The sequence below is a fragment of the Nonomuraea sp. NPDC048901 genome (assembly GCF_040649695.1).
In the GTDB taxonomy this organism is placed as follows: domain Bacteria; phylum Actinomycetota; class Actinomycetes; order Streptosporangiales; family Streptosporangiaceae; genus Nonomuraea.
In genome coordinates, this window is the sequence record NZ_JBEZFW010000002.1 from 112,706 (window position 1) to 167,629 (window position 54,924).

Annotated in this window: 60 protein-coding genes and 2 pseudogenes (1 of these 62 running past the window's edge); 47 read left to right on the forward strand and 15 right to left on the reverse strand. The window is 68.7% G+C overall.

The genetic code is table 11. The features are described from left to right. Positions 1-241: 241 nt before the first annotated feature. Positions 242-388: a hypothetical protein gene (locus AB0C30_RS05605; RefSeq protein ID WP_357939965.1), complete on the reverse strand. Its 147-nt coding sequence runs from the start codon at positions 386-388 to the stop codon at positions 242-244. A gap of 33 nt (positions 389-421) precedes the next feature. On the opposite strand from AB0C30_RS05605, the gene AB0C30_RS05610 reads away from it, so the two are divergent. The 3 genes from AB0C30_RS05610 to AB0C30_RS05620 are packed head-to-tail and all read left to right on the forward strand — an operon-like array spanning position 422 to position 2,640. Beyond that, positions 422-880, forward strand: coding sequence for a MarR family transcriptional regulator (locus tag AB0C30_RS05610; RefSeq protein ID WP_357939967.1), 459 nt, complete (start codon positions 422-424; stop codon positions 878-880). Between the two features lie 43 nt (positions 881-923). After that, the gene (locus tag AB0C30_RS05615) at positions 924-2,312 is read left to right on the forward strand and encodes an MFS transporter (protein ID WP_357939969.1); all 1,389 of its coding nucleotides are present in this window, start codon (positions 924-926) and stop codon (positions 2,310-2,312) included. A 34-nt stretch (positions 2,313-2,346) separates the two neighbouring features. After that, positions 2,347-2,640, forward strand: coding sequence for a DUF1330 domain-containing protein (locus AB0C30_RS05620; protein WP_357939971.1), 294 nt, complete (start codon positions 2,347-2,349; stop codon positions 2,638-2,640). A 6-nt stretch (positions 2,641-2,646) separates the two neighbouring features. On the opposite strand, the gene AB0C30_RS05625 is transcribed toward AB0C30_RS05620, so the two are convergent. After that, entirely contained in the window at positions 2,647-2,862 is a 216-nt protein-coding gene (locus AB0C30_RS05625) for a hypothetical protein (RefSeq protein WP_357939973.1), read from the reverse strand. Between the two features lie 184 nt (positions 2,863-3,046). Between AB0C30_RS05625 and AB0C30_RS05630 the strand changes: the two genes are divergently transcribed. The 4 genes from AB0C30_RS05630 to AB0C30_RS05645 all read left to right on the forward strand — a co-directional run bounded on the left by AB0C30_RS05630 (position 3,047) and on the right by AB0C30_RS05645 (position 6,879). Beyond that, complete coding sequence (locus tag AB0C30_RS05630) at positions 3,047-3,685, forward strand: response regulator (RefSeq protein WP_357939975.1); 639 nt, start codon at positions 3,047-3,049, stop codon at positions 3,683-3,685. Between the two features lie 35 nt (positions 3,686-3,720). Next, entirely contained in the window at positions 3,721-5,217 is a 1,497-nt protein-coding gene (locus AB0C30_RS05635; RefSeq protein ID WP_357939977.1) for a PAS domain-containing protein, read from the forward strand. A gap of 232 nt (positions 5,218-5,449) precedes the next feature. After that, positions 5,450-6,673: a cytochrome P450 gene (locus AB0C30_RS05640; RefSeq protein WP_357939979.1), complete on the forward strand. Its 1,224-nt coding sequence runs from the start codon at positions 5,450-5,452 to the stop codon at positions 6,671-6,673. Between the two features lie 8 nt (positions 6,674-6,681). Next, positions 6,682-6,879 (forward strand): (4Fe-4S)-binding protein, encoded by a 198-nt coding sequence (locus AB0C30_RS05645; protein WP_357939981.1) that lies wholly within the window; start codon positions 6,682-6,684, stop codon positions 6,877-6,879. Positions 6,880-7,106: 227 nt separating this feature from the next. Here the strand turns inward: AB0C30_RS05645 and AB0C30_RS05650 are convergent, their stop codons facing one another. Then, complete coding sequence (locus AB0C30_RS05650; RefSeq protein WP_357939983.1) at positions 7,107-8,060, reverse strand: sigma-70 family RNA polymerase sigma factor; 954 nt, start codon at positions 8,058-8,060, stop codon at positions 7,107-7,109. Positions 8,061-8,078: 18 nt separating this feature from the next. Continuing rightward, entirely contained in the window at positions 8,079-9,278 is a 1,200-nt protein-coding gene (locus AB0C30_RS05655) for an FAD-dependent oxidoreductase (protein ID WP_357939985.1), read from the reverse strand. A 221-nt stretch (positions 9,279-9,499) separates the two neighbouring features. On the opposite strand from AB0C30_RS05655, the gene AB0C30_RS05660 reads away from it, so the two are divergent. From AB0C30_RS05660 to AB0C30_RS05680, 5 genes are all read left to right on the forward strand, one after another. Next, positions 9,500-10,660, forward strand: coding sequence for an acyl-CoA dehydrogenase family protein (locus tag AB0C30_RS05660; RefSeq protein WP_357939987.1), 1,161 nt, complete (start codon positions 9,500-9,502; stop codon positions 10,658-10,660). A gap of 9 nt (positions 10,661-10,669) precedes the next feature. Then, entirely contained in the window at positions 10,670-11,056 is a 387-nt protein-coding gene (locus AB0C30_RS05665) for a hypothetical protein (protein WP_357939989.1), read from the forward strand. A 52-nt stretch (positions 11,057-11,108) separates the two neighbouring features. Beyond that, positions 11,109-11,894, forward strand: coding sequence for an SDR family NAD(P)-dependent oxidoreductase (locus AB0C30_RS05670; RefSeq protein WP_357939991.1), 786 nt, complete (start codon positions 11,109-11,111; stop codon positions 11,892-11,894). A 103-nt stretch (positions 11,895-11,997) separates the two neighbouring features. Beyond that, on the forward strand, positions 11,998-12,522 hold the full coding sequence (locus AB0C30_RS05675; protein ID WP_357939993.1) for a flavin reductase: 525 nt from the start codon (positions 11,998-12,000) through the stop codon (positions 12,520-12,522). Positions 12,523-12,587: 65 nt separating this feature from the next. Further along, positions 12,588-13,034, forward strand: a complete 447-nt coding sequence (locus AB0C30_RS05680) for a group II truncated hemoglobin (RefSeq protein ID WP_357939995.1) — start codon at positions 12,588-12,590, stop codon at positions 13,032-13,034. A gap of 77 nt (positions 13,035-13,111) precedes the next feature. On the opposite strand, the gene AB0C30_RS05685 is transcribed toward AB0C30_RS05680, so the two are convergent. After that, on the reverse strand, positions 13,112-13,819 hold the full coding sequence (locus AB0C30_RS05685) for a hypothetical protein (RefSeq protein WP_357939997.1): 708 nt from the start codon (positions 13,817-13,819) through the stop codon (positions 13,112-13,114). Between the two features lie 517 nt (positions 13,820-14,336). Between AB0C30_RS05685 and AB0C30_RS05690 the strand changes: the two genes are divergently transcribed. From AB0C30_RS05690 to AB0C30_RS05700, 3 genes are read left to right on the forward strand one after another with little or no spacing between them, the layout of a single operon-like run. Further along, complete coding sequence (locus tag AB0C30_RS05690; RefSeq protein WP_357939999.1) at positions 14,337-14,960, forward strand: TetR family transcriptional regulator; 624 nt, start codon at positions 14,337-14,339, stop codon at positions 14,958-14,960. Next, positions 14,957-16,441 (forward strand): FAD-dependent monooxygenase, encoded by a 1,485-nt coding sequence (locus AB0C30_RS05695; protein ID WP_357940001.1) that lies wholly within the window; start codon positions 14,957-14,959, stop codon positions 16,439-16,441. Before AB0C30_RS05690 ends, AB0C30_RS05695 begins: the two co-directional genes overlap by 4 nt. A gap of 27 nt (positions 16,442-16,468) precedes the next feature. Beyond that, entirely contained in the window at positions 16,469-17,233 is a 765-nt protein-coding gene (locus AB0C30_RS05700) for a class II aldolase/adducin family protein (protein WP_357940003.1), read from the forward strand. A 287-nt stretch (positions 17,234-17,520) separates the two neighbouring features. On the opposite strand, the gene AB0C30_RS05705 is transcribed toward AB0C30_RS05700, so the two are convergent. Continuing rightward, positions 17,521-18,468: a DJ-1/PfpI family protein gene (locus AB0C30_RS05705; protein WP_357940005.1), complete on the reverse strand. Its 948-nt coding sequence runs from the start codon at positions 18,466-18,468 to the stop codon at positions 17,521-17,523. Between the two features lie 71 nt (positions 18,469-18,539). Here AB0C30_RS05705 and AB0C30_RS05710 point away from each other — a divergent pair, with 71 nt between their 5' ends. Together AB0C30_RS05710 and AB0C30_RS05715 are read left to right on the forward strand one after the other, a co-directional pair. Beyond that, positions 18,540-19,802 (forward strand): MFS transporter, encoded by a 1,263-nt coding sequence (locus tag AB0C30_RS05710; protein WP_357940007.1) that lies wholly within the window; start codon positions 18,540-18,542, stop codon positions 19,800-19,802. Then, entirely contained in the window at positions 19,799-20,458 is a 660-nt protein-coding gene (locus AB0C30_RS05715) for a peptidyl-tRNA hydrolase (RefSeq protein WP_357940009.1), read from the forward strand. The genes AB0C30_RS05710 and AB0C30_RS05715 overlap by 4 nt, the downstream gene beginning before the upstream one ends. A gap of 6 nt (positions 20,459-20,464) precedes the next feature. On the opposite strand, the gene AB0C30_RS05720 is transcribed toward AB0C30_RS05715, so the two are convergent. Further along, on the reverse strand, positions 20,465-21,433 hold the full coding sequence (locus AB0C30_RS05720) for a DUF3616 domain-containing protein (RefSeq protein WP_357940011.1): 969 nt from the start codon (positions 21,431-21,433) through the stop codon (positions 20,465-20,467). Between the two features lie 171 nt (positions 21,434-21,604). Between AB0C30_RS05720 and AB0C30_RS05725 the strand changes: the two genes are divergently transcribed. From AB0C30_RS05725 to AB0C30_RS05750, 6 genes are all read left to right on the forward strand, one after another. Next, positions 21,605-22,396 (forward strand): hypothetical protein, encoded by a 792-nt coding sequence (locus AB0C30_RS05725; protein ID WP_357940012.1) that lies wholly within the window; start codon positions 21,605-21,607, stop codon positions 22,394-22,396. Between the two features lie 34 nt (positions 22,397-22,430). After that, positions 22,431-24,392, forward strand: a complete 1,962-nt coding sequence (ftsH, locus tag AB0C30_RS05730; RefSeq protein WP_357940014.1) for an ATP-dependent zinc metalloprotease FtsH — start codon at positions 22,431-22,433, stop codon at positions 24,390-24,392. Positions 24,393-24,421: 29 nt separating this feature from the next. Then, complete coding sequence (locus AB0C30_RS05735) at positions 24,422-24,964, forward strand: DUF937 domain-containing protein (protein ID WP_357940016.1); 543 nt, start codon at positions 24,422-24,424, stop codon at positions 24,962-24,964. A 16-nt stretch (positions 24,965-24,980) separates the two neighbouring features. Continuing rightward, entirely contained in the window at positions 24,981-25,562 is a 582-nt protein-coding gene (locus tag AB0C30_RS05740; protein WP_357940018.1) for a nucleoside triphosphate pyrophosphatase, read from the forward strand. Positions 25,563-25,572: 10 nt separating this feature from the next. After that, positions 25,573-26,313, forward strand: coding sequence for an EI24 domain-containing protein (locus AB0C30_RS05745; RefSeq protein WP_357940020.1), 741 nt, complete (start codon positions 25,573-25,575; stop codon positions 26,311-26,313). Positions 26,314-26,382: 69 nt separating this feature from the next. Next, complete coding sequence (locus AB0C30_RS05750) at positions 26,383-27,453, forward strand: DUF4192 domain-containing protein (protein ID WP_357940021.1); 1,071 nt, start codon at positions 26,383-26,385, stop codon at positions 27,451-27,453. A 661-nt stretch (positions 27,454-28,114) separates the two neighbouring features. On the opposite strand, the pseudogene AB0C30_RS05755 reads toward AB0C30_RS05750, so the two are convergent. Further along, positions 28,115-28,258 (reverse strand): annotated as a pseudogene (locus AB0C30_RS05755) (transposase family protein); the annotation flags it as partial. A gap of 23 nt (positions 28,259-28,281) precedes the next feature. Between AB0C30_RS05755 and AB0C30_RS05760 the strand changes: the two are divergent. From AB0C30_RS05760 to AB0C30_RS05805, 10 genes are all read left to right on the forward strand, one after another. Continuing rightward, positions 28,282-28,617 carry a hypothetical protein gene (locus AB0C30_RS05760; RefSeq protein ID WP_357940023.1) on the forward strand — a complete coding sequence of 112 codons (336 nt, stop codon included), beginning with the start codon at positions 28,282-28,284 and terminating at the stop codon, positions 28,615-28,617. A gap of 59 nt (positions 28,618-28,676) precedes the next feature. Continuing rightward, positions 28,677-29,309 carry a hypothetical protein gene (locus AB0C30_RS05765; protein ID WP_357940025.1) on the forward strand — a complete coding sequence of 211 codons (633 nt, stop codon included), beginning with the start codon at positions 28,677-28,679 and terminating at the stop codon, positions 29,307-29,309. A 39-nt stretch (positions 29,310-29,348) separates the two neighbouring features. Next, complete coding sequence (locus AB0C30_RS05770) at positions 29,349-29,804, forward strand: hypothetical protein (protein ID WP_357940027.1); 456 nt, start codon at positions 29,349-29,351, stop codon at positions 29,802-29,804. 551 nt (positions 29,805-30,355) lie between these two features. After that, a complete protein-coding gene (locus AB0C30_RS05775) occupies positions 30,356-30,601 on the forward strand; it encodes a hypothetical protein (RefSeq protein ID WP_357940029.1) in 246 nt (81 codons plus the stop codon). A gap of 675 nt (positions 30,602-31,276) precedes the next feature. Beyond that, positions 31,277-32,302 (forward strand): LacI family DNA-binding transcriptional regulator, encoded by a 1,026-nt coding sequence (locus AB0C30_RS05780; RefSeq protein WP_357940031.1) that lies wholly within the window; start codon positions 31,277-31,279, stop codon positions 32,300-32,302. A 132-nt stretch (positions 32,303-32,434) separates the two neighbouring features. Further along, positions 32,435-33,694, forward strand: coding sequence for a sugar ABC transporter substrate-binding protein (locus AB0C30_RS05785; RefSeq protein ID WP_357940033.1), 1,260 nt, complete (start codon positions 32,435-32,437; stop codon positions 33,692-33,694). Between the two features lie 19 nt (positions 33,695-33,713). Continuing rightward, entirely contained in the window at positions 33,714-34,679 is a 966-nt protein-coding gene (locus AB0C30_RS05790) for a sugar ABC transporter permease (protein ID WP_357940035.1), read from the forward strand. A gap of 7 nt (positions 34,680-34,686) precedes the next feature. Continuing rightward, positions 34,687-35,511, forward strand: a complete 825-nt coding sequence (locus AB0C30_RS05795; RefSeq protein ID WP_357940037.1) for a carbohydrate ABC transporter permease — start codon at positions 34,687-34,689, stop codon at positions 35,509-35,511. A gap of 24 nt (positions 35,512-35,535) precedes the next feature. Then, the gene (locus AB0C30_RS05800) at positions 35,536-36,315 is read left to right on the forward strand and encodes a ThuA domain-containing protein (RefSeq protein ID WP_357940039.1); all 780 of its coding nucleotides are present in this window, start codon (positions 35,536-35,538) and stop codon (positions 36,313-36,315) included. Further along, positions 36,312-37,442 carry a Gfo/Idh/MocA family oxidoreductase gene (locus AB0C30_RS05805; protein WP_357940041.1) on the forward strand — a complete coding sequence of 377 codons (1,131 nt, stop codon included), beginning with the start codon at positions 36,312-36,314 and terminating at the stop codon, positions 37,440-37,442. Before AB0C30_RS05800 ends, AB0C30_RS05805 begins: the two co-directional genes overlap by 4 nt. Positions 37,443-37,461: 19 nt before the next feature. Here the strand turns inward: AB0C30_RS05805 and AB0C30_RS05810 are convergent, their stop codons facing one another. Continuing rightward, positions 37,462-37,803, reverse strand: a complete 342-nt coding sequence (locus AB0C30_RS05810; RefSeq protein ID WP_357940043.1) for a hypothetical protein — start codon at positions 37,801-37,803, stop codon at positions 37,462-37,464. A gap of 141 nt (positions 37,804-37,944) precedes the next feature. Here AB0C30_RS05810 and AB0C30_RS05815 point away from each other — a divergent pair, with 141 nt between their 5' ends. From AB0C30_RS05815 to AB0C30_RS05845, 7 genes and pseudogenes are all read left to right on the forward strand, one after another. Beyond that, positions 37,945-38,529 (forward strand): DUF1707 and DUF4870 domain-containing protein, encoded by a 585-nt coding sequence (locus tag AB0C30_RS05815; protein WP_357941458.1) that lies wholly within the window; start codon positions 37,945-37,947, stop codon positions 38,527-38,529. Positions 38,530-38,725: 196 nt separating this feature from the next. Then, positions 38,726-39,058: a putative quinol monooxygenase gene (locus AB0C30_RS05820; RefSeq protein WP_357940045.1), complete on the forward strand. Its 333-nt coding sequence runs from the start codon at positions 38,726-38,728 to the stop codon at positions 39,056-39,058. Between the two features lie 77 nt (positions 39,059-39,135). Further along, positions 39,136-39,621 carry a MarR family winged helix-turn-helix transcriptional regulator gene (locus AB0C30_RS05825; RefSeq protein ID WP_357940047.1) on the forward strand — a complete coding sequence of 162 codons (486 nt, stop codon included), beginning with the start codon at positions 39,136-39,138 and terminating at the stop codon, positions 39,619-39,621. A gap of 248 nt (positions 39,622-39,869) precedes the next feature. Further along, the gene (locus AB0C30_RS05830) at positions 39,870-40,535 is read left to right on the forward strand and encodes a nitroreductase (protein WP_357940049.1); all 666 of its coding nucleotides are present in this window, start codon (positions 39,870-39,872) and stop codon (positions 40,533-40,535) included. A gap of 92 nt (positions 40,536-40,627) precedes the next feature. Next, positions 40,628-41,194 (forward strand): NADPH-dependent FMN reductase, encoded by a 567-nt coding sequence (locus tag AB0C30_RS05835; RefSeq protein ID WP_357940051.1) that lies wholly within the window; start codon positions 40,628-40,630, stop codon positions 41,192-41,194. Between the two features lie 117 nt (positions 41,195-41,311). Beyond that, positions 41,312-41,986: a nitroreductase gene (locus AB0C30_RS05840; protein WP_357940053.1), complete on the forward strand. Its 675-nt coding sequence runs from the start codon at positions 41,312-41,314 to the stop codon at positions 41,984-41,986. Between the two features lie 188 nt (positions 41,987-42,174). Next, positions 42,175-43,239 (forward strand): annotated as a pseudogene (locus AB0C30_RS05845) (low temperature requirement protein A); the annotation flags it as partial. Here AB0C30_RS05845 and AB0C30_RS05850 read toward each other — a convergent pair. Then, positions 43,225-44,022, reverse strand: coding sequence for a sigma-70 family RNA polymerase sigma factor (locus AB0C30_RS05850; protein ID WP_357940055.1), 798 nt, complete (start codon positions 44,020-44,022; stop codon positions 43,225-43,227). The pseudogene AB0C30_RS05845 and the gene AB0C30_RS05850 sit on opposite strands and share 15 nt — an antisense overlap. A gap of 195 nt (positions 44,023-44,217) precedes the next feature. Between AB0C30_RS05850 and AB0C30_RS05855 the strand changes: the two genes are divergently transcribed. The 6 genes from AB0C30_RS05855 (at position 44,218) to AB0C30_RS05880 (ending at position 49,448) form a co-directional block, all read left to right on the forward strand. After that, a complete protein-coding gene (locus AB0C30_RS05855; RefSeq protein ID WP_357940057.1) occupies positions 44,218-45,948 on the forward strand; it encodes an FAD-dependent oxidoreductase in 1,731 nt (576 codons plus the stop codon). A 135-nt stretch (positions 45,949-46,083) separates the two neighbouring features. After that, entirely contained in the window at positions 46,084-46,836 is a 753-nt protein-coding gene (locus AB0C30_RS05860) for an SDR family oxidoreductase (protein ID WP_357940059.1), read from the forward strand. 59 nt (positions 46,837-46,895) lie between these two features. Beyond that, entirely contained in the window at positions 46,896-47,126 is a 231-nt protein-coding gene (locus AB0C30_RS05865) for a hypothetical protein (RefSeq protein WP_357940061.1), read from the forward strand. A gap of 30 nt (positions 47,127-47,156) precedes the next feature. After that, the gene (locus AB0C30_RS05870; protein ID WP_357940063.1) at positions 47,157-48,062 is read left to right on the forward strand and encodes an RNA polymerase sigma-70 factor; all 906 of its coding nucleotides are present in this window, start codon (positions 47,157-47,159) and stop codon (positions 48,060-48,062) included. 103 nt (positions 48,063-48,165) lie between these two features. Continuing rightward, a complete protein-coding gene (locus tag AB0C30_RS05875) occupies positions 48,166-48,912 on the forward strand; it encodes a hypothetical protein (RefSeq protein WP_357940065.1) in 747 nt (248 codons plus the stop codon). A 50-nt stretch (positions 48,913-48,962) separates the two neighbouring features. Further along, positions 48,963-49,448, forward strand: coding sequence for an Ohr family peroxiredoxin (locus AB0C30_RS05880; RefSeq protein ID WP_357940067.1), 486 nt, complete (start codon positions 48,963-48,965; stop codon positions 49,446-49,448). Between the two features lie 144 nt (positions 49,449-49,592). On the opposite strand, the gene AB0C30_RS05885 is transcribed toward AB0C30_RS05880, so the two are convergent. The 5 genes from AB0C30_RS05885 to AB0C30_RS05905 all read right to left on the reverse strand — a co-directional run bounded on the left by AB0C30_RS05885 (position 49,593) and on the right by AB0C30_RS05905 (position 54,699). Further along, on the reverse strand, positions 49,593-50,030 hold the full coding sequence (locus AB0C30_RS05885; RefSeq protein ID WP_357940069.1) for a cupin domain-containing protein: 438 nt from the start codon (positions 50,028-50,030) through the stop codon (positions 49,593-49,595). A gap of 212 nt (positions 50,031-50,242) precedes the next feature. Then, positions 50,243-51,520: an MFS transporter gene (locus tag AB0C30_RS05890; RefSeq protein WP_357940070.1), complete on the reverse strand. Its 1,278-nt coding sequence runs from the start codon at positions 51,518-51,520 to the stop codon at positions 50,243-50,245. Between the two features lie 161 nt (positions 51,521-51,681). Beyond that, positions 51,682-52,383, reverse strand: coding sequence for a septal ring lytic transglycosylase RlpA family protein (locus AB0C30_RS05895; RefSeq protein ID WP_357940072.1), 702 nt, complete (start codon positions 52,381-52,383; stop codon positions 51,682-51,684). 303 nt (positions 52,384-52,686) lie between these two features. Beyond that, a complete protein-coding gene (locus AB0C30_RS05900) occupies positions 52,687-54,213 on the reverse strand; it encodes an ATP-dependent DNA ligase (protein ID WP_357940074.1) in 1,527 nt (508 codons plus the stop codon). A 111-nt stretch (positions 54,214-54,324) separates the two neighbouring features. Next, a complete protein-coding gene (locus AB0C30_RS05905) occupies positions 54,325-54,699 on the reverse strand; it encodes an FKBP-type peptidyl-prolyl cis-trans isomerase (protein ID WP_357940076.1) in 375 nt (124 codons plus the stop codon). A 77-nt stretch (positions 54,700-54,776) separates the two neighbouring features. Between AB0C30_RS05905 and AB0C30_RS05910 the strand changes: the two genes are divergently transcribed. Continuing rightward, on the forward strand, positions 54,777-54,924 hold the beginning of the coding sequence (locus AB0C30_RS05910) for an SDR family oxidoreductase (protein WP_357940078.1). 608 nt of this gene lie beyond the right edge of the window; the window shows 148 of its 756 coding nt (coding positions 1-148); it begins with the start codon at positions 54,777-54,779; its stop codon lies off the right edge, out of view.

Consider the following 54,924-nt stretch of genomic DNA (forward strand, 5'->3'; position numbering starts at 1 on the left):
TTCTTAGTACTTGAAATGGCGTCAGAAATGCGTAGATGCTATTTGGGGGCATGCTAAAGCCATCGTGATGAGCATGCCTGGAGCTGCTGAAGCCTAGGCGTTCTTAGGCCCTAGGGCTTTGCGCGGCTTAGATGGGAAAACCGCGAAACGGGCGGTATCCATTGTGCAGACAAAAAGCCTGGGGTCTTTCGCTGTGGTGGTTCGCGCGGACGATCGACCCCGACGTGCTGCCGCAGGACTATCAGCGGCTGGTGGCCATCGCGCGGGAGGCGGCCGGGCCGGTCACGGTCCGGACCGGCAGGCCGAGGTGCTCGGCCTGCCGGTCGAGGTGCGGGGCAAGCTGGAGCCGCTGCGGGCGAAGCTGAACCGGCTGGCCGACCATTTCCATAAACTATGAATATAAAAAGGCTATGCTTCGAGCATGAGTCGTCAAGACACCGCTCCTGGCGCGTCCGCCGCCATCGGGGCAGCTCTCTACGGCCTGGCCACCAGGGCCGCGAGACGCCTGCCCCGGGACATGAGCCTGACGTCCGCCGCCACCCTGGCCACCCTGGACCGGACCGGCCCGCGGCGCATCACCGATCTGGCCACGGTCGAGGGCGTCACCCAGCCCGCGATGACCACCCTGATCCGGGTGATGGAGGAGTCCGGCCTGGTCGAGCGGCGGGGCGACGCGTCCGACAAGCGGGTCACGCTGGTGTGCTTGACCGAGGCCGGCGCCTCCTATGTCCGGACGCGGCGCCAGGCGGGCGTCCACGCGTTCGAGCGGTTGATCGGCGAGCTCACCGGCGACGAGGTCGAGGCGCTGGTGGCGGCCCTTCCGGCGCTGAAGCATCTGGCAGAGCTCGAAAGCCAGGACCGCGAAGGGCCGAAGCAGTGACCGGGCAGCCCCGATCGGCGGGGTCGCGGTGAAGGCGTTCCCGGTGGCGCGTTCCGAGGCGCGGCTGCTGGTCCCCGCCCTGGTGTTCATCGCTCTGGTCGTGGCGGCGGTCGCCAGCCTCGGGACGCCGCTCATCACCAGCGTGGCGACCTCGTTCCACGTCTCGCTCGGCAGCGCGCAGTGGACGCTGACCGTCGCGCTGCTAAGCGGCGCCGTCGCCACGCCGGTCCTGGGCCGGCTCGGAGCCGGCCCGCACCGGCGGGCCACGATCCTCGTCACGCTGGCGGTCGTCGTCGCCGGCAGCGCGCTCACCGTGCTGCCGCTGCCGTTCGCGTGGCTGCTGGCCGGCAGGGCGGCCCAGGGCGTCGGGCTCGGGCTGACGGCGCTGATGATGGGCGTGGCCCGGGACCACCTCCCCGAGGAGCGCAGCGCGGCCGTGATCGCCCTGATCTCGGTGGTCTCGATCATCGGGGCCGGCGTCGGCTACCCGCTGGCCGCACTGCTCGCCGAGCTCGGCGGGGTACGGGCCGCCTACGGCCTCGGCCTGGTGGTCACCGCCGCCGCCCTCCTGACCGCGTGGCGCTCCATGCCCGAAGCCCCCGAAGGCCGCTCCGCCCACGTGGACGTGGCAGGCGCGGTCGTCCTGGCCGCTGCGCTGCTCCTGGTGCTGTTCCTCGCCGGCGAACGGAATCTGTGGAGCCGGCACCTCGCCGTGGCGGTGGGCCTCGCCGTCGTCGCGGTGGTGCTGCTCTGCGTCTGGGCCGTCATCGAGCTGCGCAGCACGACGCCCCTGGTCGATGTGCGGGCGGTGCGGCACCCAGCGGTCGCCGGGGCGAACCTCGCCATGTTCGTCGGCGGGATCGGCATGTACCTCCTGCTCACGCTCATCACCCGGTACGCGCAGACGCCGCACGGCGCCGGCTACGGCTTCGGGCTGACGACCTTCGTCGCCGGGCTGGTCCTCATCCCGTTCTCGGTGCTGGGGTTCGTCGCCGGCAAGCTCACGCCGCGGGTCCGGACGCGGATCGCCGACCCCCTGCTCCTGGCCGGCAGCGCCGTCGTGGTCGGCGGCGGGTTCGCCCTGTTCGCGGCGGCCCGGTCGGACCTGGCCGAACTGTTCGCGGCGATGGGCGTGCTCGGCTTCGGCGTCGGCGGCTTCTCGGCCGCGATGCCCGGTGTCATCCTGGCCGTCACCCCCAAGAGCGAGACGTCGAGCGCCATGAGCTTCAACTACGTCGTCCGCAGCGTCGGGTACTCCCTGGGCAGCGCCATCGGCGGCCTGATCCTCGCCGCGGGCACCGGCCCCGGCCCCCTCTTCCCCGACGACAGCGCCTACACCACCGCGGCGCTGGTGGGCATCGGCGCCATGGCGATCACGACGCTGACAAGCCTCGCTCTCGCCCGCCGACGCTCGTCCGAGACCAACCCGTAAAGTCAGATGCACTCATCCCAACACTGGAGGTTCCGTGCCCAAGGGCTACTGGGTCAGCGTCTACCGCACCATTTCAGACCCTGAGAAGCTGGCTGCTTACAACAAGCTGGCCGGTCCGGCCGTCAAGGCCGGGGGCGGTCGGACCTTCGTCCGTGGCGGTCGGGTCGTGGCGCGTGACGCCGGAATCGCCGAGCGCACTGTCCTGATCGAGTTCGACAGCTTCGAGCAGGCCGTCGCGGCGTACGAGAGTGCGGCCTATCAGGAGGCGTTGGTCGTCCTCTCCGACGGCGTCGAGCGCGACTTCCGCATCGTCGAAGGCATCGACTGACCGAGGTCAAGATGGTGGATCTTCCCTGAAGATCCACCATCTTGGTTTTCGCTGGTGCGGCTGCTGGTGTGGCGGGGTTCGTGGGTGCTCGTGCTGGTCGTGGGCGGCTGTCAACGTGGCGACTCCGAAGGCGATGCCGGTGATGAGGGTGGTCCACACGCCCCGGCTGGTGATCATGCGCATGTCGACCAGCGGTGCGCGGGCGCGCAGCTCGACCACCACCCAGGCGGAGAGTGCGACGGCCGCGCCGGCGAACAGGCCGAGTGCGTTCCGGCCTCTCTTTCAGGCGGCATACGCGTTCCACTGAGCGGGACGGTCCAGTGGTCCACGACATATGTCCCATTACGCTGCTGGTGGCTGGCGAGTAGTGGACCGCCCCGGCGATGTGGGAGCCGATGACGTGAGCGTGAGCACGCGACGGAACGAGCCCGGCGAAGTGGTCTACATCTTGGATGACGACGAGCAGTTGTGCTCCTCGCTGGCCTGGTTGCTGGGGTCGGTGCACATCAATGCCGAGTGCTTCACCGAGGCCGCGTCCTTCCTGTCGGCGATCGATCCGGAACGGCCCGCCTGCCTTGTCCTGGACGTCCGTATGCCGCATACGGGTGGCTTCCAGGTGCAGGAGATCCTCAATCGGATGGGTTCGTTGCTTCCGGTGGTGTTCGTGTCGGCCCACGGCGATGTCCGTATGTCCGTACGGGCCATGCAGCAGGGTGCCGTTGACTTCCTGGAGAAGCCGTACGACCCCCAGCACATGCTGGAGGTGGTACAAAACGCCCTGCACAAGGCGCGGGAGCTGCATGCCGAGCGCGCCGGGCAGCGCGCGCTGGAGGCCCGGCTCGCCGTGCTCACCCCGCGCGAGCTGGAGATTCTGCGGCTGGTCGTGGAGGGGGTGCCCAGCAAGAACATCGCCGGGCGCCTGGGCATCAGCGTGAAGACGGTGGACGTGCATCGGGCGCACATCCGCGAGAAGACCGCGGCGGAAACCCTGGGCGCCCTGGTCGCGGACGTGCTGCGATACGGCCTGCGCCTGTCTGCGAGCTGAGCTGGAGAAATGCGAGCTGAGCCGGAGGAAACCGCATGGTCGACCTAACGCTGGCCGACCTGGGCCGGCTCTTTCAGGCGCTGCGCTACTGCGTCCTCGTACATGACGCGGTGACCAAGGAGATCATCTGGGCCAACCCGGCCGCCTGCGACGTCCTCGGCTTCACTCTCGACGAGCTGAAGCCCTTGAAGGCGCCCGACATGAGCTCCAACGCCCGCCAGTACGCCCGCGAGATCGGCGTCGCGTGGTTGCAGCGCGCCGCCGATCACGGCACTGCCACCATCGAGTGGAGCTATCGGTCCAAGGCGGGCGAGGACATCCTCACCGAGGCCGTCGCCATCCGCGTGGACCTCGCGGCCGGCCCTGTGGTGATGGTGCAGTTCCGTGACATCGCGGAGGAGAAGGCCACACGCCTGGATCTGTCGCGCACGGAGGGGCGACTGCAGACGTTCCTCCGCAATCTGGATGAGGGCATCGTGGTGCTCGACGACGACGCGCGGGTGCTGTTCGCCAGCGAATCGGCGGGTTCCCTGCTGCGGGTCGACGCCGGGCGGCTCGCCGGGGACGACTTCACCCGGTTCTGCGACCGCGAGTCGGCCACGAGGCTGCGCGAGGTGCTGGCCACGACACCGCGGGGCGGGGCGCCGAGGGACGGCCGTTACCGGTTGCGCGCGACGAACGGCGAGGAGCGCTGGCTCTCGGCCCGATGCCAGTACATCGACATCGAGGGCGACCTGCGAGGGTGGCTTCTGCTGTTCCACGACATCACCGACCAGGTCCGTGCGGAGGAGGAACACCGCCGGGACGCGCAACATCTCAACCACCTCGCCCGCTTCAACGCCATGGGCGACATGGCGATGGCCATCGCCCACGAGGTCAGCCAGCCGATCGCCGCCGCGCACAACTTCGTGGCGGGCGTGCGCGGCCGACTGGCGGGGGACGGCGTGGACGCCGCGTCGCTGGACTGGGGGCTGGACAACGCGACCGTGCAGATCGACAGGGCGGCGCAGATCATGGCCAGCCTGCGCCGGTACGTCGTCGGCCTCGAACAGTCGGAACAACTCGCCGACCTGAACGAGATCGTCGCCGACTGCGCACATCTCATCGACGTACGGGCCCAGCAGAACGCGGTCGCGCTGGAATGGGAGGCGGCGGTGGAACCGCTTGTCGTGCGCTGCGAGAAAGTCCTTATCGGGCAGGTCGTGATGAACCTCGCCTTCAACGCGATCGATGAAATGGCGCGCTGGCCCGCGGAGCGGCGCGTGGTGACCATCGCGACCCGCCGCGACGACGCGTTCGGCGAGATCGAGGTACGCGACCGGGGACAGGGCTTGGCGGCCTTCCCCCACGGCCGGATCTTCGACGGCGCGTTCACCTCGAAGCGGAACGGCAACGGCATCGGCCTCGCCCTCAGCCGCCGCATCGTCACACGTCACGGCGGCACCGTCCACGCGGCTGAGAACGCGCCCCAGGGCGCGGTGTTCGCCCTTCGGCTGCCGCTGGTCGACGAAGCGCCACCGCTGCGCCGCTGACGTCCAGCCGGCCGAAGTGCCCCTGGCTCGCTTCACGCTCTCGAAGGCGGCGCCCTCGTCGGTCACGTCGAGCGGAAGTCCCGCGGTCATGTGACCTACGCCACCGACCCATCGGTGTCACACAGCGGTGAGGGCCGGCGTCTTGTGCCTGGAGCACAGCGAGCGCCGCAAGGAGGTGCATGTCCGCCTCTGGCTCGCCGAGCTGGAAATCTCAGCCTGTGGGAGGTCTTTCATGACGAACAGCGTTGCCGGCGAACTCGCCGGCCTGGAGTTGCCGGTCGAGCGTGGCTGCCCGTTCGCCCCGCCCGCCGTCTACGAGCAACTGCGCGAGCAGGCGCCGATCAACAAGATCCGCATGACCAGCGGTGGCGAGGCGTGGTGGGTGTCCGAGCATGAGGAGGCCCGTGCCGTCCTCGCCGACCCCCGCTTCTCCTCCGACAAGCGCAAGGACGGCTGGCCGCTCTTCACCCTCGACGCGGCGACCCTGCAGCAGCTCCGCAGCCAGCCGCCGTTGATGCTCAGCATGGACGGCGCGGAACACGCCGCGGCCCGCCGCTCGGTGATCGGCGAGTTCACCGTGAAGCGCCTGGCCGCGCTACGCCCGCGGATCCAGGACATCGTCGACCACTTCATCGACGACATGCTCGCCGCCGACCAGCGCCCGGTCGACTTGGTGCAGGCGCTGTCCCTGCCGGTGCCCTCGCTGGTGATCTGCGAATTGCTCGGTGTCCCCTACACCGACCACGACTTCTTCCAAAGCCGCACCACCATGATGGTGCGCCGGGGCTCGCCGGAAGACCGCCGGCGAGCCTTCGCCGAACTGCGCGCCTACATCGACGACCTGGTCACCCGCAAGGAGTCCGAACCCGGCGACGATCTGTTCGGCCGACAGATCGCCCGGCAACGCCGGGAGGGCACCGCCGACCACGCGGGCCTGGTGAGCCTGGCCTTCCTGCTGCTGACCGCCGGGCACGAGACCACGGCGAACATGATCTCGCTCGGCGTGGTCGGGCTGATCACCCATCCGGAGCAACTGGCTCTGATCACGAACGACCCGGGCAAGACGCCCATGGCCGTGGAGGAACTGCTGCGCTACTTCACCATCGCCGACGGGGTCACCTCCCGGCTGGCCACCGAAGACGTGGAGATCGGCGGGGTGAGCATCAAGGCCGGTGAGGGCGTCATCGTCTCGGGCCTGTCGGCCAACTGGGACCCGGCGGTGTTCGAGAATCCGGCCGAACTGGACGTCGAGCGTGGGGCTCGCCACCACGTCGCCTTCGGGTTCGGCCCGCACCAGTGCCTTGGCCAGAACCTGGCCCGGATGGAACTGCAGATCGTCTTCGACACGCTGTTCCGCCGCATCCCCACCCTGCGGTTCGCCGCAGGGGTCGAGGACCTGCCGTTCAAGAGGGATGCCGTCATCTACGGCGTTCACGAGCTCCCGGTCACCTGGTGAGGATGACAATGATGCGCATCAAAGCGGACACCGGCCTCTGCGTCGGCTCCGGCCAGTGCGTCCTGGCCGAGCCGGCCGTATTCGACCAAGACGACGACGGCATCGTGGCCCTGCTGACCGACCACCCCGACGACAAGACCGCGGCACAGGCGCGCGAAGCCGTCATCCTGTGCCCGTCCCGAGCCCTGTCCATCCTGCAGGAGTAAGCACAATCCCGGTGGACTACGCGTCCATGCCGTTAGAGGGCGCCCACCCTTGCCTCCAGCGCCTCCACGCTGGTGCAAGGATGGGCGAGTCGTATGTGCCCACCGGCGCCTCAGCCGGCGAAGCCGTGGGATCCGCCCACCTGCTGGTGGAGGCACGGGCGCGAGACGAAGCCCGGGAGCGGTTCATCCCGGCGCGGGTGCCGCGCCGGGCCGCGGTCGGTGTCGGGTCACCACTGGGTGATGAGCGGCGTGTCCGGTTCGTGCCGCCGCCAGGCTTCGGCGAGGCGGGCGAGACGGCTGGGGGCGGCGATGCCGCGCACGGTTGCGATCTTGCCGTTGGCGATGTCGAACGCCACGGCGCCGACGACCTGGTCGCCGACCACGAAGAGGATGGCGGGGGCGCCGTTGACGAGCGCGTAGTGGATGGCGGGCGTGCCGCCGGCGAGTCGCCGTTTCGCGGGCGTGGGTTTGAAGCCGGCCCGTACGACGGCGGCGATGCGCTGCGGAGCGTCGTACCGCAGCAGCGTCTCGGCCAGGCCGGCACCGTCGGAGATCGCGGTCGCGTCGTCGGTGAGCAGTGCCACCAGCCGTTCGGTGCGGCCCACGGAGGCAGCGGCGAGGAACTCCTCGACGATCCTGCGGGCGGATGCCGGGTCGACTTCACCGCCGCGGCGGCGCGCGGCGGTGACTCGGTGCCGGGCCCGGTGAAGGTGCTGCTGGCTTGCGGATTCGGTGATGTCGAGGATCTCGGCGAGCTCGGCGTGGCTGTAGGAGAACGCTTCGCGCAGGAGGTAGACGGCCCGCTCGAGGGGTGACAGGCGCTCCATGAGAGTCAGCACGGCCAGGGAGACCGATTCGCGCTGCTCGAAAGTGTCGGCCGGGCCGAGCATCGGGTCGCCGTCGAGGAGCGGTTCGGGCAGCCAGGCGCCGACGGCGCGTTCGCGGCGGGCTTGTGCCGAGCGGAGCCGGTCGAGGCACAGGTTGGTGACGACCTTGGTCAGCCATGCTTCCGGCACCTTGATCCGTTGCCGGTCGGCGGCCTGCCAATGCAGGAACGCGTCCTGCACAGCGTCTTCGGCGTCGGCGGCGGAGCCCAGCAGCCGGTACGCCAGCGAGGCCAGCCGGTTCCGGTTGGCCTCGAACCGATCGGTGTCGAAGCGATCAGTGGCGGTGCTGTCCACGCGGACCACCCCAGGCGGCTACGCGAACGCCTTCTCGGCGGACGCATCTGGTGCGGCGGCCAGGCGGCGCTTGCGCTTGGGCAGGCCGAAGGTCGGGTGCGAGTTGGCCCACAGCGAGACCTTGAGGATGCCCGCCTTGATCCGCGCGGCCTTCCGGCCGCCCACGTACTTCGGCTTCGCCACCCCTTCGTCGTCGACCGCCTGCAGGATCCCGTCCCGGCGCCCGAGGCTGATGTGGTTGCCCAGGTAGACCAGCTTGGTGCGGGGGATCTCGCGGCCGGTCAGCTGTGCGAGGATCGCGGCGAGCGCCTGCATGCTGGTGAAACCGGCCGAAGCGCAGGACATCGGCAGCGGCCGGCCGTTGTCGCCGATGACGTAGGCGCTGTCGCCGGCGGCGTAGACGTTCGGGTGCGAGACCGACCGCATGGTGCGATCGACGATGATCTGACCGTTCTCGGTGACCTCCAGCCCGCCGGCGGCGGCGATGGGGTTGACCGCGAACCCGGCCGTCCACACGGTCGCGTCGGACGCCAGGGCGGTGCCGTCGGCGCACAACACCCGCGTCGCTTCGACGGCTTCGACGCTGGTGTGCTCCAGGACGCTGATGCCCAGCCGGTCGCAGGCACGCCACAGATGGCTGCGGGCTCCGGCGGAGAGCCGGGCGCCCAGCTCGCCGCGGGCGACCAGCGCCACCGACAGGCCAGGCCGGGATTCGGCGATCTCGGCGGCGGTCTCGATGCCGGTCAACCCGTCGCCGACGACCAGCACACTCCCGCCTTCACCCCGCCTGCCCAGGCCGTCCAGGCGCTCGCGCAGGCGCAGCGCCGAGGGGCGGCCGGCGACGTTGAAGGCATGCTCGGCCACGCCGGGAACGCCGCTGTCGGCGACGTGGCTGCCGAGCGCGTAGACAAGCGTGTCGTAACCGAGCTCGCCGCCGCCGTCGGCGTCGGCCACGGTGACGACCTGGCGCTCAGGGTCGACACCGGTGACACGGGCCACGCGCAGCCGTATCCCCGTCCCCGCGAAGACGTCGGCGAGCTGTTGAGTCTCGAGCTCCTGACCGGCCGCCAACTGGTGCAGCCGCAGCCGCTCGACGAAGTCCGGCACAGCGTTGACCACGATGATCTCGGTGTCCACCGGGGACAACCGGCGGGCCAGGTTCCCAGCCACGTAGACCCCGGCATAGCCGGCGCCGAGGACGACGACGCGGTGCTTCATGTGCTGCTCCTATCGGTTCGCTTGTGCCCCTTGAGCGAGGCAACGCCGCGATTCCTGACAGGACTTGATGGTGATGTGGGTCACTCCCGCGCCCCGCGCGTGGACTAAGGAAATCCCCTAGGGCGTCCAACCAATTCCCAATTGTCGGCCGATCTCGGCGCGCATAGCGTGAGATCACTGCGGAAGGCCCTGCTGGCCGGCAATGCGAGGGAGAAATCACCATGGCGCGGACGTTGGATTCCCCGGCCCCTGCCGGTCCACCTTCGGCGAAAGAACTCGCCTTTGACGAGGTTCTGGTTAAAGTCGCCGAACGGCGGGCGGAATTCGATGAGAAACGCCACGTTCCTGGCGACATCATCGCCGAGTTCAAGCGCGCGGGAATCTATCGGGCGAGCACCCCCAGGCGCTTCGGCGGCGACGCGCTGCCGCCGGCCGACTTCCTGGCCCGTATCGAGCGGATCTCGATGATCGACGGCTCGGCGGGGTGGGTCGCCAGCTTCGGGTCCGCGCTGGTCTACCTGGCCGCGCTGCCGCTGGAGACGCAGGCCGAGTTGTACGCCGACGGGCCGGACGTCGTCTTCGCGGGCGGCCTGTTCCCGGTGCAGCCCGCCGCCATCGTCGAGGGCGGATATCAGGTCTCGGGCCGCTGGAAGTTCGCCAGCGGCTGCATGGGCGCCGACATCCTCGGCGTGGGCATCACCGCGGGCGAGCAGCAGGCCGGCCGTCCCCTGACCGCCCTGCTGCGCCCCGGACAGGTGGAGATCGTCGACAACTGGGACGTCATCGGACTGCGCGGCACCGGCAGCCACGACCTCAAGGTGGACGGCGTCGTCGTCCCTCCTGAGTGGACGTTCGTGCGCGGGGGCCAGCCGACCGTGGACGAGCCGTTGTACCGCTACCCGACCGTCCCGTACGCCTCCCAGGTGCTCGCGGTCGTCGGCCTCGGCGTCGCCCGGGCCGCCCTCGACCACGTCATCCGCAACGGCGGCCGCGGCGGCTACACAGGCGCCCCGAAGCCGGCCGATCGCGCCACCTATCGCATCTCGGTCGGCAGGGCGGAGGCCGACCTGCGATCCGCGCGCGCCTTCTTCTACGAGATCACCCACGAGGTGTACGAAACGGTTCTGGCCGGCGACCCGGCGACCGCGAACCAGGCCAGCCTGCTGCGCCTGGCCTCCGCCCACCTGGCCAGAACCTCCTTCGAGGTCGTGCGTACGGCCTATCAACTGAGCGGCATCCCGGCCATCGCCGACGGCAGCCCGATGCAGCGCTACCTGCGCGACGCCTCGGTGGTCCCGCAACACGCCTTCCTCCAGGAAGGCATGTACGACGGCGCCGGCGCGGTCCTCATGGGCGTACCGCCCTTTCCCGGCTATCTCTAAGGAATCCTCATGGCCCAGCCCACCACCCCGGAACGCCTGCGGGTGCTCTTCTGCATCGGCGTCAACCAGAACTTCTTCGACCTGCCGACCGGACAGGCCGGCCCGGTCTGGGATGGCTTCGTCAGCATGCTGAGGCAATTGTCGGAGCTGCCTGGTGTGACCGTTCTCGGCACCTTCGACGACGATCGGCACATGGTCGGTCCGTCCGCCTCCTGGCCCTGGACCTCCTACATCCTGGCCGACGTGCCCGAGCAGGCGACGGTCGCCGCGGCCTGCAACCTGTTCCGCACGGTGCAGGTCGGCGAGCACGGCCTCTGGCGGTACATGAAGATCGAGGCGCGCATGGGCCGCCCGCTGCCCGTCCCCTCCGACGCTGTCGAGGGGGACGCGCGATGACCGGGACGACCGGCCGCTTCGTCGGCGGTCAGGACAGCGTGACGGCGTTGGGATGGCTGCTGTGAGCTCTCCTCGTGTGGCACTGGTGACGGGAGCGGCGCGCGGTTTGGGCGCGTGCATCGCAGCTCGTCTGCACGGCGACGGATACCGCGTAGCGGTGACCGACCTCGACCAGCGCGCGGCGGCCAAGGTCGCGGCCTCGCTCGCCTCGGACGGAGAGTCGGCGGCCACGCCCGCCCCGGACGGAGGGTCGGCGATCGGGCTCGGGTTGGACGTGCGCGACAAGAATGCCTTCGTACGGGCGCGTGACGCTCTCGTCGAGCGGTGGGGCGCGATCCACGTCCTGGTCAACAACGCCGGATTCTCCAAGGTCGAGCCGCTCATGGACATCGAGCCGGACAGCTTCTCCTCGGTGGTCGCCGCCAACCTCGACGGGACGTTTCTCGGCTGCCAGGTCCTCGGCGCCTACTTCGCCGAGCGTGGCCACGGACGCATCGTCAACATCGCCTCACTCGCCGGGCAGAACGGCGGCACCGCGACCGGCGCGCACTACGCGGCGGCCAAGGGCGGCGTGGCCACGCTCACCAAGGTGTTCGCCCGTGAGCTGGCCCCGCGCGGTGTGACGGTGAACGCCGTCTCACCGGGCATCCTCGACCTGCCCGTGGTCCGCGAGAGCGTCGCGCCTGACAAGCTCGCGGGGATCGAGGCGATGATCCCGGTCGGCCGGCTCGGCCGCCCCGAGTTCATCGCCGACATGGTGGCGCTGCTGGCCTCCGAGCGGGCGGACACGGTCACCGGCGCGTGCTGGGACGCCAACGGCGGCCTGTACATGCGCTGACTCATCCGAATGGGATGCCACCAGCGGGCCTGTACATGCGCTGACTCACCCCATGCGCTGACTCACCCGAAGACGGAAGACGAAGGCGGAGAGGAGCAAAGCCGTGACCGTCAGAGAACCCGATCAGACCCCCTCGCAGGCCGACTTCCGGGAGGCGATGGCGCATCTGCCCGCGGCCGTCAACATCATGACGACCGACGGTCCGAACGGCCGCTGCGGCATCACGGTCAGCGCGGTCTGCTCGGTGACCGACGACCCGCCGACCATCCTGGTCTGCCTCAACCGCAGCAGCGCCATGCACGACGTGTTCTGGGCCAACGGCCGGGTCTGCGTCAACGTTCTGGGCGGTGACCAGCAGGACTTGGCGCTGCACTTCGCCGGAGCGACGGAGGTCTCCATGGCCGAACGGTTCACCTGGAACGTCTGGGATCGCGGCCAGCGCGTGCCGGTGCTCAAGGACGCGTTAGTGGCCGTCATCGGCGTGGTGAAGGACTGCAAGCCGATGGGGTCGCACAGCGTGCTGTTCGTGGAGATCGAGCAGGTACGTACCCGGAGGGGCGGCCCGAGTCTCGTCTACTTCAACCGGAGCTTCCATCGCCTGGACTCCGGCTCGCCGATGGCCTGCTGAGGGATCGCGCCCCGGCCTCGGGAGCTACCTAGCGCTTGGGCGATTGATGGTGTAATGATGTAATCATGGAAACTCTCTTTGAGCACGCAGGCGGCCAAGAAGGGCTCCACAGGTTCATCGACATCTTCTATGGAAGCGTCTTGTCCGACCCGCTGCTCCAGCCATTGTTCGGCGAAGGACTTCCCCATCACGTGACACATCTGACGGCTTTCACGGCCGAGACCTTCGGCGGCCCCGACACATTCTCCAGGGAAATGGGCGGATTTTCCAGACTGATCGACGCGCACCGTGGGCTGGGGATCAGCGAGGCGCAGCGGCAGCGGTTCGTCGAGCTGTACATGGCGGCCGCCGATCAGGCCGGACTCCCGGAAGACGCGCCTTTCCGGGAGGCGCTGCGGTCGCATGTGGAGTTCGGATCGAAGGTGGCGATGCAGAACTCCCATGCCGAAACCGACGACCAACTCCACCCGCTCCGAGAGGTGCCGCAGTGGGGATGGTCCGAGCCGAGCTAGTTTCCACCGCCACGTCAATCGGAGCTCCCGGCACTTCCCGCCCAGGGCCCTCGCCCGGGCGGGAAGTGCCGGGAGCCCTACTTGTGCTGCAACAGCAGGGTGAACAGCACGTTGGTGGTCGTACTGAGCGCGAACATGGTCACCGCGACGATCAGGTCATCGCGCTTCCGTGACAGCAGCCCGCCCTGCGAGCCTTCCGGAACGTTGACGATGACCGCCTGAGTCAGGCCGGCGCCGAGCCGTTTCCACAAGTACTTGAAGCCCAGACCGAGGACCAGCGGGACCATCGTGACCGGGAGCAGGCTCCACCACACCGGGCCCGAGAACGAGCCGAGGAAGCGGCCGGCGATGGCCGCGCCGACGATGGCCGCGAGGGTGCCGACGGCCAGGCCAGGGATATGGGCGAACTGCGCCCAGGTCCGCTTCTTCTCGTTGCAGATCTCCCTGATCCTGGCCGCGTCGTTCGCCGTCTCGTCCACTCGGTAGCGGAGCAGCAGAGCCGTCCCCGAGGAGAGCGTCAACTCCATGATCTTGTCGCTGTTCACGGGGTCGCGCCGGACCATCCGCACCATCTTCAGCGTCGGGGTCATCTTCGAGCCGAGGTCGGCGATGTCCGCCGACGAGTCGGACTCGTACACGACGTAGTTGCTGTCGGTCCAGATGCTGAAATAGACGCCGGTCTGCTCGAATATCTTGGCGAGCTGCGTCAGCTGCTCGCGGTGGAGCTTTGTCGGCCCGAGATTCTCTTTCCTTGGTGTCCCAAGGCATCGGGGGGTGATGGCCACTAGGCTGCCTTTCGATCTTCGTAGTGGTACTGACTGGCTGTTCGGGCCCCCAGGCGCCAACTCCGAAGCGGCCGAGCTGGTTAGCGCGCCTGTCTCATTCTTCTGCTTGATCGCCTGCACATGCGAACAAAATGGACATCAAGGCAATGTGTGCATAGTTCGCCCATGTGCTTATAAAGCGTAACTCGGGGCGGTTTAATGAACCGCCACCTGATCCTAGCTGAAGATCGCAAGAGTATTGCGTGTTCTCTTCGCGTTTGCCAAAGGACGAGGTTGGTGGGTGGTTATGTCCTTGGGAATGCCGGGAGTGCCGAGTGCGACATGGACGGTGGCGGTGAGATTTATTCACGTTGGTGTTCGGGAATGCCCTTTCCCGAATCCTTTGTGGCGGAAGATGGCGCCTTGGCTCAGGGGCTTGGGGCATTGATCGGCGGGCTCCCCGCTGTGCCGGAGGGGCGACGAAAAGCTGCGGGATGAGAAAATTTGCCGAGTGCGCAAACTTCTGTAGTCTGAGGGCATGACCGGGCTACGCGAACGAAAGAAGCAGGCGACCCGCGACGCCCTGATGACCGCCGCGCTCCAGCTCGCCATGGAGCGCGGGCTGGACAACGTGCGGGTCGAGGACATCGCCGAGGCGGCGGGGGTGTCGCCGCGGACGTTCAACAACTACTTCTCCAGCAAGTGGGAGGCGCTGGCCGCCCGCCACGTCGACCGGACCAGGCACTCGGTGCGGGTGCTGCGCGACAGACCGCCGGGCGAGCCGCTGTGGGAGGCGGTGACGCGGGCCATGCTGGCGCCGTGGGAGAACGCGGAGCGGACCACGCGGGCGCCCAGCCCTGAGATGCGGGCCGCCCTGCGGCTGCTGACCAGCGCGCCCGCCATGGAGGGGGAGTCGCTGCGGGTGCTCTTCTCCGCCGACGCCGAGCTGGCCGCGGCCGTCGCCGAGCGCACGGGCACCGACCACGAACGCGACCTCTACCCGCAACTGGTCGCCACGGCGGTGATCACGGCCACGCAGACCGCCGTCCGCCATTGGCTGCTCGTCGAGCCCGCGGTGCCGCTCCTCCCCTTGATCGAGGAAGCGATGCGACAGCTCGCCACCGGCCTGCCCGACCCAACCGCGCAAGGAGAGCCCCAATGACCGCGGACGTCGTCATCGCCGGTGGTGGTCCCAACGGGCTGATGCTGGCCAGTGAGCTGGCCCTGGCCGGAGTCCGGCCGATCGTGCTGGAACGCCTGCCGGAGCGGAGCCAGGCGCCCAAGGCCAACGGCATCGTCGGGCAGGTCGTCAGGCTGCTCGACCAGCGCGGCCTCTACCGGCGCTTCCTGGATGTAGCCGAGCCGCCGCGACCGATCCCGATGTTCCTGTTCGGCGCGCTGCCGCTCGACCTGGCCGAGATCGAGGGCAACACGCTGTACGCCATGGGCGTCAAGCAGGCCCGCCTGGAGGAGCTGCTCGAGGATCGGGCCCGCGAGCTGGGTGTGGAGATCAGGCGGGGGCGGGAGCTGACCTCGTTCACCCAGGACGAGTCGGGCGTGACGCTCGAACTGGACGGCGGCGAGCAGCTGCGCACCCGCTACCTGGTCGGCTGCGACGGCGCCCACAGCACGGTCAGGAAGCAGGCCGGCATCGGCTTCCCCGGTGTGAACGCCTTCTCCGTCATCTCGCGGGCCGCCCACGTCGTCCTGCCTGAGGCGACGATCCGGATGGACCGGGCCGAGCTGGAACTGCCCGGCGTGGGCACGACCGCCCTCTACGCCTGGCACCGCACCGAGCGCGGCGCGTACGCCCTGCTGCCCGTGAGCCCCGAGGTCCTGACGATCAGCTGTGTCGAGTGGGACAGCGACGATCCCGGCGAGGATGTCGAGATGACGCTCGGCGAGCTGCGCGAGAGCCTGTCCAGAGTGCTGGGCGTCGACATCGCGCTGGCCACCCCGCCCGGTCCGGGGCCGCACCTGCTGCGCCGCCTCAGCGGGCGCAACACCCGGATGGCCGACCGCTTCCGGGCGGGCCGGGTGCTGCTGGCCGGGGACGCCGCCCACGTGCACTCCGCGGTCGGGGCGCCGGGGCTGAACCTGGGTCTCCAGGACGCGGCCAACCTCGGCTGGAAGCTGGCGGCCACGGTACGCGGCACGGCGCCGCCCGGCCTGCTCGACAGCTACGACCGGGAGCGACGGCTGGCCGCCGAGCGGGTCACCATGCACAGCAAGGCCCAGCTCGCGCTCATGTCGCCGGGGCCGGAGGTGACGGCGCTGCGCGAGGTGTTCGGCGAACTGCTCCACGACAAGAGCGCGCGTGGCCGGATATCTGCCCTCATGTCGGGCGCGGATGTCACCTATCCCATGGCCGCCCCGGCACATCCGCTGACCGGCCACTTCGTACCCGACCTGGAGTTGGAGCCGGTGCCTCTCACCACGCTCATGCGGGAGGGGCGGCCGCTGCTGCTCGACCTCGCGGGAAGCGTTCGGAAGGAGGTGTGGGACGGCCGGATCGACGTGGTCACGGCCACGTGCGCGGCGCCGCCCGCCGACGCGCTGCTGATCCGCCCGGACGGGTACGTGGCCTGGGCGGGCACCCCGGACGACTCGCTGGACGAGGCTGTCAGAACCTGGTTCGGTTAACCTGATCCCGGACTCTGAGGAGGGCTCATGCCGGAGAATCTGATCTTTCGCCTGCCGCCGACGTTCGAGACGGTCGAGGAGGAACGACGCCATCGCAAGGAGCGGCTCGCCGCCGCGCTGCGCATCTTCGGCAAGCTGGGCTTCGAGGAGGGCGTCGCGGGACACATCACCGCCCGCGACCCCGAGCTGACCGACCACTTCTGGGTCAACCCGTTCGGCATGTCGTTCAAGCACGTGCGCGTGAGCGACCTGATCCTTGTCAATCACGAGGGCAAGGTGGTCGAGGGCCGCTACCCCGTCAACGAGGCGGCCTTCGCCATCCATTCGCAGGTGCATCAGGCGCGGCCCGGCGTGGTGGCGGCCGCGCACAGCCACTCGGTCTACGGACGCGCGCTGTCGGCGCTCGGCCGGGTCATCGAGCCGATCACGCAGGACGCCTGCGCCTTCTATGAGGACGTCTCGCTCTTCGACGACTACACGGGCGTGGTGACGGACCTGGAGGAGGGCAAGCGCATCGCCGCCGCACTGGGCGGCAACAAGGCCGTCGTGCTGCGCAACCATGGGTTGCTGACGGTGGGCGACACTGTGGACGCGGCGGCGTGGTGGTTCATCACGATGGAACGCTCGGCGCAGGTGCAGCTCGTCGCGCAGGCGGCCGGGCAGGTGGTGCCCATCGAACCGGACAACGCGGCCCTGACCCACCGGCAGATCGGCAACGATTTGGTCGGCTGGATCAACTACCAGCCCCTCCACGACCAGATCACCCGCGAGCAACCAGATCTATTCGAGTGACCCGCTTTGTTGCGGTCCGGACAAACCCTTCCATCCGTTACGGCAAGCCGCACTCACCGCCACCCGCCGCCCGTGGCTGAGGGCCTCCAGGAAAACGCCCGCTGAGCCCGCACGGGGCCGGGCGCCGATACGTGCGCTCAGTTGACCGTGGCTTCCGTTGCGGGCAGACGTCTCGGTCCCTGCGACGGGCCGTGGTGGCTGGGGTCCTTAGGAGGGAGACCCCCTCCGGGGGAGCGGAAGGAGATGGTCCGTGGTGACTGGGGCCCAAGGAGGGGACCCAGAACGCGCTAGCGGCGGAAAGTGTGGCGATAGGTCAGTGGGGCGACGCCGACTGCGGCGTGGAGGTGTTGGCGGAGGGAGACCGTGGTGGTGAAGCCCGCTCGGCGGGCCACCTCCTCCACTCCCGCGTCCGTCGTCTCCAAGAGGTGTCTGGCGTGGTCGACTCGTTGTTTGGTCAGCCAGCGTGACGGGCTCAGGCCGGTTTCCTCGCGGAAGCGTCTGGTGAAGGTGCGGACGCTCATCTTCGCGTGCCCGGCCAGGGCGTCCAGGTCGAGTGGTTTGTCCAGGTGGGAGAGCATCCACGTGCGGGTCGGGGCGGTGCTGGTGCCCGTCGGGTCGGGGAAGGGGCGGTCGATGTACTGGGCCTGGCCGCCGTCCCGCCAAGGAGGCATGACGCAGCGGCGGGCCGCCCTGTTGGCCACCTCGGTGCCGTAGTCGCGCCTGATCACGTGGAGGCAGAGGTCCAGTCCGGCCGCCACGCCCGCCGAGGTGAGTACGTCGCCGTCGTCGATGAACAGCACCGAGGGGTCCAGGTCGACCTTGGGGAACAGCGCGGCGAAGTGGGCGGCCTCGCGCCAGTGCGTGGTGGCGGGGCGGCCGTCCAGCAGGCCTGCGGCGGCCAGAATGAACGCGCCCGTACAGATCGACATGATCCGCTTGTGGCCGTGCAGGGCGTCGCGCAGGTAGGGCTGGATCGTGCCGTCCTTCATCGTGCGGCCCGCGTGAATGCCGGGGACCAGGACCGTGTCGGCCGTGGCCAGGACGTCCAGGTCGTGGTCGGGCAGGACGCTGTATCCGGCCGAGCAGCGCACGGGCCGGCGGCCGGGGGAGCAGGTGACGACCTCGTAGAGCTTCTCGCCGGCCGCTGACTCCGCCGACCAGAAGACCTGGCCGGGAACGCCCAGGTCGAGAGGGGCGAAGTGGTCGAGAACGAGGACCGCGACACGATGGGCCATGGCCGAATTCTTTCACATATTGGCTATCCGGCCACTCGCGGCCATAAGGGTGGATAAATCAGGATTAGCGGATGACCATAAGCACCACCACCCGGACCAGGCGGTTGCATCGGGCCTGGTTCGTCGCGGCCGTCGCGTTCGTGGCCATTCTCGGCGCGGCCGGGTTCCGTGCCACTCCCGGCGTGCTGATCACGCCGCTCCAGGCGGAGTTCGGCTGGACCAAGGGCACGATCTCGCTCGCGGTGTCGGTCAACCTGGTGCTCTACGGCCTGACCGCGCCGTTCGCGGCCGCACTGATGGACCGGTTCGGGATGCGGCGGGTGGTGTCCCTCGCGCTGCTGCTGGTGGCCACCGGTAGCGGGCTCACGGTGCTGATGACGGCGAGCTGGCAGCTGCTGCTGTTCTGGGGCGTGTTCGTCGGGCTGGGCACGGGGTCCATGGCGCTGGTGTTCGTGGCGACGGTGACTGACCGGTGGTTCGTCAAGCACCGTGGCCTCGTCACCGGCCTGCTCACCGCGGCCGGCGCCACCGGTCAGTTGATCTTCCTGCCGGTGCTCGCCCAGCTGGCCGAGGGGCCGGGGTGGCGGGTGGCCTCGCTGACCGTGGCGGGGGCCGCGCTGGCGGTGGTGCCGTTCGTGTGGTGGCTGCTGCGCGACCATCCGGAGGACGTGGGCACCACGGCGCTGGGGGCGGAGCCCGGCACGGTCCGTACCCTGCCCGTCCAGCGGAACGCGGCCGTGCGGGCGCTCACGGTCCTCAGGTCGGCGGCGCGGACCCGGGCGTTCTGGTTCCTGGCGGGCGGCTTCGCCATCTGCGGCGCCAGCACGAACGGCCTGGTCGGCACCCACTTCATCCCCGCCGCGCACGACCACGGCATGGCCGAACCGGTCGCGGCGGGGCTGCTCGCGGTCATCGGGATCTTCGACATCGCGGGTACGGTCGCCTCCGGCTGGCTCAGCGACAAGGTGGATCCGAAGATCCTGCTCGGCGTCTACTACGGGCTGCGCGGGCTGTCGCTGATGGTGCTGCCGGGGCTGTTCGCGGCCACGACCCAGCCCAGCATGCTGATCTTCATCGTGTTCTACGGGCTCGACTGGGTGGCGACCGTGCCGCCGACCGTCGCGCTGTGCCGGCGCATCTACGGGGCGGACGGCGCGGTCGTGTTCGGCTGGGTGTTCGGCTCGCATCAGATCGGCGCCGCGTTCGCCGCCGTGGGCGCCGGGCTCACCCGCGACCACCTGGGCGCTTACGACCTGGCCTGGTACGTCTCGGGCGCCCTCTGCCTCCTGGCCGCAGGCATGTCCCTGGCCATCGGGCATGCTAAAGGGCGATGAGTGACGCAGAGTTGATGGTCCTGCCGCTGGTGGTCAGGATCGAGAGAGCGACGCCGCCGGAGCGTACCGACGCTTTGGAGGCGGCCGCGATGGCCGTGCTGAGCCTGCTCGACGACCCCGGCGAGTGGGGTGCGGAGCTGCACGCCTGGCAGTCCACCGGCAAGATCCGCAAGGTCGTGCGCCGGGCCAGGGGCGCCGAGTGGCGCCGGGCGCTGGCGCTGCCGGGCCGTACCGTCGAGCACCGTACGGCCGAGGTGCGCGTGCACCCGCCCGTGCCGCTCGACGACTGGCCCAGAGACCTCGCCCGGTTGCAGGTGTCGGGCACCGAGCTGACCGACACCGGCGACCTCGCGCCCGCCGAGCCGCCGATCCTGTGGGCCAACCCCGGGCTCGCCATGTCGGCTGGCAAGGCCATGGCCCAGGCCGGGCACGCCGCCCAGCTCGCCTGGTGGGCCAGCGACGAGGCCGAGCGCGCCGCGTGGCGGGCGGCCGGGCTGGCCGCGACGGTGCGCACCGCGGCGGCGGGCGACTTCCAGGCGAAGGTGGCCGCGGGGCTGCCCGTGGTGCGGGACGCCGGGTTCACCGAGATCGAGCCGGGTTCATGTACGTTCGTCGCCGACGCGCCGTGGCTCTATGGGCGGGTGGCCCGGTCGTGACAGATGTTAGATCTCGATCACGTCGGCCAGGACGCCGCCCGCCGGGGTGATCCGGGCGGGCGACGGGCTGTCGTAGACGATCATCAGTCTGCCGTCCGCCAGCACGGCCATCCCTTCGGGATGGTCGCAGCCGATGCCGTACGGCAGCTCGGCGACCGTCTCCAGCTCGTCCGCCGCGACCACCTCGCCCGCTCGATGGACCCGCCAGCGCAGCACGCGCACCGGCCCGTCGAGGCTCATGCTCGGCCCGGCCAGCAGCAGCACGTCACGGCCGTACGGGCACAGGTCCCGCACGCCCAGCCCGCCCAGGTCCAGGAAGTGCTTGCGGTACGGCTCGCGCAGCCGCAGCCGGCCCGGATGGCTCTCGACGGGCCTGATCTCCAGGACCACCGCCCAGCCGCGTAGCACCGGGCCACGGAGTCCCAGGTAGACCCGCTCGTCCAGCACCGCGATGCCCTCGATGTCGAGGCCGTTGTCCTTGCCGGGCAGCGCGAGGAACGGCGCGAGGTGCGGGTCGTCCTCCAGATGGGCGGCGATGTTGTCCCGGCCCGACAGGATCGCGCCCGGCAGCGGGGCGTTGGTGGCGGGATCGAGCGGCAGGCGTACCAGGATGAAGCGGTTCTCCTCGCGGACCACGGTCGCCAGCCGCTTGACGGCCTTGGCCGGGTCCTTGACCGACTTGATCCGGCGGCGCTTGAGACTGTGCGAGCCGACGGCCCACAGGTGGCCGTCGGCCCGGGCCAGGCCCTCGATGTCCGCCTCGTCCTCGGGGCCCGCGGGCAGTCGTACGTAGTCGGCCAGCCGGAAGGTGCGCTGACCCGTGTAGTTCACGCCGGTCCAGGCCAGATGCTCGATGGTGGCGGTCTCGTCCCCGGCCAGCCACAGGCCGCTGCCGTCGTGCCGTAACGCGGAGAGGTTCGTGTGCGTTTGGGAGGCTTGCGAGGCCGGGTCGAATCGGAGCTCCACCTGTTCCACGAAGCCATGATGACACTTCGGCCGCTTCATAAGCGGAATGCCGGGATTTGTCGTACGCTCCCGATCGTGCTCGATGGGGATGATGGGACCAAAGGTTCCCGTGTGAGAACTGCTGCCAGGCCGGGAACCCCTGTTTCTTCACCCAGGCGATCCCGCATCGGCGATCTGCGGATGCGGGATGTATACCGGGGGCTCGCAGTCGTGACCGCGGTGGCGGTCGTCACTGTCACGCTGGTCATGCTGCTCCCGTCGCGGCCGGACGAGGTCGCCGCACGGCCGGTTGCCGCGCCATCGACCGTGCCGACCTCGTCCGCGCCGCCCCTTGCCACAGTGTCGTCCGAGCCGTCGGTGTCTCCCTCGCCGGTGGACTCCGCCGAGGCGGCCGCTCCCCGCGCCACACCGACTCCCGGCTCGACCATCGCGCCCGGATACACCGCCATGGAGGCCCTGTACGCCGACCCTCGGGTCCCCAAGCTGCCGAAGAAGGTCGCGCGGCTGAAGATGACCAAGCCCGGCAAGGGAGTGATCAGGGACCGGCGGACCGGCCTGGTCGTGCCCAGGCTCGGCAAGCCGTGGAAGGCGCACCGCGCGGCGCCGTTCACCAGCAAGCAGGTGCTCCCGCTCAAGCGCGGCTCGAACCAGCGGGGCATGCTCGTCACCTGCCCGCTCCCGATCGAGGAGCAGAAGTCGGCGCGTGACACCGCGCTGCTCGCCGCCCGCTGGACGCTCAACCACCACCCCAAGGGCGCCCGGATCCGCTGGCTGGTCTCCCAGCCGATCAAGCGCGGCTGGCTGCTCGCCTACCAGGTCAGGTACGGCAAGCACGTCTCGCGAGCGGCCGTGGTCGTGCTCGACGGGGGAATGGCCAAGCCGGGGCTGGCGTTCGTGACAGTGCCGGAGTCGCAGCGGACCAGGTGGCGTGACATCACGCGCGTGGTTTCCGGGGTGCGTGTTCTAGGCTAGAAGATCATGTACGGCGATATGGGGGAGTGACGCCGTGGAACGCCCAGGTCAGCCGAAGGCGCCTGACAATCGCTCGGGACAGCCGCAGGCGCCTGACAGAGACAAGCCCAAGCCGCCCTGGCGGGCGGAAGGGCTGCCCGGCTCGTCCGGCGGTGGTCGCCCGAAGATCAACTGGTGGCGCTTCGTCGTCACGTTGCTCGTCGTGTACGCGGCGTTCTTCCTGGTCTCGTCCTTCTTCGACAGCGGCTCGGTCGAGACGGTGTCCTACACCGAGTTCACCAAGCAGGTGACCTCGAAGAACGTCAAGGACATCTACGCCACGGGCCTGTCGGTCGAGGGCGATCTGCGGGCCGCGGCCAAGGATCCCGACAGCGGCAACAAGTCGTACACGAAGTTCAAGACGGAGATCCCCGCCTTCGCCAACAACGACCAGCTCTACCAGCAGCTGGAGAGCAACAGGGTCGACATCAAGGCCGACCCGATCAACAGCGGGCGCGGCTTCTTCGTCAACCTGCTGCTCTCCCTGCTCCCCGTCCTGCTGCTGGCCGGGCTCTGGATCTGGGTCATGCGCCGCGGCGCCAGCATGATGGGCGGCGGCGGGCTGAGCGGCCTCGGCCGGTCCAAGGCGGCCAAGCCGGTCGAAGCGGGTCAGATGCGGGCCACGTTCGCGGACGTGGCGGGCATCGACGAGGTCGAGAACGAGCTCGTCGAGGTCGTCGACTACCTCAAGGACCCCGACAAATACCGCAGGCTCGGCGCCAAGCTGCCCAAGGGCGTGCTGCTCGCCGGTCCTCCCGGCACCGGCAAGACGCTGCTGGCCCGCGCCGTGGCCGGTGAGGCGAACGTGCCGTTCTTCTCGGCCAGCGCGTCGGAGTTCATCGAGATGATCGTCGGTGTGGGCGCGTCACGCGTACGCGACCTGTTCGAGGAGGCGCGCAAGGTCGCCCCCTCGATCGTGTTCATCGACGAGATCGACGCCATCGGCCGGGCCAGGGGCGGCGCCGGCGGCATCGGCGGGCACGACGAGCGCGAGCAGACGCTCAACCAGATCCTCACCGAGATGGACGGCTTCTCCGGCGTCGAGGGCGTCATCGTCATCGGGGCCACGAACCGGCCGGAGATCCTCGACCCGGCCCTGCTGCGGCCGGGCCGGTTCGACCGTACGGTGCAGGTGGGGTTGCCCGACGCCGCCGGCCGTACCGCGATCCTGGCCGTGCACAGCAGGAGCGTGCCGCTCGACGGCGAGGTCAGCCTCGACCAGATCGCCAAGACCACGCCCGGCATGACCGGCGCCGACCTGGCGAACCTCGTCAACGAGGGCGCGCTCCTGGCCGCCAAGCGCGGCAAGGAGAAGGTCGGCATCGCCGACTTCGCCGACGCGCTGGAGAAGCTGCAGCTCGGCGCGGCGCGCAGCATCGTGATGCCGGAGGAGGAGCGCACCAGGACCGCCTTCCACGAGGCCGGCCACGCGCTGCTCGGCATGCTGCAGCCGGGCGCCGACCCGGTCAGGAAGATCTCGATCATCCCGCGCGGGCGGGCGCTCGGCGTCACGCTGTCGACGCCCGACACCGATCGTTACGCCTACGACGAGCAGTATCTCCGTGGGCGCATCACCGGCGCGCTCGGCGGGATGGCGGCCGAGCAGGTGGTGTTCGGCGTGATCACCACCGGCGCGGAGAACGACCTGGAGCAGGTCACCATGATCGCCCGTGGCATGGTCGGGCGCTGGGGCATGTCGGAGAAGGTCGGGCCGCTGACCATCCTGCCCAGCGATGGTCAGCCGCCGCAGGCCTCGCCCGCCATGCTCGCCACCGTCGACGAGGAGGCGCGGCGGATCGTGGACGAGTGCTACGAGCGCGCGCTGCGTGTCCTCAGCGAGAACCGCGACAAGCTCGACGCCATCGTCGCGGCCCTGCTGGAGCACGAGACGCTGGACGAGGCGAGCGCCTACGCCGCGGCCGGGCTTTCCGGGGACTTGGGCAAGCCCGTAACGTAAATTGAGGCCGCGCCGGGCAGGTCTCCGATGTGACACTCAACGACGAGCTTCTCGCAGAGCTCGGCGATGCCGGGCTGGAGGAGGTCGCCGGGCTGCTCGGCACGGACACCGCAACGGCCCGCATCGTGCTCACGACGGTGTCCGGCACCATCATCGGCGGCCTGGCGCGCAACGCCGCGCACCCTGAAGGTGCGGAGGCGCTGCGCGCCGCCCTAGACGACCATGTGGACGCCGACCCGTTCAACGGCGACGTGGCGTCGCTGTCGCGAGACGGGCAGAGCATCCTGGGGCACGTACTCGGCGGGCAGGGCACCGAGCAGGCGGCCGACGGGTTGTCACGGCTGGTGGGGGTCGACGGCCGCACGATCATGAGGTTGCTGCCGCTGATCGCGCCCATGATCATGTCGCTGCTGGCCGGGCGGGCGACTCGCGGGCGAATGGAGGCCGGGGCCGTCGCCGACGCCCTGAACCAGGAGAGCGCCACCCTCCCCGCCGAGCTGGCCGAGCTGCTCGGCGCGATCTTCGATGGGGACTCCATGGACGTACCCGGCCAGCCGAACTTCGACCGCTGAACGGTAAGCTGGTGCGGTGATCATCCTGGCTTCAGCGTCCCCTGCCCGGCTGGCCCTGCTCCGCAGCGCCGGACTCGACCCCAAGGTGATCGTCAGCGGCGTCGACGAGGAGGCATACTCCGCCTACTCGCCCGCCGCGCTCGCTCTTGAGCTCGCCAAGGCCAAGGCGTCGGCGGTCGCGAGCGGGCTCGACGAGGGCCTGGTCATCGGCTGCGACTCGATCCTGGAGCTCGACGGCAGGCCCTACGGCAAGCCGGCCACGGCCGAGGAGGTCGTCGAGCGGTGGCGGATCATGCGCGGCCGGACCGGACGCCTGGTGACCGGCCACTGCGTCATCGACGTACCCGCCGGCCGGCAGGTGGCCGAGGTGGCCAGCACCGCGATCCGCTTCGGCATGCCGTCCGACGAGGAGATAGCCGCCTACGCCGACACCGGCGAGCCGCTGGGCCTGGCCGGGGCGTTCAGCATCGAGGGGCGGGGCGGCTGGTTCGTCGAGGGCATCGAGGGCGACCACGGCAACGTGCTCGGCATCTCGCTGCCGCTGATCCGCAACCTTTTCGGCGAACTGGGCTACGCGGTGACGTCGTTCTGGCGCTAGCGTGCCGGGCATGCGATCAGTACGCGACTTCTTGGCGGGCGTCGGCTTCTTCCTTCAGGGTGTGGGCTGGGTCGCCAAGAATGGCCGGTGGTGGCTGTTCGGGTTGATCCCGGCGCTGCTGGCCTTTGTCGTGTACGTGGTGGCGTTGGTCTTCCTCGGCACGAACGCGTCGGATATGGCGGAATTTCTTACGCCGTTCGCCGACACGTGGGGGTGGCGGGACCTCTTCCGTACGCTGATCGGGATCGCGCTGGTCCTCGGCGGGCTGGCGCTGGCGGTGCTGACCTTCACGGCGCTCACGCTGGCGATCGGGGAGCCGTTCTACGAGAAGCTGTCCGCCACGGTGGATCCGCTGCCGGGGGTGGAGGAGCAGCCGTGGTGGCGTACCTTGCCCCGATCCATCAGGGACAGTCTGGTGACGCTGGGCTATGTGCTGCTTTTCACCGTGCCGCTGTTCTTCCTGGGATTCGTGCCGGTGGTCGGGCAGACGGTGGTGCCGGTGCTGGGGGCCATGGTGTCCGGGTTCTTCCTGACGGTGGAGCTGACGACACTGGCGCTGGAACGGCGGGGGATGGGGCGTAAGGAGCGGTTCGCGCTGCTGCGAGGGAACAAGGCGGGGGCGTTGGGGTTCGGGGTAGTGGTGTTCTTGCTGTTCCTGGTGCCTTTTGTGGCGGTGGTGGCGATGCCGGCGGGGGTGGCGGGGGCGGCCCTGTTCGTCCGCGACCGCCTGGCCCCAACCCCCGCCCCCTGACGTTCCTTTATCCCCAGAACGCGGTTCGGCGCCTTCGACACCCCCTCCGTTCAGGCACCCTCATGCCTCATGACGACCAACGCCTCCGAGCCCTGCCTGACTCTGACCAGCCCCACCGACGTCCTCGCCGCGGTGCCCTACCTCGTGGGGTTCCACCCGGTCGACAGCCTCATCGTGCTCGGTCTCGCCCGGGGCCAGGCCAAGCTGGCGACCCGCTGGCCACTACCGTTTCCGCCGGGCACGCTGGAGCCTTTGTCGGCGCTGTTCCATCGTGAGGCCATCACCCACATCATCCTGATCGGCTACGGCACTGGAGACCGGGTCACCCCCGCCGTGGACGAGGCCCGTCGACTGGCCGCCCGGGTAGGTGTCGGCGTGGACGAGGCCCTGAGAGCCGAGGGCGGCCGCTACTGGTCGTACGTGTGCGACGTGCCCCAGTGCTGCCCTCCCGAAGGCACTCCGTACGACACCTCGACCAGCCAGATCGCCGCCGAGGCCACCGTGCACGGCCTGGTGGCCCTGCCCGACCGCCAGAGCCTGGAACGCACCATCGCCCCGCTCACCGGCCCCGTCCGGGTGTCGATGCGCCGCGCCACGGCGGAGGCCGTCGCCGAGTTCCGAGCCCGGCTGATGGAGGCGACGGACGTGAACGCGTTCGCCCAGCAGTTCGTCACCCGGGGCCTGGTAAGAGTCCGCGCCGCCCTGGCCACCCACGCCGCCGGTGGCCGCCTGGACGACGCTGAAGCGGCCAGACTGGGCCTCGACCTGGCGGTGATCAGAGTCCGCGACGAAGCCTGGACCCTCGCCGGCGACACCCACGCCGCCCTCTGGAAAGACCTCACCCGCCGCCTGGAGCCACGCTTCACCCCACCGGCCGCGTCCCTGCTGGCGATGGCCAGTTGGCGCACGGGCGACAGCGTCCTGGCCACCATCGCCCTCGAACGCGCCCTGACCACCGACCCGAGCTACTCGATGGCCAACCTGCTCATGCACGCCCTGCAACAACTCCTGTCCCCGACCACCCTGCTCGACCGCCTCCCCACCCCGTCCGAGTTGGACACCGCGATGGGGCCCGTCAATGCGGGTTGGCTAATCCCCCTGATCAACAACCTGGACGAGGACCATGAAACGGCCGCCTAAGCCAATCCACCCCAACCCCAGCCCCGAGCCCAACCGCCCCCACCTGCCCCGACCGTCCGCGGTCAGTCCAGGCACCGACCGGCCCAGACCCTGACCAGGCCAACCATCCTGGTCCGGCTACTGACCAGCCCTGATCTTGGGGCTGTAGAACTTACAACGGTGCGTCTGTGGCGTTCCCCCCGGGCCGCTCGAGCGCTACCAGCGTCGGACAAGCAGGCTCACCGGCCAACTGGGCGCGGTGGTCAAAGAGATGGCTGGTCGGGTGGGTGCTCGGCTCTCGGCGGTCCTGGCTGTGGCGGTGCACAGGTCCACGGCACTGCGATTGCTCATGCGGCTGCCGCTGCCACCGCGGCGGGTCCCGCATGTGCTGGGTGTCGATGATTTCGCTCTCAAGCGCCGTTCCGCCCAGTCTTCCGCCCCCAGCACGGTGACCTGTGCGAACTAAGGGTCGGGCAGGGCTCGTATCAGCCGGATCATGATGTCGCGGGACACAATGACGCCGAGCATGCTCAGCAGCCGGGAAGCGGCCCGGCCGGCCAGCGCCAACCATTCCAGCATGTGCCGCAGAAGCCGGGTGTTTCGTGCGTGCCGGTCGGCCAAGCCCTTGATGGGCTCGGCGAACGTCCGGATTTTGCACGCCAGGGTTCCCGCATTTCAGCCGCCGTACGGTGAGATCGATCAGGACCTGGCGCCCGCCGGCGGGCAGGTCCTGGAGCAGCCGCCGGTAGTGTCCGTGCAGCCGGGTCGAGGGCTGCCCGCACCCCGGGCAGCTGATGGGTGTGCCACGGGTGCGCTGGAGAAGCAATTGTCGATCCGAGCTACCTTCGGATGCGCGAGGTGGAGAACGAAAAGAGATTCTGGGCCGGGGAAGACGAACTTAAGAGATTGGGTTGGAAAATCATGCCCAACGGCCGACCCGTCGACCAGCCCAACTTCTGGTTCGCCAGCGAAAAAGTACAGAACGAATACATGTCCAACTGGTCACCCACAATGACTGACGAGCAGCTGGCCTTCAGCTGGGTGTCGGCCGGTGGCCTGGAGAGTTTCAAAGCGATGGAGAGGGCGGCTAAGGAAAACCCACACGACTCAAGGCTTGGTGAATGGCGAAATATGCAGAAGGTTGCGGCGAAGCTCAATGCCGGACAGGGGGTAGTCGCGCGGTAGCCGCCCCGAATGGCAGCTCCGCATCTCGCTACAAGTACTACGATGCGTATGAACAAGTCGTGAGATATTGGCGAGATATTGAGTCCGCCGCCGCTAATCACCATATCAATAAAAACGTCCTCGCAGCTGTCATCATATGGGAAAGCGCGCACGCCAGGGAGGGAACCGATCGAATGGGTGCGGAGGCGGCTAAGACAAAAGACCATTTGATTGACGGCTACAAAGGCTGGGGTGCGTCTGTCGGTATCACTCAGCTTGAAATCTACAAAGCTCGAATGATGCTCATAAAGTACTACTACAAAGAAAGGGACTGGGGCAAGGCAACGCTCGGACAGGTTACTGATCAGCTCCTGCATGCACCTCGGGCCATACAATTGGCTGCGGCATGGATGGAATATCTGAAGCAGAATGTCTGGTATGAAAATAAGGATGGCAGCAGGCATAATCTAACAGACAGGGAAGCCGCCGAAGCCTATTGTGGTTGCTCCGGGGTGACGGTCGACAATCCGCTAGGCGGTTATCCGTTACTGTCGTTCAAGAAATATAAGGATTGGAAGGAGACGGGATACCTCGATCGCAAAGACTCAACTAGCGTTGTCAATCGCCAGAGGGATCTGGAACATCTATGGAGCAATGGATCTGTCGAAGAATTCTGGAGGTGTGGTCGCGCTGCATGCTGGACAAGCAGATGATTTGAATGTAGGTCTACCAAGGGTCTGAAGGGAGATCTCGTGCGGCAACGCCGACGTGGCAGGTTGGCCTTAGCTCTGTTCGGGGTCATTATCTTAGCTGCAGGATGCGGATCACCGCGAACGTTTCAGGTGGCCCCGGCTGTTCTCGACAATGTACGTGGAATCGGCTCTGTAGTGGAGGAGACAAGCAGCCAGGCTGCCGTAGACGGCGGGATTGAAATTACGCGCACGCTGGTAGTAGATGTTGAGGCTGCGGATGCAAAGGACGCACTCAACGCGGCAGTCGAACGTCTCCGAAAGCGCGAATGGGAAATTCTGGCCGAGAATCGGCCAGTGAAGATATTGATGAAATCAAACAAGTGGGACAAGGCTCACTTGAGTATCGCCACCCTAGATCCGGAGAAGTCCGAGACCGCTCCAGATCCTAAGATTGCAGAAAAGATATCAACCAAGAAAAAGCCTCTTATCGTTATAGATGTATATGAGTACAATTGAGCGTTATATGCGATGACCCTAAGTTCGTTGAGCGTAGCCATAGCGTGAACGGCGTGTGGATCGTGCCGCTCACCCCCGGCGGCCCCCGTTGGCCCTCACGTCAGTGCTGGTCAGGGCGTGGATCAAGCTGGCTATCCGGCCCACGGTCAGAGCATGCGTGGCCGGGGAAGGGGGCGCGAAACCCCCGCCAGTTGGCCCGCGGCACCCGTGTTCCCGCTGTGAACGTAATGCCAGGCCATGGTAGTGCTAATCGTGAGATCGGCGGTCAGGCACGCGCAGGTGTCGCTGTTACGAAGGTGGGCCAGCGCCTGCAACTTCTGCGAGCTGGGTCTAAACGTCGCCACCGAAAGTGCTGCAAAAGCATGATCATAAGTGGTACCCCATCGAGTATGAGTGCCTGATACCACCGGGTCGCACAAGCCGCCTGAGGATCCGACGGGCCCGGTCACAGTTTTCCGATTGGCACTGACTGTCCCGACCGACACCCTCCCCCATACGGACGGCGGTTTTCGTTTGCCCTTGGAAGCTACGACGTCAGATCATCCGATTCGATGAAGGTGACGGCCACTGGACCGTCTCGGAGCTTCTCGACGGTCCTTGACATCGGAAAACGGGCTGACACAAATATGGTGACCAGCGGTGAAATGCGGATTGCGGTGACCGGTCCCGCAACCACGGCCTCCGGACGGGCGGTCAAGGCGTTCTTGGTCAGAACCGCAGGGATGCCGGACGCCGACTACGAGGGCGACATCGCGGCGACCCGGCAGACGGTCGATGACGAGATGAGGACTGCGTAGTGCTGCCAGAGCGGGCCGGTCGCTACTGGTTCAGCTCGTGTCGCCGCCGTTCGTTGTACGCACGCATCCAAGGCGGACGGCCCAGGATCTGCACGTCATACACCGGCAGGGCGAGGACATGCCGACCGTCAGTGTGTCAGCGCGGCGCCCAGTCAGCGGATCATGTCGGCCTCGCCGGGGTTGACGTGCACGCATTCGGTGATGGCTGCTCCGATGATGTCGTCCACCTGGGAGACGAAGTCGATCGGTCGCTGTGGCTGTATGCCGTTAGGCTCCGGTACCAGGTCGCGCCAAAGACGGTGGGTTCGAAGGTGTCCAGGTCGATGCGTGCGTACACGGGGCCGCGCAGACCGTCGAACGCACGCTCCGGGTCGTCGACGCCGTATCTGCGCGATCCGATCTTCGCGCGGTGCTGATTCACAATCAGAGAACCACCTGCCGGCGCAGGGTGCCCACGGCAGGACCGGCCCTTTGTCGCAGCGGTGCCCACGGCGACCGGCCCTTCGTCGATACGGGGCATATGCCCCCCATCGCCACGATTCCCAATTCGCCATGACGACACGGCCGGATCGCGCGAAATGTTGCAGGGAGATGTCTTGCGGCTCGGACGATCGAAGTCGTAGCCTGTCGGCACTTGCCATTGATACGCATCGACGATTTCCCCAGGGAGGTGTCATGGCGGCGTTCACCAGCAAGGACGTCGCGCGTATCGCCGGTGTTTCGCAGAGCACCGTGTCCTATGTGATGACCGGCAAGCGACCCATTTCCGAGCGCACGCGGCAGCGGGTCCTGGACGCGATGGCACAGCTCACCTACGAGCCGCACTCCGGCGCCCGGGCCCTCGCGGAGCGCCGCACCCGGGTGGTCGGTCTGGTGGTGCGCTTCGGGACCGGGGGCGATGCCTTCGGATTGCTGCCGTTCATCGAGACCATCGCCAGCTCGGCCCGCGCCCACGATCACGAGGTTCTGCTCGTGACCGCGGACGAGGGCTCCGCGGGTCTGCGGCGTCTCGCCGGACGGGCCCTGTGTGACGCGATCATCATGATGGACATCGAGGAGCAGGACGAGCGGGTCCCGGTGGCCGCCGCGCTGTCCGTCCCCGTGGTGCTCATCGGTGTGCCGGCCGACCCGGCCGGGCTGCACTGCGTCGACCTCGACTTCGAGGCGGCGGCCCGGATGGCCGTCGAGGAGCTGGCCGACACCGGGCACGACGAGATCGTCATAGTGGGTTACCCGGCCGCGGCGATGGAGCGTGGCCTGAACTACGTCGGCCGCTTTCTGCGATCGGCGCGGCGGCAGGCGCAGGTGCGCGGCCTTCCGTTGACGGTGATCGAACCGGTCGACCATGGGCAGGAGGCCGCCGCGGCCGATCAGCTCCTCGCCCGGCTGGCCGGCGGGCGTCTCGGAGCGGTGGTGCCGCACAGCGACGCGAACCTGCCGCTGTTGAACGCACTGCGGAAGAAGGACGTCGTGCCGGGCCGTGACATCTCCCTCATCGGACTCAGTTCCGACCGTTGGGCCGAACAGTCCGATCCGCCGTACACGAATATCTCCGTGGAACCGCGTGACGTCTCCCGGCGTGCGATGGAGACGCTGTTCTGGTTACTCGATCCGAGTTCCGGGGTGGAACGTCCCGCAATCGACCTGGTCGCGCCACGACTCACCCGTCGTACGACCGTGATGCCTACTCCCTCCAACTGATCACCGACGGCCTCGGCCAGGGGCCCCGATAAGCATCGTCGATGCGTATCGACGGACACTCGCACCACCGCCGTCGATACGTATCGACGGCTTGATTCACCCCGGAACCCTCCGTATCCGAAAGGACACGACATGATCCGCTCCCCCCGCGCCCCCCGCTCCTCCCGATCCCGCCGCGCCCAGGCCGCGCTCGCCTCGATGCTCACCCTGCCTCTCGCCCTCACCGCCTGCGGCGGCGGCTCGAACGGCGGTGGCTCGAACAGCGGCGGCGACTCCTCGACCCTGCGGGTGCTCGACTACTACAACAACGAGCCGAGCAAGACGGTCTGGCAGAAGGCCATCGACGCCTGCGGCAAGCAGGCCGGCGTCACCATCCAGCGCGAGTCGGTGCCCGGCGCGACCCTGATCCAGAAGGTGCTCCAGCAGGCGTCCTCGCGGACCCTTCCGGACGTCCTGATGCTGGACAACCCCGATCTGCAGCAGATCGCCCAGACCGGCGCCCTCACCCCGCTGAACGACCTCGGGCTCAAGGCCGACGGGTACGTGGAGGGCGTGGTCAGCGCCTCGACGTACAAGGACAAGCTCTACGGCCTGCAGCCGATCACCAACACCATCGGGTTGTTCTACAACAAGGACCTGCTCGACAAGGCGGGCGTGAAGCCCCCGACGACCTGGGCGGAGCTGAAGACGGTGGCCAAGAAGCTGACCTCCGGCGGCACGTACGGGCTGGCCTTCTCGGCACCGGCGAACTATGAGGGCACCTGGCAGTTCCTGCCGTTCATGTGGTCCAACGGCGGCGACGAGAAGAACATCGCGACGCCGGAGACCGCGCAGGCCGTGCAGTTGTGGGTCGACCTGATGAACGACGGTTCGGTGTCGAAGTCCGCTCTCAACTGGACCCAGGCGGACGTCAACGACCAGTTCCGGGCGGGCAAGGCCGCGATGGCGATCAACGGTCCGTGGCAGTTCCCCGCGTTGGCCGAGGGCAAGAGCGTCAAGTACGCGGTGGCGCCGATCCCGGCACCGGTCGCCGGCAAACCGATCGTCGCGCCGCTCGGCGGTGAGACGTGGGCCGTGCCGCAGACCGGGAACAAGGACAAGCAGGCCAAGGCCGCCAAGGTCATCGCCTGTCTCAACTCGGACGACAACCAGCTCAGCCTCGCCAAGGACACCCAGACCATCCCCACCAAAAAGGCGCTGCTGGAGAAGTTCAGCTCCAGCAACCCGAACATGGCCGGATTCGTCGACCAGATCCCGACGGCGCGGGCCCGCACCGGTGAACTCGGCGCGGATTGGCCGAAGGCGGCCACGAAGATCTACACCGCGTTCCAGTCCGCGCTGACCGGCCAGGCCACAGCGGCCAAAGCCCTGGAAACGGCCCAGAATGGTTGAGCACCCACAACAGTCCACAATGGTGCGTCAGACAGATCAACCACCGCCGGCCATCGTCGCGGACGACGGAATCGATGCCCGACCCCCCTTCTGGCACTCGCTCCACTTCCAGAACCGCGCCGCGCAGGTGCTGTTCCTGGCCCCGGCCGTGGTCTACATGGTGGCGTTCTTCGGCTACCCGATCGTCAAGAACTTCTTGATGGCCTTCCAGGAGTACTCGACGAGCACCTTCTACACCGGCGAGGCGCCGTGGGTCGGGTTCGCCAACTACTCCGCGGTGGTGTCCTCCCCGGTGTTCGGCAAGGCCATGCTGAACACCGTCCTGTTCACCGCCGGCTCGATCGCCGCGCAGTTCGTCATCGGTCTGGCCCTGGCGATGTTCTTCCGGCGCCGCTTTCCACTCAACGGTGTGCTCCGGTCGTTGCTGCTGTTGCCGTGGCTGATCCCGCTGATCGCCTCCGGCGCGGTCTGGCGGTGGATCCTCGACAAGGACAACGGCGCGCTCAACCGGTTCCTGGCCGCCATCGGAGTGGCGAGCGACCACCCTGGCTGGCTGACCAGCACCTCACTGGCCCTGGTGGCGGTGATCATGGTGAACATCTGGATCGGCATCCCGTTCAACCTGACCATCCTCTACGGCGGGCTCCAGGACATTCCGGAGGACCTGTACGAGGCGGCCGCGCTGGACGGGGCGGGGGGCTGGCAGCGGTTCCGATATGTGACCTGGCCGTTGCTGCGCCCGGTGGTGAGCGTCGTGCTGGTGCTCGGCGTGGTCTACACGATCAAGGTGCTGGACGTGATCCTGGCGCTGACCGGCGGCGGGCCGGCCAACGCCAGCCAGACCATCGCGACGCAGTCGTACCACCTGTCGTTCCAGCAGTTCGACTTCGGTCAGGGTGCCGCGCTCGGCAACATCCTGATCGCGATCTCCTTGGTGTTCGCCATCTTCTATCTGCGCGCCAACCGGCGTGCCGTGGACGAGTGAGGCCGTCATGACCACCACCACAAGGCGCACCCGGGCCGGCTGGGGCAGCACTGTCGCCGGGATCGTCATCCTCGCCGTTCTGCTGTTCCCGATCTATTGGATGGTCAACGTCTCGTTGCAGCCGGGCGGCTCGGCGGTCGGCACCCCGTGGCTGCCGTTCGACTTCAGTTTCGACGGCTACGCCACCGCGCTCGGCCAGCAGGGCCGCAACCTGGTCACGAGCCTGGTCGTCGCCCTCGGCTCGGTCGTGTTCAGCCTGCTGATCGCGATGCCGGCGGCCTACGCCCTGGCGCAGTTCAAGATCCGCTTCGTGGGCGCGTTCCTCTTCGGGATCCTGATCTCGCAGATGATCCCGGGGATCGTCATCGCGAACGCGCTCTACACCGCCTACAACGACCTGGGACTGCTCAACTCGATCCCGGGCCTGATCCTCGCCGACTCGACCGCGGGCATCCCGTTCGCGATCCTGATCGTCCGCGCGTTCATGATCAACATCCCGCGGGCGGTCCTGGAGGCCGGCCGGGTCGACGGGGCCGGTCACGTCCGGACGTTCGTCTCCATCGTGCTGCCGATGAGCCGCAACGCGCTCATCACCGCTGCCCTGTTCACCTTCCTCTTCTCCTGGGCGGACTTCCTGTTCGCCCTCACCCTCACCACGACCGAGGATGTGCGCCCGGTGACGCTCGGGCTCTACACCTACATCGGGACATATGTGAACGACTGGAGCTCGGTCATGGCCACCGCCGTGCTCGCCTCCATCCCGGCCATCGTCCTGCTCGTCGTCGCCCAGCGCTACGTCGCCGCGGGCACGACGGCAGGCGCGGTCAAGTAAATCCCCCAGCAGAAAAGGTTCGACATGACAAACGGAACTGCCGGCCCGCTGCGTGTGACGGTGTGGGGCGAGAACCGTCACGAGCAGATCGAGGAGCACGTGGCGAAGATCTATCCGAAGGGCATGCACACAACGATCGCGGAGGGCATCGAGGAGAACCTCGCCGACGGGTGCGTCGTCCGTACCGTCACCCTGGACGACCCGGAGCACGGGCTGACCGAGGAGGTGCTGGCCGACACCGACGTGCTCACCTGGTGGGGTCACGCGGCGCACGACGAGGTGGCCGACGAGGTCGTCGAGCGTGTCCACCGGCATGTGCTGTCCGGGATGGGGCTCGTCGTGCTGCACTCCGGGCACTGGTCGAAGATCTTCACCAAGCTCATGGGTACGAGTTGCACCCTGCGCTGGCGTGACGAGCACGACCGTGAGCTCATCTGGACGGTCGACCCCACGCACCCCATCGCCAAGGGCGTGCCGCACCCGCTGATCATCGACGAGGACGAGATGTACGGGGAGTTCTTCGACATCCCGGCACCGGACGAGCTCGTGTTCGTCAGCTCGTTCAGCGGCGGGGAGGTGTTCCGCAGCGGCTGCACGTTCCGCCGGGGCCACGGCAAGATCTTCTACTTCCGGCCGGGGGACCAGGCATACCCCACCTACCACCACAAGGACGTGCGCCGGGTCATCGCGAACGGCGTCGCCTGGGCCCGCACCGACCGGCCGGAGCGGAGCCATCCCGTGCTCCTGAGGTACGCCACCGAGGAGTTCTTCCAGGGCAAGGGCTACACGGGGCCGCTCCAGTGAGCTTTCGGACGATCCCCTCCAGCCCCGCGGATCCGCTCCGCGTGGTCATCGCCGGCGCCGGCGGCATGGGCCGGGCCTGGCTGTCCACCGTCACCGACTCGCCAGAGGTGCTGCTCACCGGCATCGCCGACCTGAACGTGGCGCTGGCCCGGGAGGTCGCCGACTCAGCCGGCCTGCCGGACCTCCCTGTCGGCGCCGACGCCGTCGCCCTCGCCCGGCAGACCGGCGCCCAGGCGCTGATCAACGTGACCATTCCGGAGGCGCACCACCCGGTGACCACCGAGGCGTTGTTCGCCGGTCTGCCGGTGCTCGGTGAGAAACCGGTCGCGGAGAACGTGAGCCGGGCGCTGTCCATGGCCGCCGCGGCCGAGGTCACCGGCGAACTGTTCATGGTCAGCCAGTCCCGCCGCTGGAACCCGCAGCTCGCCGCGCTGCGGGGGATGACCGCGCGGCTCGGCGCGATCGGGACGGTGAGCACGGCGTTCTTCCGGTCCGAGCGGTTCGGCGGGTTTCGCGATCTGATGGCGTACCCGCTGCTCGTCGACATGGCGATCCACGCTTTCGACTCGGCGCGTTTCCTGCTCCGGGCCGAGCCGGTGACGGCGTACTGCCAGTCGTACAACCCGCCGTGGAGCTGGTTCGCGGGGGACGCCAACGCGACCGTGGTGTTCGAGATGGACGGCGGGACCCGGTACGTCTACAACGGCAGCTGGTGCAGTCCCGGCGACATCACCTCGTGGAACGGGAGCTGGCGGGTCAGCGGTGAGAAGGGCACCGCGCTCTGGGACGGCGACCACGAGCCGGTCCTCGACGCCGAGGTGGACGCCGGTGAACCGGCCGGCCCGCCGTACTCCGGGATCGCCGGCGCCTTGCAGGTGTTCACGCGGGCGCTCCGGACCGGGGAGCCGCCGTCCGGCGAGGTGCACGAGAACGTGATGAGCCTGGCGATGGTGGAGGCGGCGGTGCGGTCGGCGACGAGCGGCCGGATCGAGCGCCTGGACGACGTGCTCGAACGGGCCCACACGCAGGCGCTGCGGGAGGAGACCCGGACGGACGTACGGGAGGCTCTCGCCGGATGGTCCTCGGTACGTGACGTGCTGGCCGGCGCCGAGCGGGTGGAGACGTGATGACGGGGGGCTGTGACGGCTACTGGTTCTCCTCGCGACGCCGCCGTTCGTTGTACGCGCGCATCCGGGGTGGGTAGCCCATGATCTGAACGTCGTACACCGGCAGGGCCAGGTCGCGGGCGACCTTGTGGATCACGGCGGGGGAGCCGACCCGGCGGCGGGTCCACTCGCCGTCGTCGGCCACGGCGACGGCCGTGGTGTCGGTCGCGAAGGTTTCGGGTTCGACGAAGAACTCGACGCCTCGCCGCGATTTGGCGAAGGCGATGAGGGCCTCGATATCGGCGTCAGTGGCTTCCCGGTCGAACTTCGCGATTTTGGAACCGCGCAGCCGCCGAATGCCGTAGCGGTCTCGCCATCTCATGAGTCCTTTTTATACCGCCAAACGGTCACGCGCGTCGGGGTGATCTAGGGGACACATCGGGGATTCTCCCGATGGCCATGATGACGTGCGGCGGTCAGTATGGAGGGAGACTGCACGAATCTAAGGAGAGGCATGGCTGTTATGGCTGGGGTACCCACACACCGGGGCCCGGGACAGGTGCCGCCGGCTCACCTGCGCGTCACCAACCAGGACCGTGAGCACGTGGTCGAGCACGTTCAGGCGGCTTACGCGGAGGGGCGTTTCGACAAGCTCGAGTTCGACGACCGTCTGGAGCGCGCCATGACCGCGCGTACGCACGGTGATCTGATGCCCATCATGGCGGAGCTGTACGGCACGAGTGCCATCCCCAGGATTCGCCCCATGCCCGCGCCGGCTCGCCCCGAGGCGTCGCCGGAGAGCAACGAACGGCTCGGGGCTTCGGCGGCTCATCTGCTGACGCTGGTGGGGTTCCCGGTCATCGGGCCGTTGATTCTGCTGCTGACGGGCGGCAAGACCTCGCCCTACATTCGGCGGCACGCGTTGGAGGCCCTGAACTTCCAGCTCACGGTGGTGGGGGCGACGTTCCTGCTGCCGTTCACCATTATCGGTGTCGTGCTTCTTCCCGTCATTTGGGTGGCGGCGGTCGTGCTGTCCATTGCCGGTGGCATTTCGGCGCTCTCGGAGAACCCGTTCCGCTATCCGATGACGGTTCGCCTGGTGAAGTAACGCCTGGTCAGGCTCCTGAGCGGGTTGTCGCTTCGGGCTCGTGCCGCCGGCTGACGTCAATGCGTGTGTTGACGCCAGCCGACTGTACGAGCCTTCGCGCTTATGTCTGCCGGAGACCACTGGTGGGTACGTCGATTCGGCGAGGGGCTGACGCTAACCTCGACCTGTACGCAGCTCACCGAAGGAAATGGCCTCCATGATCTTCATTACCGCGAAGTTCCGCGTCCTGCCTGAGCACGCCGACCGGTTCATTGAGATCGTCGGCGACTTCACCCAGGCGACCCGCGACGAACCTGGCTGCCTGTGGTTCGACTGGTCGCGCAGTGTGGCGGATCCGAGCGAGTATGTGCTGGTCGAGGCGTTTCGTGATGACGAGGCCGGGGCGGCGCACGTTCAGTCCGAGCATTTCAAGCAGGCGCAGCGGACCCTGCCGCCGTACCTCGCCGAGACGCCGCGCATCGTGAACGCGACCGTTCCTCAGGACGACTGGTCCCTGCTCGGTGAGATGGCCGTACCCGGACGGGACTGAGCGCCCACACCGTCGGCACGTGATTGATTTCATTTGCTACGGTATCGAATGAAAAGATGGCCGGTAATATAGCGCTCATGAGCGCCGATGTTCCTCGTAGGACCGCCGCCTCGCGTGCGACCGACCGTCCGGGGGATGCCTCGCCCTTCGCTCTCGGCTTGCTGCTGCGTCAGGCGCACTGGCGCGCGGCCACGGTCATGTCAGAGGCGCTCCGGCCGCTCGGCATCGAGTTGCGGCACTTCGCCGTGCTGATCGTGCTGGTCGACCGCGGGCCCACGGTGCAGCGGGACCTGGCGGCCGCGACGGGGACGGACAAGGCGGGGATCATGCGGGTCGTGGACGACCTGGAGCGTAAGGGGCTGGCCGTACGCAAGAGCGTTCCGGGGGATCGGCGGGTGCGGGCGGTGGAGATCACTCCGCAGGGTGTCGAGCTTTTCGACGCGGCCCATGTGGCGGCGGAGCCGCTGGCTGAGCATCTGGTCGCCGACCTGGGGTCTGACGGGTCCGAGCAGCTGAGGGAGTTGCTGACCCGGTTCGCCTATCCCGCGGGCGACGAGGCGTAAGCGGGACAAGACGAACGACTTGAGCGCCTGGGCCCGTGACGGCCGCGTGCCCTTCGCGGTGCCGCGCGGCGTCTTCCCGAAGTAGACGTCGGCAACGGCCGACCGAACCAGGCCTGGGGGTGGCCGCCACTCGTACAGGCGCGGCCTCTCGGGCGCGACCCCAGCTTTGACTTGTGTCGGACACGTTTGTCATCGAATGGTATTGAATGATACCGTCGTGATCGAGACAAATATGGGAGGTGGGGATCTTGGACGTCTATGAGGCGGTCAGGAGCCGACGGGCGGTGCGGGGGTTCACCGATCGGCCTGTTCCTCGGGAGGCGCTGGAGCGAGTGTTGTCGGCGGCGGCTTGGGCCCCGTCCGCGTCGAATCTGCAGCCGTGGCGGGCCTATGTGGTGACGGGCGAGCCGTTGGCCGAGCTGAAGAAGCGTGCGGGTGAGCGGGTGGCCACGGGTGATCCCTGGGACGAGCGCGAGTACGAGACGTATCCGCCCGCGCTGAAGTCTCCCTACTATGAGCGCCGATCCGCCTTCGGGGCGGAGCGTTACGGCGCTCTTGGTATTGCGCGGGATGACTGGGAGGCGCGGCAGCGGACCGCTGCCGACAACTGGCAGTGCTTCGGTGCTCCCGCGGCCCTGTTCTGCTACATCGACCGTGACATGGGCCGGCCTCAGTGGGCCGATCTCGGCATGTTCTTGCAGACCGTCATGCTGCTGTTGCGCGCCGAGGGCCTGAGCAGTTGCCCGCAGATGGCGTGGTCGATGTATCGCAAGACCGTCGCCGAGGTCGTGTCACCCGAGGAGGGGCTCATCCTCTTCTGTGGCATGTCCATCGGGTTCGAGGACGTCACGGTGGATTACGTCCGTACAGGGCGGGCGCCGCTCGACGAGACGGTCATGTTCGTCGACGGTTAGTCCGCCGAACAAGGATCACGGACGCCGTTCTTCATCACCGGCCAGACCGTCGATGTCGACGTCGGCACATAAAGAGATCGAGAGGAAACGCAATGACCTACACCGTGGGCTACATCGTCGGGAGCCTGTCCCAGAAGTCGATCAACAGGAAGCTCGCTGTGGCCTTGAGCCGGCTCGCGCCGCCGGAGCTCCGCCTCACGGAGATCCCCATCGGCGAGTTGCCCCTGTACAGCCACGACCACGACCCCAACTACCCCGCCGTGGCCCTGGAGTTCAAGGACGCGATCAAGGCATCCGACGCCCTCCTGTTCGTCACCCCCGAGTACAACCGGTCCATCCCCGGCGCGCTGAAGAACGCCATCGACTGGGCGACCCGGCCCTATGGATCCAATGTGCTGAACGGCAAGCCGTCCGCGATCATCGGAACCTCACCCGGCCCGATCTCCACCGCGGTCGCACAGCAGCATCTCAAGACCATCCTGTCCTTCACCAACTCCCCGGTGCTGGGGCAGCCCGAGGCCTACATCCACTTCAGCAAGGGACTGATCGACGACAAGGGCGACATCCAGGTGCCGGCCACCGCCGAATTTCTGACCGGATACATGCGGGCCTTCGCGGCGCACATCCGACGCCACCATCACGACATCCCGGACCTGTAACCGCCATGGATCCCCCGGGGACCGAGCCTGGAAGCCGGACGTGATTCCTGACCGCCGCTTGTCACATTTTCCGCTCCTCTACTGTCAATTGTGTAAACACGTTGGGCAGGAACGGAGATGGCGATCTTGGACGTCTATGAGGCGGTCACGAGTCGGCGGGCGGTGCGGGGGTTCATCGATCGGCCTGTTCCTCGCGAGGTGCTGGAGCGGGTGTTGTCGGCGGCGGCTTGGGCCCCGTCCGGATCGAACCTTCAGCCGTGGCGGGCCTATGTGGTGACGGGCGAGCCGTTGGCCGAGCTGAAGAAGCGTGCGGGTGAGCGGGTGGCGGCGCGTGATGCTTGGGATGAGCGGGAGTACGAGATGTACCCGCCTGCGCTGAAGTCTCCGTACCAGGAGCGCCGCGCGGCTTTTGGGGAGGAGCGGTACGGCGCGCTCGGTATTCCACGGGGGGATTGGGAGGCGCGGCAGCGGGCCGCCGCCGGCAACTGGCAGGCGTTCGGTGCGCCGGCCGCCTTGTTCTGCTACATCGACCGTGACATGGGCCGGCCTCAGTGGGCCGATCTCGGCATGTTCTTGCAGACGGTCATGCTGCTGTTGCGCGCCGAGGGGTTGAACAGTTGCCCGCAGATGGCCTGGTCGGTGTTCCGTAAGACCGTCGCTGAGGTCGTGTCGCCTCCGGAGGGGCTCATTCTCTTCTGCGGCATGTCGATCGGGTTCGAGGACGTCACGGTGGATTACATCCGTACGGGCCGGGCGCCGCTCGACGAGACGGTCACGTTCGTCGACGGGTAGCACGGCGATCGCATCCGGCATGACGGGGTGCCTCCGTCCCCATGTCATCGCTGCGGGGCCCGGACGGTTCAGAACCGGTTGTCACAGATCGGCCCGCTGCTCTGTCTTTCCGACGTACCAGAACGTCGCGCAGCCACAGGAGCGAGACCTTGCCATCACCCGGCAGCATCATCCGAGTCCGAGTCCGGATGCGCGCTCGTCCCATCGACGAGCCGCACCGCACTTCGAGCCAGCTCGAGCTGCTGTTCGACCTCACCTTCGTGGTCGCGGTCGCCAGTGTCACCGCCCAGCTCGCGCACAGCATCGCCGCCGGTCACGGTCTCGCCGGGCTGGTCCCGTTCCTCCAGGTGTTCTTCGCGATCTGGTGGGCGTGGATGAACTTCACCTGGTTCGCCTCGTCCTACGACACCGACGATGTCGCCTACCGGCTGCTGACCATGGTGCAGATGGCCGGCGTGCTGACCCTCGCCGCCGGTGTGCCCGCCGCGGCCGATCACTCCGACTACGGGATCGTCACCCTCGGCTACGTCATCATGAGGTTCGGGCTCGTCGGCCAATGGCTGCGGGCCGGTCTCGAAGACCGGGCGCGCCGCCGCACCGCGCTGCGCTACGCCGCCGCCATCAGTCTCGTGACACTGGGCTGGGCGCTTCGCTTCCTGATCGCGCAGACGGGAGCCTTTCCCTGGTTCTCCGGGCTGCTGTCCTTCGTTCTCCTGGATGTCGTGGAACTCGCGGTGCCCCTGTGGGCGGAGCGGGCCAGGGCCACCAACTGGCATCCGCACCACATCGCCGAGCGCTACGGCCTGTTCACGATCATCCTGCTCGGTGAGAGCGTCCTGGCCGCGAGCCGGGGAGTCGAAGGGGCACTCGCAACGAGCGAGATCAGGGCGCCCTTGGTCGTCATCGCCGGGTGCGGCCTCGTCCTGCTGTTCGCTCTTTGGTGGCTCTACTTCCTCGTGGAAGCCGGGGAGGGGCTCAGCGACCGCCGTCATCGGTCGTACCTGTGGGGGTACGGCCACTACGGCATCTTCGCCGCCCTGGCGGCACTCGGCGCCGGGCTCGAAGTGGCGGTCGAGCAGAGCGGGCGCGGCGTCGCGGCGTCACCGCCGGCACTCGGCTACGCGGTCGCCATCCCCGCCGCTGTGTATCTCGCCGCGCTGTGGGCGGTCCACGCGCTTGTCACCACCGAGCCCGTCATCCCTCCGGCGGCCGTCCTGGGTTGCGTCGCCCTCATCTTGTCAATGCCGCTCGCGACACCGCGGATCGGCGTGGCCGCTGTGGTCGCGGCCATCGCGGCCGGTTGCGTGCTGCTGGTCGCCGTCACGATCATGGCCGCGGCTGTCGGGGCCCGCGCCGGAGCGCGTCGCCAGGGCCCGCGGCTTTCCAGCTCTGGCGACTCGTGAAGCAGACCGCCCGTTCGTGCTCGACCAGGCCGCGGTGAGGAGCGCTTCCAGCGCGGTCAGATCGCCGGAGCGGGCGGCGGTGACGAAGGCGGTCAGCAGTCTGCGTTGTTCGGCCCTGGCCACGGGGGTGCGGCGTTCGACGAGCAGGTGTTTGCGGGCCCTGCTGACCAGCTGGCGTACGGCCGGCTCGCTGAGCCGGATGATGTCGGCGATCTGCCGGTAGGGGTAGTCGAAGGCCTCGCGCAGCATGTACGCCGCCCGTTCGGTGGGCGTGAGCCGCTCCAGGAGCAGCAGCACCGCGAACTCCAGGACCTCACCGCGCTCGGCACCGAGGTACGGGTCCGCGCCGGTGTCGACGGGTTCGGGCAGCCACGGGCCGGCGCAGGTCTCGCGGCGCATGCGTACGGACTGGGCGGCGTTGATCGCCAGCCGCATGGTCACCGTCGCCAGGAACCCGCCCGGGCTGCCCACCGTGGCGCGATCGTAGGCCTGCCAGCGCAGCCAGACGTCCTGCACCAGGTCCTCGGCTTCGGTCGCGCCCAGCATCCGGTACGCGATCCCGAACAGGCGCGGCCGCACACTGACGAACACCGCCGCCGCCTGTTCGAGATCTCCAGGATCAGCCACTGCCATCGCCCCCGCTCCGGCATCCCTTTTGTCGGCTAATGCGAGCTTTGGGATATTTCTGGCATATTACCTGCCGCCTATCTCTTGGGCAGCGGGGGGACAGGCCAGGGACGAGGAAGCACCTCGATGGATGTCACAAATCACGCCGCTACCCGGTCTTGCTCCCGTAACGGCTTTCATCCATGCGGTCAAAGGAGCACCATGCACGTGCCGGAGAAGCGGATCGCCACGTCCGTCCTGGTCATCGGAACGGGAGGAGCCGGCCTGCGGGCCGCCATCGAACTCGCCGAGCGCGGAGTCGGCGTCCTCGCGGTGGGCAAACGGCCGAAGGCGGACGCGCACACCTCGCTCGCGGCGGGCGGCATCAACGCGGCGCTCGCCACGATGGACCCCGAGGACACCTGGCAACAGCACGCGGCGGACACCCTCAAAGAGAGCTATCTCCTGGCCAACCCGGAGACGGTGAAAATCGTCACCGAGGGGGCGGCACGCGGCATCGAGGACCTCCAGCATTACGGCATGCCGTTCGCCCGCGAACAGGACGGGCGAATCTCGCAGCGCTTCTTCGGCGCCCACACCTACCGGCGCACCGCCTACGCCGGCGACTACACCGGACTCGAGATCCAACGCACCCTGATCAACCGCGCGGCGCAGCTCGATGTCCCCATCCTCGACTCCGTGTACATCACCCGCCTTCTCGTCCGCGACAACGCGGTCTTCGGCGCGTACGGGTTCGACCTGACCGATGGCAGCCGTTACGTCATCCATGCCGACGCGGTGATCCTGGCCGCCGGCGGCCACACCCGGATCTGGCGGCGCACCTCCTCCCGGAGGGACGAGAACACCGGCGACTCCTTCCGCCTCGCCGTCCTGGCCGGCTGCCGCATCCGCGACCCCGAACTGGTGCAGTTCCACCCATCCGGTCTCATCGCCCCCGAGAACGCGGCCGGCACCCTCGTCTCCGAAGCGGCCCGGGGCGAGGGCGGAATCCTGCGCAACCAGCTCGGCGAGCGGTTCATGTCCAAGTACGACCCGGAGCGGATGGAGTTGTCCACGCGCGACCGCGTCGCACTGGCCGCGTACACAGAGATCAAAGAAGGCCGCGGGACCCCGAACGGCGGCGTTTGGCTGGATGTGTCGCATCTGCCACGCGAGACGATCATGACCCGGTTGCCGCGCGTCTACCAGACGCTTCTGGAGCTGCAGATGCTCGACATCACCAAGGAGCCGATCGAGATCGCGCCGACCGCGCACTACTCGATGGGCGGGGTCTGGGTGCGACCCGAAGACCATGGCACGGGCGTCGACGGCCTGTACGCGATCGGGGAGGCGGCCAGCGGCCTGCACGGCGCCAACCGCCTCGGCGGCAACTCCCTCATCGAGCTCCTCGTCTTCGGCCGCATCGTCGGCCAGGCGGCGGCCGAGTACTCCGCGGGCCTCGACGCCCAGCGCCGCTCGGCCGAGGCGCTCGACGCGGCACGGGCGGAGGTGGACGAACTCCTCGCCGCGGACGGCCCCGAGAACGTACGCGCGCTGCAGCGAGCCCTCCGCGACATCATGACGGAGCATGCCGGCGTGGTACGTGACGAGGGCGGCCTGCGGAAGGGTCTCGCCGAACTCGCCGCGGTGGAGGCGCGCATCGCCGACGTCGGGGTACATCCGGACATCGCCGGCTTCCAGGACCTGGCCCACGCCTTCGACCTGAAGTCCGCCGCGCTCGCCGCCCGCGCGACGGTCGAGACCGCGCTGGAGCGTCGCGAGACCCGCGGCTGCCACAACCGCTCCGACTACCCAGAACTCGACCCCTCGCTGCAGGTCAACCTGGTGTGGTCCGGTCCCGGATCGGTGGAGAGGGAGGCCATCCCGCCGATTCCCGCCGAGGTCGCGGCGCTCATGCGCGAGGTCTCCAGCGTCGGAAAACTCGTGGAGTAGCGACGTACGGACGGCGTCACCCGCGGCCCGAGAAAAGAAATTTCGCCGGAGCTGTCACAAGGCCGGAGGCTGCCCTGTCTTAGCTGGCGGACCGGTTGGCACATGGGTGCCCCGGCGGACGGAAAGGGCTGTGCCATGAAGGTCGTCGTGGTCGGCGGTACTGGCCTCATCGGATCGAACGTGGTGGCGAAGCTGGGTGAGCACGGTCACGAGGCGGTGGCGGCGGCGCCGAGCACCGGCGTCAACACGCTCACCGGTGAAGGGCTGGCGGAGGTGCTGGCGGGCGCGCAGGTGGTGATCGACGTGTCGAACTCGCCGTCGTTCGAGCGGGCCGCGGTGATGGAGTTCTTCGAGACCTCCACCCGCAACCTGCTCGCCGCCGAGGCGGCCGCCGGGGTCGGGCATCATGTCGCGCTGTCGGTGGTGGGGACGGAGCGGATGCCGGAGAACGACTACTTCGCGGCGAAGATCGCTCAGGAGCAGCTGATCGAGAAGTCGGGGATCCCGTTCTCGCTCGTGCACGCGACCCAGTTCTTCCAGTTCATCCGGAGCATCGCGGACCAGTCCACGGACGGCGACCAGGTACGGATCGCGCCCGTGCGGTTCCAGCCCATCGCGGGTGAAGAGGTCGCGCAGGCGGTCGGCCGGGTCGCGGTGGGGCAGCCACTGAACGGCCGGGCCGAGGTGGCCGGGCCCGAGCAGTCACGGATGGATGAGTTCTTCCGCGACGCCCTGGCCGCGTGGGGCGACCCGCGCACGGTGGTCGCCGACCCGCAGGCGCGCTACTACGGCAGCGTGCCGGGCGAGCGGACGCTGGTGCCGGGTGAGGGCGCGACCCTGGGCAAGATCCGCTACCGCGACTGGCTCGAGCAGAGCGCCGCCCAGTAGCCACCCGTCTTCACTTCCGGTCGCCTTGACCGCACACCCAAGCCACGTATGGAGGAATCATGAGCGCTCCGAGCGGCGACGACGGCTTCTTGTACGAACTCCAGATCGAGGTCGAGGAGGAGGTGACCCTGATCGAGGCGAGCCGTCCGGAGGAGGCCGCCGAACTGCCGGTCACCGAATGGCTCTTCGATCCGACGGACGCCGAGCGCGAGGAGATCGGCCTGCGGGGTCTGCTCGACGCGGTCGAGGCGCTGGAGGACGACTCCCGGCGCGGCGATCAGGGTGCGTGAGCCGCCGATGCCGCGGAGACGGGGGTAGGTATGCCTGCGGAATCCCTGGAACAGGCGAGTGCACTCGATCAGGCCGCATCCGCCTTCGTCGAGCTGCGCCCGCGCCTGTTCGGCATCGCCTATCGGATGCTCGGCAGCGCGGTGGAAGCCGAGGACATCCTTCAGGAAGTCTGGCTGCGCTGGCAGAACACCGACCGCGCGACCATCGAGAACCCCTCGGCCTTCCTGGCGTTGATCACCACCCGCCTGGCCATCAACGTCGCTCGCTCCGCTCATTCGCGACGCGAAACCTATATAGGGCCCTGGCTCCCCGAGCCGGTCGACACCAGCCTCGACCCCACATTGGGCGCCGAACGGGGCGAAGCTCTCGAACTCGCCTTCCTGCTGCTGCTCGAGAGGCTCGCTCCCACCGAGCGGGCCGCCTATGTGCTGCGCGAGGCCTTCGTCTACCCGTACACACAGATCGCGGAGATCCTTCAGCTCACCCCGGTCAACGCTCGTCAGCTCGTGAGCCGCGCCCGCAAACGCCTGACCGCCGCACGACGCGAGCCCATCGACAAGATGGAGCATCGGCGTCTCCTGGCCGTTTTCCTGGACGCCGCCCAGACGGGGAACGTCGCCGCTCTCGAAGACCTCTTCGCCGCGGACGTGGTCAGCTCCTCCGACGGCGGCGGCATCAGAGGGGCGGCGCGATTCCCGCTGCTGGGCAGCACCCGCGTGGCGAAGTTCCTGGCCGCGTACGCGCCACGATTCTGGCCGGGCGCCGAGATGACGTGGGTCGAAGCGAACGGGCGCGCCGGCGTGCTCGTCCCTCGCAACCACACCGACCTCGTCCTGCTCACCATCGAGGCCTCGCCGCAGGGCATCCACCACGTCATGTGGATCGTCAACCCGGCCAAACTCGGCGCCTTCGAACGGTCACCCCACCTGGTCTGACAGACCGTCCGCCGCCGCCCAGGACGTACGCCTCTCGTGGTGTCACAACAAGACCGGCTGCGTGGTCTTAACTGCCGACACCGAAAGAACAGGGCGGCAGGACATGACCGAAGTGAGCGCCGGGACGCTGGCGGAGATGCTCGACGAACGGCAGCACCTCCTCGAGATCGCCTTGTGGATGTTCGGCTCGGAGGTGACGGCCGACTGGATCGTCCTTGAGACCTATCGCCGCTGGTACGCCCTCGACGACGAAGAACGCGCCGTCATCGCGGTACCGCGCGCCTGGCTGACGCGGGTCGCCGGAGGTCTCTGCCTGGACCTGCTCGCCACTGCCGCCCCGAGCCACGCCCCCGGCGGCACACCGCGACCCGGAGCGTTCACCACCGCCGGTCCGGTGCGCCGGCCGGAGCCCGCCGCCGGCCCGGCACGCTGGCCCGAGCCCGGCACGGGTCCGGTGCTCCAGCCGCCCAGGCCGGACCGAGCGATGCTCGCCAGACACGATCGTGTCGCGCGCCGGTTCGCCGCGGCCTGCGACACGGGGGACGCGGCGGCCCTGCGGGCGGTCCTGGCCGCGGACGCGATGGTCGTGAGCGACGGTGGCGGCAAACTGCGCGCCGCCGTACGCCCCACCTACGGCGCGGACGCGGTAGCCCGGTTCGTCACGGCCCTGCTGACCGGCCAGTCCGGCACCGAGGTGGCCGTCGAGTCCGTGAACGGCCGGACGGGCCTGGTCCTGCGCCAGGCGGGCCGAGCGGTGGCGGTGGCCGACGTGAGCGTCGCCGGAGCCGAGGTCACCGCAGTGTGGATCGTGCTGAACCCCGACAAGTTGCAGCGCTGGCACCGCCCATGACCAGCCACCCCCTACCGCAGGCGCCCCGTGTGCCGCTGAAAGGCGTACCGGTGAACGACCCGAGACTGTCCACGCAGCACGACTACCGCGGCTCCACGTTCAAACCGCTCTATGTCACGCGCGTCGCCGTGAGCGGCGGCAGCTCCGCCCACGGCCGGGCCACCGGCCGGGCCCGCTCCGCCGACGGCGTGCTCGATCTGGAGATGCGGATGCCCGAGGAACTGGGCGGTGACGCCACCGGCCCGAACCCTGAGCAGCTCTTCGCCGCCGGGTACGCCGCCTGCTTCCACGGCGCCCTCAGCCTGCTGGCCCGCCGGCACCTCCTCGACCCCGGATCGATCACCGTGGAGGTGACCGTCGCGTTCGGCCGCGACCCCGCCGACGGCGGTTACGAGCTACGCGCCGACCTCGTCGTGACCTGGCCCGGAGTCGAACGCGACACGGCCACCCCGCTGCTCGCCCAGGCGAGCGCGCTGTCCCCGTACGCCAAGATGACCCGCCAGGGCATCCCGGGCACCATCAACCTCGCCCCCTGAGCCCATGGCGCCACGGCATTGCCGTCCATGCGCACCCTTGTGCGCACCTGATCACCGGTCCGACAGCTCGGCGGCCGGAGAGCCGATGTCCGGCTCTCCGGCCGCCAGGTAAAGACGCGGGGTCCGCTGTATCGAACAGGCGGATCAGCCGCCGGTGGGACGCGGGGCGCGCAGGTGGGCCCGCTGCGCCAGCTCCTCTTCTTCGACGTACGTGAGCATCGGCTGACCCGGCTCACACAGCATGAACACGACGAACTTGGTCGGCGCGTCCGGCAAGGCGTTGCCGTCCTGGTAGTGGATCACGTCGCCGCCCGGCTCCCAGAACGTCTCTCCGGCCTTGATCACGCGCTCCGGCTCGCCCTCGAGCTCGAACAGGACCGCGCCCTCGATCACGTAGCCGAAGGCCGGCCCCGAGTGGCGGTGCGGAGCGGCGCCGGGGTGGCCGGGAGGCCAGTCGACGAGGACGGTCATCGCCGAGGCAGCGTCGGGAATGAAGGGCGGCTGGATGTCCGCCAGCATCTTGGGGCCGAACGCCGCAGAGCTCCCCTGATCGGCGGTCCTGTCCATCGAGTCGTTGGACACGGGTACTGCACCTCCGTATGTCTGCGCGGCACAGGCGATCTCGCGTCGGCCACGCCTTTCCGGACCGATGGACGGCGTGTCCGCTGCGGAGCGTGGCCTTGCGGTCAATGCCTGTTTACCCGCATATGCGCTGGTCAGGCTGGGTTTGAGCGCATAGGGCCGAGGCTTTGCGGACGCATGTCCTTACGCCCACCATCCGACCTGTCGAAGCCTCATTCCGCTGGTTCCGGCAGCCGGAGCGCGTACAAGAGCCAGACCAGGGCGAAGCCGACCGCGAGTACGCCGAGCGCGCGCGTGGCCCCCGCCATGCCCAGCGCGACGGCCAGCGGGGCCACCGCCAGCGACGACACCCCCTGCAGCCCCGACGACAGCCCGAAGGCGGTGACCATCACGCGGCCGCGGATGTGGTCGGGGCTGGCCAGTTGCAGCCCGTTGATGGCCAGGATGGCGCACGCGCCCACCCCGAGATGGCCGGCCATGGCGGCGGGTACGCCCGACCACAGCCCACCGGCCTGGGCCAGGGCGAGGTAGCCGAGCCCGAACACCGCCAGAGCGCCACCCGACACGATCAACCGCCGCCGCGACGGCGTCCCGATCAGCCGCCCCTTCCCAAGCGGTCGCCACTTCCCGATCAGCCACCGCCCCACGAACGGCCCGAGCACGGCGCCCACCCCCTGCGCCATGTAGAGGACGCCGACTCCGGCGTCGGTGGTGCCGAACCGTTCGAGCGCGTAGACGGGCAGGAGGCCGACCATGCCGTAGCACAAGCGCAGGCCCGCCGTCAGCAGGAGCAGGGCCGCCACGGTGGGAGTGGCGCGGATGAAGCGCCACAGTTCGGCGGTGTCGGTATGTACGCGCGTCCGGCGGGCCTCCGTCGCCGTGGAGAAGGGGCGGCGGATGCGGGCGATGAGGACGGCGGACGCGGCGAAGGAGGCGGCGTCGACCAGCAGCGTGGCCGTGCTGCCCCAGGCGGCCGTGGCCAGGCCGCCGAGCCCGGCGCCGAGCAGCAGGCCGGAGGAGTAGAGGCTGCCGAGCGCGGCCTGCGCGGTGGGCAGCCGGTCGGGGGCGACGAGGTTGGGGAGTACGACCTCGGGGATCGGGCTGGACACCGCGGCCGACACCGACAGCGCGGCCAGCGAGACCAGCGCCATGGGGACCGACTCCAGGTGGAAGGCGGCGAGCAGGCCCGCGAGGGGGACGATGGCGGCCAGGTCGCAGGCGATGCGCAGGCGGCGGCGGTCCAGGCGGTCGGTCAGCGAGCCGATGAGCGGCATCAGCAGGATGCCGGGCAGCGACTCGACGGCGAACAGCAGAGCCGTCAGCCCGGCCGAGCCGGTGCGGTGGTAGACGAAGGCGTTCAGGGCGACGAAGGTGAACCAGTCGCCGGTCAGGCTGAGGGCGGAGGCGAGGAAGAGCCGGCGGAAGTCGGGGTTGCCGCGCAGCAGCGCGAGCAGCGAGTTTCCGGGCAGGCGGGGAGGAACGGATGACACCTGGTGACTCCAAGCAGCCAAGCCGTCCGGCCGGTCCTGGGCCGGACGGGCGAAGAGGGGGGTCGCTTCGCGGGATGCCCGGCCGGTCATGGGCCGGGCGGCTGCTGATCAGTCACAGAGGTGTGGCATGGGTGGAGGTTAACGCACCGCGGGCCTCGGCGTCAGGAGCGGGCGAGGACCTCGTACTTGACCCGCATGACCCCGGACCCCGTGTCGCCGATGGCGGAGAAGGCGGCCGCCGAGAGGTCGAGGCAGCGTCCGCCCACGTACGGACCGCGGTCGTTGATGCGGACCGTGACCGAGTCGCCGTTCGCCGGGTTCGTGACGCGGACCTTGCTGCCGAGCGGGAGCGTCTTGTGGGCGGCGGTCATGGCCGACGGGTCGAAGCGTTCGCCGCTGGCGGTCATCTGCCCTTCGTCGTAGTAGGACGCGCCGCAGGTGCCCGAGCTGAGGACGCGGGTCTTCAGCTTGTGAACCTCGGTCTTCACCTTGCGTACCGGCTCGGTCTTCGGTTTGTCGGTCGGCTTGGTCGGCGGCTGGGCGGCTTCGGCCTTCGGGAGAGCGGTGGCCTTGGGGCTGGATGAGGGCTTGGGGGCCGCCGACTTGGTGCTGGGCTTGTTCGGCTCGGGGGTCTTGGGGGCGGGGGAAGGGGTGTCGGTCCTCGTGTACGTGGGGGACGGAGACACGTCCAGCGCGGCGGTGGGCTTGGGGGCGTCGTCGTTGGCGACGGCCGCCCAGGCGGTGGTCGAGGCGGCGGCTACGACGGCCGCACCGGCCGCGACGGTGACCCAACGGCGCTTGCCTGGAGCCTTCTTCTGGCTCTCCGGGTTCGGACGGCTCGGGTTGTAGGAGTGCTGGCCCAAGGTAAACCACAGTCCTAGCTAGGGGACAGGACAGGGAAAGGCCAGGTCGGGGCGGATATGGGGGCGCGCGTCGGCCGATCCCTCGCTCGGGGCGGGTGCCCCGCGAACGTGGTCGAACATATGCGACAAACAGCGAGTAAAGACAACTTAATGGGACATTCAGTGAAATATCTCACTTTGGTCACGAGTCGACCAGAACGCTGAGCGTACGCCGGGGATCTTGAGGCAGCCGGAAAACGCCGACTCTGTCACCTTGGGGATAGGTGAGGACGTCCCAACAGGAGTAGAGCCGTACCAAAAGGGTCAGAGCATGAGCGACCGGACGGTCTCCACCGTGTCGGCGTCCGCGGCCCGCTTGTCGGGCCGGTACCTCAGCACCCGCGCGAACCGCAGCGCCATCCCCCCGGGATAGCGCGGCGACCGCTGCACCCCGTCGAAGGCGATCTCCACGACCAGCTCGGGCCGCAGACTGACGGTCCACTCGTCGGTGGGCCCCTCGGCCAGCTCCAGGAAGCGTTCGGTCTGCCAGGCGAGCAGCTCGTCGGTCAGCCCCTTGAAGGTCTTGCCCAGCATCACGAACCCGCCGCTCTCCGGGTCGCGGGCGCCGAGGTGGAGGTTGGACAGCTTGCCTTCGCGGCGGCCGTGACCCCATTCGGCCGCGAGGACGACCAGGTCGAGCGTGTGCCGCGGCTTGACCTTGATCCACCCGGCGCCCCGGCGGCCGGCCGCGTAGGGGGAGGCCAGCGACTTGACGACCAGGCCCTCGTGCCCGGCCTTGATCACGTCGATGAAGTACTTCTCCGCCTCCGGCACCTCGCCCGTGACGAGGCGCGGCGTGAGCAGACCGGGCGTGACCGTCTGGCCGAGGATCTCCTGGCGCTGGGCGTAGGGCAGATCGAGCAGGTCGGCCCCGTCCACCCGCAGCGCGTCGAAGAAGAACACGCTCAGCGGCGTGTCCTCCCGCAGCCGCGGGACGCCGGTCTTGGTGGTCACTCTGCTGGCCGTCACCTGGAACGGGTGCGGCCGCCCGTCGGGCCGCAGCGCGATCACCTCGCCGTCGAGCACGAGGTCGTCGCAGGCCAGGCCGAGCACGGCTTCCACGAGTTCGGGCACCTGCGCGGTGATGTCGTCGAGTGTGCGGGTGAACACCCGCACCTGGTCACCGGAGCGGTGCGCCTGCACGCGTACGCCGTCGAGCTTCCACTCCAGCGCGGCCGGGGTGCCCGCCTTCTCCAGCGCGGCGGCGACGTTCGGGGCGCTGCCGGCGAGCATGGGCGAGACCGCCCGGCCCACCTCCAGCTTGAAGGCGTGCAACGCCGCCACGCCACCGCTCAGCGCCGCCGCGCCCACGGCGGGCAGCCAGCCGCGCAGCGTGAGCGCCCGCCGCACGTCGGCGGACGGCGCGCCCGACGCTTTGGCGACCGCCTCGATCATCACGCCGTCGAGGGCGCCCTGGCGCAGCTCGCCGCCGAGCAGCCGGAGCATGAACGCCTGCTCCTGACTGGTCAGCCCGGCGAACAGCTCGGTGACCAGAGCCTTGCGGGCCGCCTGCGAGCCCTGGCCGGAGACGGACTTGATCTTCGACAGCAGGGCGTCGACGTGGGTCAGGGTGGCGGTGGCGGCGAGCTTGGCCGGAGGCGGATCCTGAAGGGTCCGCCAGCCCACGCCCACCTGACGCTGCGGGAGCTCACCCGACAGGTAGGAGATGGCGATCTCCGCCTCGTCGGCACCGACCCTGCCGAGCAGTTCGGCCAGATGGCCGACCTTGCCGAGCCGGGCGGACGTGCGCGTCACAGCCTCCGAAACCCGTACCACGTCGATCAACAGCACATGCCCTATGTTGCCGTACTTCGCCGACAAATCCGTCGCGCCAAGACCAGCATTTTGCCCGGCGATGGGCCCCCTGAGGGGTGGGGCGGGTGTGCGGCCCGCCCCAGGGTGTTAGCGGACGCCCAGGAGGTCGACCACGAAGATGAGCGTCTCGCCCGGCTTGATGCGGGCGCCGGCGCCGCGGTTGCCATAGCCGAGGTGCGCGGGGATCACCAGCTTGCGGCGACCGCCCACCTTCATCCCGGCCACGCCCTGGTCCCAGCCGGCGATGACACGCCCGCCGCCGAGCGGGAACTCGAACGCCTCGCCACGGTTCCACGACGCGTCGAACTCCTCGCCGGTCGAGAACGCGACGCCCACGTAGTGGACGCTGACGTTCTGGCCGGGCTTGGCCTCGGGGCCGTCCCCCTCGACGATGTCGACGATCTCCAGGTCGGTGGGCGGGTTGCCCTCCGGGAAGTCGATTTCCGGCTTCTCGAGTGCCACGAATTGCTCCTGTTACGAATATTGGCGATCAGGAATGGACCCGACGACTCTATGCGGTCGGGATATGGTCATCGTTCATGGCCGCCCTTTCCGCCGATGCGATCCTGCTCACCGGGCGCGTCGCCGTGATCACCGGGGCGGCGCGGGGGATCGGGCGGGCGATTGCGGAGACGTTCGCGGCATTCGGGGCTCATGTCGCGATCTGCGACCGCGACAAGCCGCAGC

Excerpts from the sequence above, each read along its gene's own strand:
- AB0C30_RS05605 (WP_357939965.1), bottom strand. The coding sequence starts at position 388 with ATGGAAATGGTCGGCCAGCCGGTTCAGCTTCGCCCGCAGCGGCTCCAG.
- AB0C30_RS05610 (WP_357939967.1), top strand. The coding sequence starts at position 422 with ATGAGTCGTCAAGACACCGCTCCTGGCGCGTCCGCCGCCATCGGGGCA.
- AB0C30_RS05635 (WP_357939977.1), top strand. The coding sequence starts at position 3,721 with ATGGTCGACCTAACGCTGGCCGACCTGGGCCGGCTCTTTCAGGCGCTG.
- AB0C30_RS05640 (WP_357939979.1), top strand. The coding sequence starts at position 5,450 with ATGACGAACAGCGTTGCCGGCGAACTCGCCGGCCTGGAGTTGCCGGTC.
- AB0C30_RS05645 (WP_357939981.1), top strand. The coding sequence starts at position 6,682 with ATGATGCGCATCAAAGCGGACACCGGCCTCTGCGTCGGCTCCGGCCAG.
- AB0C30_RS05655 (WP_357939985.1), bottom strand. The coding sequence starts at position 9,278 with ATGAAGCACCGCGTCGTCGTCCTCGGCGCCGGCTATGCCGGGGTCTAC.
- AB0C30_RS05660 (WP_357939987.1), top strand. The coding sequence starts at position 9,500 with ATGGCGCGGACGTTGGATTCCCCGGCCCCTGCCGGTCCACCTTCGGCG.
- AB0C30_RS05665 (WP_357939989.1), top strand. The coding sequence starts at position 10,670 with ATGGCCCAGCCCACCACCCCGGAACGCCTGCGGGTGCTCTTCTGCATC.
- AB0C30_RS05670 (WP_357939991.1), top strand. The coding sequence starts at position 11,109 with ATGGCTGCTGTGAGCTCTCCTCGTGTGGCACTGGTGACGGGAGCGGCG.
- AB0C30_RS05680 (WP_357939995.1), top strand. The coding sequence starts at position 12,588 with ATGGAAACTCTCTTTGAGCACGCAGGCGGCCAAGAAGGGCTCCACAGG.
- AB0C30_RS05690 (WP_357939999.1), top strand. The coding sequence starts at position 14,337 with ATGACCGGGCTACGCGAACGAAAGAAGCAGGCGACCCGCGACGCCCTG.
- AB0C30_RS05695 (WP_357940001.1), top strand. The coding sequence starts at position 14,957 with ATGACCGCGGACGTCGTCATCGCCGGTGGTGGTCCCAACGGGCTGATG.
- AB0C30_RS05700 (WP_357940003.1), top strand. The coding sequence starts at position 16,469 with ATGCCGGAGAATCTGATCTTTCGCCTGCCGCCGACGTTCGAGACGGTC.
- AB0C30_RS05705 (WP_357940005.1), bottom strand. The coding sequence starts at position 18,468 with ATGGCCCATCGTGTCGCGGTCCTCGTTCTCGACCACTTCGCCCCTCTC.
- AB0C30_RS05710 (WP_357940007.1), top strand. The coding sequence starts at position 18,540 with ATGACCATAAGCACCACCACCCGGACCAGGCGGTTGCATCGGGCCTGG.
- AB0C30_RS05715 (WP_357940009.1), top strand. The coding sequence starts at position 19,799 with ATGAGTGACGCAGAGTTGATGGTCCTGCCGCTGGTGGTCAGGATCGAG.
- AB0C30_RS05725 (WP_357940012.1), top strand. The coding sequence starts at position 21,605 with ATGCGGGATGTATACCGGGGGCTCGCAGTCGTGACCGCGGTGGCGGTC.
- AB0C30_RS05745 (WP_357940020.1), top strand. The coding sequence starts at position 25,573 with ATGCGATCAGTACGCGACTTCTTGGCGGGCGTCGGCTTCTTCCTTCAG.
- AB0C30_RS05750 (WP_357940021.1), top strand. The coding sequence starts at position 26,383 with ATGACGACCAACGCCTCCGAGCCCTGCCTGACTCTGACCAGCCCCACC.
- AB0C30_RS05760 (WP_357940023.1), top strand. The coding sequence starts at position 28,282 with ATGCGCGAGGTGGAGAACGAAAAGAGATTCTGGGCCGGGGAAGACGAA.
- AB0C30_RS05775 (WP_357940029.1), top strand. The coding sequence starts at position 30,356 with ATGAAGGTGACGGCCACTGGACCGTCTCGGAGCTTCTCGACGGTCCTT.
- AB0C30_RS05780 (WP_357940031.1), top strand. The coding sequence starts at position 31,277 with ATGGCGGCGTTCACCAGCAAGGACGTCGCGCGTATCGCCGGTGTTTCG.
- AB0C30_RS05785 (WP_357940033.1), top strand. The coding sequence starts at position 32,435 with ATGATCCGCTCCCCCCGCGCCCCCCGCTCCTCCCGATCCCGCCGCGCC.
- AB0C30_RS05790 (WP_357940035.1), top strand. The coding sequence starts at position 33,714 with ATGGTGCGTCAGACAGATCAACCACCGCCGGCCATCGTCGCGGACGAC.
- AB0C30_RS05795 (WP_357940037.1), top strand. The coding sequence starts at position 34,687 with ATGACCACCACCACAAGGCGCACCCGGGCCGGCTGGGGCAGCACTGTC.
- AB0C30_RS05800 (WP_357940039.1), top strand. The coding sequence starts at position 35,536 with ATGACAAACGGAACTGCCGGCCCGCTGCGTGTGACGGTGTGGGGCGAG.
- AB0C30_RS05810 (WP_357940043.1), bottom strand. The coding sequence starts at position 37,803 with ATGAGATGGCGAGACCGCTACGGCATTCGGCGGCTGCGCGGTTCCAAA.
- AB0C30_RS05815 (WP_357941458.1), top strand. The coding sequence starts at position 37,945 with ATGGCTGGGGTACCCACACACCGGGGCCCGGGACAGGTGCCGCCGGCT.
- AB0C30_RS05820 (WP_357940045.1), top strand. The coding sequence starts at position 38,726 with ATGATCTTCATTACCGCGAAGTTCCGCGTCCTGCCTGAGCACGCCGAC.
- AB0C30_RS05825 (WP_357940047.1), top strand. The coding sequence starts at position 39,136 with ATGAGCGCCGATGTTCCTCGTAGGACCGCCGCCTCGCGTGCGACCGAC.
- AB0C30_RS05835 (WP_357940051.1), top strand. The coding sequence starts at position 40,628 with ATGACCTACACCGTGGGCTACATCGTCGGGAGCCTGTCCCAGAAGTCG.
- AB0C30_RS05840 (WP_357940053.1), top strand. The coding sequence starts at position 41,312 with ATGGCGATCTTGGACGTCTATGAGGCGGTCACGAGTCGGCGGGCGGTG.
- AB0C30_RS05850 (WP_357940055.1), bottom strand. The coding sequence starts at position 44,022 with ATGGCAGTGGCTGATCCTGGAGATCTCGAACAGGCGGCGGCGGTGTTC.
- AB0C30_RS05855 (WP_357940057.1), top strand. The coding sequence starts at position 44,218 with ATGCACGTGCCGGAGAAGCGGATCGCCACGTCCGTCCTGGTCATCGGA.
- AB0C30_RS05860 (WP_357940059.1), top strand. The coding sequence starts at position 46,084 with ATGAAGGTCGTCGTGGTCGGCGGTACTGGCCTCATCGGATCGAACGTG.
- AB0C30_RS05865 (WP_357940061.1), top strand. The coding sequence starts at position 46,896 with ATGAGCGCTCCGAGCGGCGACGACGGCTTCTTGTACGAACTCCAGATC.
- AB0C30_RS05870 (WP_357940063.1), top strand. The coding sequence starts at position 47,157 with ATGCCTGCGGAATCCCTGGAACAGGCGAGTGCACTCGATCAGGCCGCA.
- AB0C30_RS05875 (WP_357940065.1), top strand. The coding sequence starts at position 48,166 with ATGACCGAAGTGAGCGCCGGGACGCTGGCGGAGATGCTCGACGAACGG.